Origin of the sequence: Acinetobacter sp. CFCC 10889 (genome assembly GCF_003268395.1) — a bacterium.
Lineage (GTDB): Bacteria > Pseudomonadota > Gammaproteobacteria > Pseudomonadales > Moraxellaceae > Acinetobacter.
This window is the reverse complement of record NZ_LQXQ01000002.1, coordinates 1-57671: the sequence shown is the minus strand read 5'-3', so window position 1 is coordinate 57671 and position 57671 is coordinate 1. Positions and strand designations below refer to the sequence as shown.

52 protein-coding genes and 2 pseudogenes (1 of these 54 running past the window's edge) are annotated in these 57671 nt (G+C 36.8%); 31 read left to right on the top strand and 23 right to left on the bottom strand.

What is annotated here, in order from left to right; translation table 11 throughout:
* The 7 genes from rseP to rimO all read right to left on the bottom strand — a co-directional run.
* A protein-coding gene (gene rseP / locus AVJ19_RS00770) for an RIP metalloprotease RseP (RefSeq protein ID WP_111857936.1) crosses the window boundary here: on the bottom strand, positions 1-563 show its beginning. Its footprint begins 793 nt before the window's first position; the window shows 563 of its 1356 coding nt (coding positions 1-563); the start codon lies at positions 561-563; its stop codon lies off the left edge, out of view.
* A 3-nt stretch (positions 564-566) separates the two neighbouring features.
* Positions 567-1763, bottom strand: a complete 1197-nt coding sequence (gene ispC / locus AVJ19_RS00765) for a 1-deoxy-D-xylulose-5-phosphate reductoisomerase (protein WP_111857935.1) — start codon at positions 1761-1763, stop codon at positions 567-569.
* Positions 1764-2588, bottom strand: a complete 825-nt coding sequence (locus tag AVJ19_RS00760; protein WP_111857934.1) for a phosphatidate cytidylyltransferase — start codon at positions 2586-2588, stop codon at positions 1764-1766.
* Positions 2588-3340 (bottom strand): polyprenyl diphosphate synthase, encoded by a 753-nt coding sequence (gene uppS / locus AVJ19_RS00755; protein ID WP_111857933.1) that lies wholly within the window; start codon positions 3338-3340, stop codon positions 2588-2590. The genes AVJ19_RS00760 and uppS overlap by 1 nt, the downstream gene beginning before the upstream one ends.
* Before the next feature lie 8 nt (positions 3341-3348).
* Complete coding sequence (frr, locus tag AVJ19_RS00750) at positions 3349-3903, bottom strand: ribosome recycling factor (RefSeq protein WP_111857932.1); 555 nt, start codon at positions 3901-3903, stop codon at positions 3349-3351.
* Positions 3904-3980: 77 nt separating this feature from the next.
* Positions 3981-4709 carry a UMP kinase gene (gene pyrH, locus AVJ19_RS00745; RefSeq protein WP_111857931.1) on the bottom strand — a complete coding sequence of 243 codons (729 nt, stop codon included), beginning with the start codon at positions 4707-4709 and terminating at the stop codon, positions 3981-3983.
* Positions 4710-4756: 47 nt separating this feature from the next.
* On the bottom strand, positions 4757-6100 hold the full coding sequence (gene rimO / locus AVJ19_RS00740) for a 30S ribosomal protein S12 methylthiotransferase RimO (RefSeq protein WP_111857930.1): 1344 nt from the start codon (positions 6098-6100) through the stop codon (positions 4757-4759).
* A gap of 363 nt (positions 6101-6463) precedes the next feature.
* Between rimO and glnL the strand changes: the two genes are divergently transcribed.
* The 4 genes from glnL (at position 6464) to AVJ19_RS00720 (ending at position 12031) form a co-directional block, all read left to right on the top strand.
* Positions 6464-7573: a nitrogen regulation protein NR(II) gene (gene glnL / locus AVJ19_RS00735; protein ID WP_111857929.1), complete on the top strand. Its 1110-nt coding sequence runs from the start codon at positions 6464-6466 to the stop codon at positions 7571-7573.
* Positions 7560-9050: a nitrogen regulation protein NR(I) gene (gene glnG / locus AVJ19_RS00730; RefSeq protein ID WP_111857928.1), complete on the top strand. Its 1491-nt coding sequence runs from the start codon at positions 7560-7562 to the stop codon at positions 9048-9050. Before glnL ends, glnG begins: the two co-directional genes overlap by 14 nt.
* 238 nt (positions 9051-9288) lie before the next feature.
* Positions 9289-10665 (top strand): hypothetical protein, encoded by a 1377-nt coding sequence (locus tag AVJ19_RS00725; RefSeq protein ID WP_111857927.1) that lies wholly within the window; start codon positions 9289-9291, stop codon positions 10663-10665.
* Positions 10666-10750: 85 nt separating this feature from the next.
* The gene (locus AVJ19_RS00720) at positions 10751-12031 is read left to right on the top strand and encodes a hypothetical protein (RefSeq protein ID WP_111857926.1); all 1281 of its coding nucleotides are present in this window, start codon (positions 10751-10753) and stop codon (positions 12029-12031) included.
* Between the two features lie 69 nt (positions 12032-12100).
* Here the strand turns inward: AVJ19_RS00720 and aceI are convergent, their stop codons facing one another.
* The gene (gene aceI, locus AVJ19_RS00715) at positions 12101-12523 is read right to left on the bottom strand and encodes a chlorhexidine efflux PACE transporter AceI (RefSeq protein WP_111858024.1); all 423 of its coding nucleotides are present in this window, start codon (positions 12521-12523) and stop codon (positions 12101-12103) included.
* Between the two features lie 120 nt (positions 12524-12643).
* Between aceI and AVJ19_RS00710 the strand changes: the two genes are divergently transcribed.
* The 4 genes and pseudogenes from AVJ19_RS00710 (at position 12644) to AVJ19_RS00695 (ending at position 16693) form a co-directional block, all read left to right on the top strand.
* On the top strand, positions 12644-13534 hold the full coding sequence (locus tag AVJ19_RS00710) for a LysR family transcriptional regulator (protein ID WP_111857925.1): 891 nt from the start codon (positions 12644-12646) through the stop codon (positions 13532-13534).
* 91 nt (positions 13535-13625) lie between these two features.
* Positions 13626-14615, top strand: coding sequence for a transaldolase (gene tal, locus AVJ19_RS00705; protein WP_111857924.1), 990 nt, complete (start codon positions 13626-13628; stop codon positions 14613-14615).
* Between the two features lie 126 nt (positions 14616-14741).
* A complete protein-coding gene (gene leuE, locus AVJ19_RS00700; protein ID WP_111857923.1) occupies positions 14742-15392 on the top strand; it encodes a leucine efflux protein LeuE in 651 nt (216 codons plus the stop codon).
* A gap of 127 nt (positions 15393-15519) precedes the next feature.
* Positions 15520-16693 (top strand): annotated as a pseudogene (locus AVJ19_RS00695) (benzoate/H(+) symporter BenE family transporter).
* A gap of 16 nt (positions 16694-16709) precedes the next feature.
* Here the strand turns inward: AVJ19_RS00695 and AVJ19_RS00690 are convergent.
* Together AVJ19_RS00690 and map are read right to left on the bottom strand one after the other, a co-directional pair.
* Positions 16710-17285 carry a DUF4274 domain-containing protein gene (locus tag AVJ19_RS00690; RefSeq protein ID WP_111857922.1) on the bottom strand — a complete coding sequence of 192 codons (576 nt, stop codon included), beginning with the start codon at positions 17283-17285 and terminating at the stop codon, positions 16710-16712.
* 351 nt (positions 17286-17636) lie between these two features.
* A complete protein-coding gene (gene map / locus AVJ19_RS00685; protein ID WP_111857921.1) occupies positions 17637-18431 on the bottom strand; it encodes a type I methionyl aminopeptidase in 795 nt (264 codons plus the stop codon).
* 339 nt (positions 18432-18770) lie between these two features.
* On the opposite strand from map, the gene brnQ reads away from it, so the two are divergent.
* Both brnQ and AVJ19_RS00675 read left to right on the top strand, forming a co-directional pair.
* Positions 18771-20063: a branched-chain amino acid transport system II carrier protein gene (gene brnQ, locus AVJ19_RS00680; protein ID WP_111857920.1), complete on the top strand. Its 1293-nt coding sequence runs from the start codon at positions 18771-18773 to the stop codon at positions 20061-20063.
* A gap of 464 nt (positions 20064-20527) precedes the next feature.
* A complete protein-coding gene (locus tag AVJ19_RS00675; RefSeq protein ID WP_111857919.1) occupies positions 20528-20773 on the top strand; it encodes a hypothetical protein in 246 nt (81 codons plus the stop codon).
* 66 nt (positions 20774-20839) lie between these two features.
* On the opposite strand, the gene AVJ19_RS00670 is transcribed toward AVJ19_RS00675, so the two are convergent.
* Positions 20840-21298, bottom strand: coding sequence for a hypothetical protein (locus AVJ19_RS00670; protein ID WP_111857918.1), 459 nt, complete (start codon positions 21296-21298; stop codon positions 20840-20842).
* A gap of 154 nt (positions 21299-21452) precedes the next feature.
* Here AVJ19_RS00670 and AVJ19_RS00665 point away from each other — a divergent pair, with 154 nt between their 5' ends.
* Positions 21453-22310, top strand: coding sequence for an alpha/beta fold hydrolase (locus tag AVJ19_RS00665; protein WP_111857917.1), 858 nt, complete (start codon positions 21453-21455; stop codon positions 22308-22310).
* 95 nt (positions 22311-22405) lie between these two features.
* Here the strand turns inward: AVJ19_RS00665 and AVJ19_RS00660 are convergent, their stop codons facing one another.
* Positions 22406-23941, bottom strand: coding sequence for a TerC family protein (locus AVJ19_RS00660; protein WP_111857916.1), 1536 nt, complete (start codon positions 23939-23941; stop codon positions 22406-22408).
* Between the two features lie 889 nt (positions 23942-24830).
* Here AVJ19_RS00660 and AVJ19_RS00655 point away from each other — a divergent pair.
* Complete coding sequence (locus tag AVJ19_RS00655; RefSeq protein WP_111857915.1) at positions 24831-25295, top strand: MarR family winged helix-turn-helix transcriptional regulator; 465 nt, start codon at positions 24831-24833, stop codon at positions 25293-25295.
* Between the two features lie 496 nt (positions 25296-25791).
* On the opposite strand, the gene AVJ19_RS00650 is transcribed toward AVJ19_RS00655, so the two are convergent.
* The gene (locus AVJ19_RS00650; RefSeq protein WP_111857914.1) at positions 25792-27009 is read right to left on the bottom strand and encodes an acyl-CoA dehydrogenase; all 1218 of its coding nucleotides are present in this window, start codon (positions 27007-27009) and stop codon (positions 25792-25794) included.
* A gap of 191 nt (positions 27010-27200) precedes the next feature.
* On the opposite strand from AVJ19_RS00650, the gene AVJ19_RS00645 reads away from it, so the two are divergent.
* Complete coding sequence (locus AVJ19_RS00645; protein WP_162626511.1) at positions 27201-28334, top strand: SEL1-like repeat protein; 1134 nt, start codon at positions 27201-27203, stop codon at positions 28332-28334.
* Between the two features lie 118 nt (positions 28335-28452).
* Here AVJ19_RS00645 and AVJ19_RS00640 read toward each other — a convergent pair whose 3' ends face one another.
* On the bottom strand, positions 28453-28791 hold the full coding sequence (locus tag AVJ19_RS00640) for a hypothetical protein (protein ID WP_111857912.1): 339 nt from the start codon (positions 28789-28791) through the stop codon (positions 28453-28455).
* A gap of 128 nt (positions 28792-28919) precedes the next feature.
* On the opposite strand from AVJ19_RS00640, the gene AVJ19_RS00635 reads away from it, so the two are divergent.
* The 5 genes from AVJ19_RS00635 (at position 28920) to AVJ19_RS00615 (ending at position 32426) form a co-directional block, all read left to right on the top strand.
* Complete coding sequence (locus tag AVJ19_RS00635; RefSeq protein WP_111857911.1) at positions 28920-29339, top strand: guanosine-3',5'-bis(diphosphate) 3'-pyrophosphohydrolase; 420 nt, start codon at positions 28920-28922, stop codon at positions 29337-29339.
* A gap of 151 nt (positions 29340-29490) precedes the next feature.
* Complete coding sequence (locus tag AVJ19_RS00630; protein WP_111857910.1) at positions 29491-30390, top strand: LysR family transcriptional regulator; 900 nt, start codon at positions 29491-29493, stop codon at positions 30388-30390.
* A 93-nt stretch (positions 30391-30483) separates the two neighbouring features.
* Entirely contained in the window at positions 30484-31566 is a 1083-nt protein-coding gene (trmA, locus tag AVJ19_RS00625) for a tRNA (uridine(54)-C5)-methyltransferase TrmA (protein WP_111857909.1), read from the top strand.
* Between the two features lie 244 nt (positions 31567-31810).
* On the top strand, positions 31811-32038 hold the full coding sequence (locus AVJ19_RS00620; protein WP_111857908.1) for a hypothetical protein: 228 nt from the start codon (positions 31811-31813) through the stop codon (positions 32036-32038).
* Positions 32039-32243: 205 nt separating this feature from the next.
* Complete coding sequence (locus AVJ19_RS00615) at positions 32244-32426, top strand: hypothetical protein (RefSeq protein ID WP_228203257.1); 183 nt, start codon at positions 32244-32246, stop codon at positions 32424-32426.
* Positions 32427-32575: 149 nt separating this feature from the next.
* On the opposite strand, the gene AVJ19_RS00610 is transcribed toward AVJ19_RS00615, so the two are convergent.
* The gene (locus tag AVJ19_RS00610) at positions 32576-33709 is read right to left on the bottom strand and encodes a PilT/PilU family type 4a pilus ATPase (RefSeq protein WP_111857906.1); all 1134 of its coding nucleotides are present in this window, start codon (positions 33707-33709) and stop codon (positions 32576-32578) included.
* Between the two features lie 255 nt (positions 33710-33964).
* The gene (gene cysK / locus AVJ19_RS00605; RefSeq protein ID WP_111857905.1) at positions 33965-34963 is read right to left on the bottom strand and encodes a cysteine synthase A; all 999 of its coding nucleotides are present in this window, start codon (positions 34961-34963) and stop codon (positions 33965-33967) included.
* Between the two features lie 302 nt (positions 34964-35265).
* On the opposite strand from cysK, the gene plsB reads away from it, so the two are divergent.
* Entirely contained in the window at positions 35266-37434 is a 2169-nt protein-coding gene (gene plsB, locus AVJ19_RS00600) for a glycerol-3-phosphate 1-O-acyltransferase PlsB (protein WP_111857904.1), read from the top strand.
* Positions 37435-37501: 67 nt separating this feature from the next.
* Here plsB and AVJ19_RS00595 read toward each other — a convergent pair whose 3' ends face one another.
* From AVJ19_RS00595 to AVJ19_RS00585, 3 genes are all read right to left on the bottom strand, one after another.
* Positions 37502-38176: a class I SAM-dependent methyltransferase gene (locus AVJ19_RS00595; protein WP_111857903.1), complete on the bottom strand. Its 675-nt coding sequence runs from the start codon at positions 38174-38176 to the stop codon at positions 37502-37504.
* 84 nt (positions 38177-38260) lie between these two features.
* A complete protein-coding gene (locus tag AVJ19_RS00590; RefSeq protein ID WP_111857902.1) occupies positions 38261-39949 on the bottom strand; it encodes an AMP-binding protein in 1689 nt (562 codons plus the stop codon).
* A 104-nt stretch (positions 39950-40053) separates the two neighbouring features.
* A complete protein-coding gene (locus tag AVJ19_RS00585; RefSeq protein ID WP_111857901.1) occupies positions 40054-40686 on the bottom strand; it encodes a TetR/AcrR family transcriptional regulator in 633 nt (210 codons plus the stop codon).
* 148 nt (positions 40687-40834) lie between these two features.
* On the opposite strand from AVJ19_RS00585, the gene AVJ19_RS00580 reads away from it, so the two are divergent.
* The 10 genes from AVJ19_RS00580 to AVJ19_RS00535 all read left to right on the top strand — a co-directional run bounded on the left by AVJ19_RS00580 (position 40835) and on the right by AVJ19_RS00535 (position 51920).
* Positions 40835-42007: an isovaleryl-CoA dehydrogenase gene (locus AVJ19_RS00580; RefSeq protein WP_111858023.1), complete on the top strand. Its 1173-nt coding sequence runs from the start codon at positions 40835-40837 to the stop codon at positions 42005-42007.
* 121 nt (positions 42008-42128) lie between these two features.
* A complete protein-coding gene (locus AVJ19_RS00575) occupies positions 42129-43730 on the top strand; it encodes a carboxyl transferase domain-containing protein (protein ID WP_111857900.1) in 1602 nt (533 codons plus the stop codon).
* 10 nt (positions 43731-43740) lie between these two features.
* Complete coding sequence (locus tag AVJ19_RS00570) at positions 43741-44538, top strand: enoyl-CoA hydratase/isomerase family protein (RefSeq protein ID WP_111857899.1); 798 nt, start codon at positions 43741-43743, stop codon at positions 44536-44538.
* A 10-nt stretch (positions 44539-44548) separates the two neighbouring features.
* Positions 44549-46543, top strand: coding sequence for an acetyl/propionyl/methylcrotonyl-CoA carboxylase subunit alpha (locus AVJ19_RS00565; RefSeq protein WP_111857898.1), 1995 nt, complete (start codon positions 44549-44551; stop codon positions 46541-46543).
* Positions 46540-47457, top strand: coding sequence for a hydroxymethylglutaryl-CoA lyase (locus AVJ19_RS00560; protein ID WP_111857897.1), 918 nt, complete (start codon positions 46540-46542; stop codon positions 47455-47457). Before AVJ19_RS00565 ends, AVJ19_RS00560 begins: the two co-directional genes overlap by 4 nt.
* Positions 47458-47519: 62 nt before the next feature.
* Complete coding sequence (locus AVJ19_RS00555) at positions 47520-48224, top strand: CoA transferase subunit A (RefSeq protein WP_111857896.1); 705 nt, start codon at positions 47520-47522, stop codon at positions 48222-48224.
* A 4-nt stretch (positions 48225-48228) separates the two neighbouring features.
* A complete protein-coding gene (locus AVJ19_RS00550) occupies positions 48229-48858 on the top strand; it encodes a 3-oxoacid CoA-transferase subunit B (protein ID WP_111857895.1) in 630 nt (209 codons plus the stop codon).
* A 203-nt stretch (positions 48859-49061) separates the two neighbouring features.
* On the top strand, positions 49062-50480 hold the full coding sequence (locus AVJ19_RS00545) for a short-chain fatty acid transporter (RefSeq protein WP_111857894.1): 1419 nt from the start codon (positions 49062-49064) through the stop codon (positions 50478-50480).
* Between the two features lie 380 nt (positions 50481-50860).
* Complete coding sequence (locus AVJ19_RS00540; RefSeq protein WP_111857893.1) at positions 50861-51307, top strand: universal stress protein; 447 nt, start codon at positions 50861-50863, stop codon at positions 51305-51307.
* A 169-nt stretch (positions 51308-51476) separates the two neighbouring features.
* Positions 51477-51920: a universal stress protein gene (locus tag AVJ19_RS00535; protein ID WP_111857892.1), complete on the top strand. Its 444-nt coding sequence runs from the start codon at positions 51477-51479 to the stop codon at positions 51918-51920.
* A 93-nt stretch (positions 51921-52013) separates the two neighbouring features.
* Here AVJ19_RS00535 and AVJ19_RS00530 read toward each other — a convergent pair whose 3' ends face one another.
* Positions 52014-52247, bottom strand: coding sequence for a hypothetical protein (locus AVJ19_RS00530; RefSeq protein ID WP_111857891.1), 234 nt, complete (start codon positions 52245-52247; stop codon positions 52014-52016).
* 349 nt (positions 52248-52596) lie between these two features.
* Here AVJ19_RS00530 and AVJ19_RS00525 point away from each other — a divergent pair, with 349 nt between their 5' ends.
* Together AVJ19_RS00525 and AVJ19_RS00520 are read left to right on the top strand one after the other, a co-directional pair.
* The gene (locus AVJ19_RS00525) at positions 52597-53067 is read left to right on the top strand and encodes a CinA family protein (protein WP_111857890.1); all 471 of its coding nucleotides are present in this window, start codon (positions 52597-52599) and stop codon (positions 53065-53067) included.
* 127 nt (positions 53068-53194) lie between these two features.
* Positions 53195-53659, top strand: coding sequence for a hypothetical protein (locus AVJ19_RS00520; protein WP_111858022.1), 465 nt, complete (start codon positions 53195-53197; stop codon positions 53657-53659).
* Between the two features lie 169 nt (positions 53660-53828).
* On the opposite strand, the pseudogene AVJ19_RS00515 reads toward AVJ19_RS00520, so the two are convergent.
* The 3 genes and pseudogenes from AVJ19_RS00515 to AVJ19_RS00505 form a co-directional block, all read right to left on the bottom strand.
* Positions 53829-55693, bottom strand: a pseudogene (locus AVJ19_RS00515) (SurA N-terminal domain-containing protein).
* Positions 55694-55932: 239 nt separating this feature from the next.
* Complete coding sequence (locus AVJ19_RS00510; RefSeq protein WP_111858021.1) at positions 55933-57012, bottom strand: YheT family hydrolase; 1080 nt, start codon at positions 57010-57012, stop codon at positions 55933-55935.
* 147 nt (positions 57013-57159) lie between these two features.
* Positions 57160-57564 carry a nuclear transport factor 2 family protein gene (locus tag AVJ19_RS00505; protein WP_111857889.1) on the bottom strand — a complete coding sequence of 135 codons (405 nt, stop codon included), beginning with the start codon at positions 57562-57564 and terminating at the stop codon, positions 57160-57162.
* Between the last annotated feature and the right edge of the window lie 107 nt (positions 57565-57671).

Genomic DNA, 57671 nt, shown 5'->3' with positions numbered 1-57671 from the left:
TGACCATTACGATCAACCTGCACATCAATATGTCCAGTCTCTCCAACACGATCAACCAAAGCATAATTCAGCTTTTCCCATGTAGCTGTTTGTGTACCATCAATCGCAATAATTTTATCGCCTTGCTGCATCTGTACTGTTGCCGCAGGTGTATTTGGTAAAATCTTTCCTACACGAGTATTCAATTGCTCTTGCGCGGGTAAAAATAAAATCCAAAACAAGAAGATTGCAAAGATCAAATTGATTAATGGACCTGCAGCAACAATAGCAATGCGCTTCCATGGCGATTGACGGTTAAATGCATACGGTAAATCTTCTGCACTCACATTACCTTCACGCTCATCCAACATTTTCACATAACCACCGAGTGGTAATGCCGAAATTTGGTATTGAATATTTGATTTTTTCGATGTCCATTTCAACACTGTTGGACCAAAACCGATTGAATACACTAAAACTTTCACACCCAGCTTTCGTGCAACCCAATAATGCCCAAACTCATGAATCGCAATCAATGGACCCAATAGAAAAATGGCAGCAACAATGATAAATAAAACACTCATAAATTAACTTTCCAACTGCGCAATATGTTCAGTGGCAATGTTTCGTGCAACTTGATCTGTATACAAAATCTTTTCAATCGACTCTGCCGAAGCATTGTGAACGTGATTTAAAGTATGTTCAACCACTTGCGCAATATCTAAAAATTGAATCTTTTCATTCAAAAATGCAGCAACAGCAATTTCATTGGCAGCATTTAAAATAGCAGGTGCCAAACCACCCGCCTGCATTGCTTGACGTGCCAATTTTAATGCAGGAAAACGCACTAAGTCAGGTTGTTGAAAGTCTAACTGAGCGTGTACAAACAAATCTAAAGGTGGGACATGTGTGGTAATACGCTCAGGCCATGCGAGCGCATGTGCGATCGGCGTACACATATCAGGATTACCCATTTGAGCCAAAGTTGAACCATCTACATATTGAACCATTGAATGAATAATACTTTGTGGATGAACAACAACTGTAACAAATTGTTCTTTAATTGAAAATAAATGACACGCTTCGATTAATTCTAGACCTTTATTCATCAAAGTTGCAGAATCTACAGAAATCTTCTGCCCCATCGACCAATTTGGGTGTTTACAAGCCTGTGCAGGGGTAACTTTTTGTAATTGTTCAAGACTATGATTTAAAAAAGGTCCTCCTGATGCAGTTAACAACACTTGCTGCACACCCAGTAAAGGCTCACCATTTTTTTCTATTTGTAAATAATTTTGTGGAAGACATTGGAAAATAGCATTATGTTCAGAATCCACAGGTAACAACAATGCTTGATGCTCTTTTGCCGCTTGCAGCATTAAATCACCCGACATCACCAAAGCTTCTTTATTGGCAAGCAAAACGCGCTTACCTGCTTTGACTGCTGCAAGTGTTGGCAACAAACCCGCTGCCCCCACTATTGCCGCCATCACAACATCCACCTCAGAACATGAGGCAGCTGTAATCAAACCTGCTTCATCACAAAGTATTTCAATCTCTTGCAAATTTTCTTGCTGCAACAGTTGTTGTAATTCAGAAACCTTTTCTGAAGGCACAACCACAATTTTCGGTCGAAATTGTTTGCAAATTTCCCTCAGTTCTTGAATTCGACTATAGGCCGAAATTGCAAAAACTGAATAGGTTTCAGGATGTTGTTCTATAATTTTTAATGTGCTGCGACCAATAGAACCCGTAACACCTAAGATACAAACAGATTGTGACATCTACAAATTTACACCAATAAGTTTTAATACAGCCATACCCGCAGCAAAAATTGGTGCTGCTGCAAGCAATGAATCAATACGATCTAGCACTCCACCATGACCTGGCAAAATACGACCTGAGTCTTTAATTCCTGCACGACGCTTAATCATTGATTCGAATAAATCGCCCAACACAGAACTAAACACAGTAATAATAGAGAGAATTAAAAACAGAATATGTTGTGGAAGCGTGAGCTCTAAGTAATTGTATTGCACGATCACAATCACGATTGCAACAGTCACAATACCACCCAACAAACCCTCAATCGATTTATTTGGGCTGACATCAGGTGCTAGTTTACGCTTACCAAGTTTACGCCCAACAAAATATGCACCACTGTCCGCCCCCCAAACCAACAGGAATAGGTACATCAACCACCACGGCGAGCTTTCCCAAACCTTGAAAATCGCTGTAACTGCGGCACTGATCAACACCAAACCAATCACGTTCAGTGTTGCATTATACCAACCATCATATTCAGGATAGGATTTTACCCAATACAAGCTACATAACCATGTCAGAATAGATGCGCTCCACAAAATCAATGCAAGATCGCTAAAATATAGAGCCAAACCAGAAATGAAGGCGGTAAATACACCAAAACAAGCTGCTTTTAGTTTAGACACAGTTTGAGTAGGATGAGGCATGAGTTTGAACCACTCATAACCTGCCGCCCCAGCTGCGATAATCATTAACACTAACATTGGATATTGTGAAGTTGTTGCAAACATACAACTCAGTACGACTGCAACCAATACCAATGCGGTAATTATCCGCTCTAACATTATAAATTCTCTATATGCTCTTGTTGAATTTGTTCAGAGGTTTTCCCAAAACGTCGTTCCCGACCCGAAAAAACATTAAACGCATATTCTAATTCTTTCACAGTAAATTCAGGCCATAATGTCTGAGTAAAATACAACTCAGCATAGGCAGCCTGCCAAAGTAAAAAATTGGATAAACGAAAATCACCGCCTGTACGAATCAATAGATCAACAGGTGCTAAATCACCCAAACTGACCATTTGACCAAACATTTCAGTGTCAATCTGATTCACATCAATTTTTTCATCTTTTACCAATTGCGCTATTTTCTGTGCAGTATGCGCAATATCCCACATACCACCATAACTGATCGCAATTGTTAAGGTCATGTGACTGAACTTAGCAGTCCTTTGTTCAGCATGCAACATTAATTCTTTCAGCGCTGGAGAAAGCCGACTACGATCACCAATAAAACGTAAAGAAATTTCAAACTTTTCCATACGAGGAATTTGCTCATGAATTGTTTCTTCTAACAATTTCATTAACAAATCCACTTCATACTGCGGACGATTCCAATTTTCACTGGAAAATGCAAATATTGTCAGTGCTTGCACACCTACTTTACGACAATGCTCCACGATCGGGTCAAGAACATTCTTACCCTCACGATGTCCATCACCTTTTTGCAATTGTTTCTTTTTCGCAAAACGATTGTTGCCATCCATGATGATGGCAACATGTTGAGGAAGATGATTGTCTTCAGATGTGGTCATTATCAGTTTTAGACCTTCATCAAATCAGCTTCTTTTGCAGCTAAACGCTTATCGACTTCAGCAACAAATTTATCCGTGATTTTTTGAATATCATCGCCTGCACGACGTTCATCATCTTCAGAAATTTCTTTATCTTTCAATAATGATTTAATATCGCCCAGCACATCACGGCGAATGTTACGAATTGCAACTTTAGCATTTTCAGCTTCATTACGTGCAACTTTCAACATGTCTTTACGTGTTTCTTCAGTCAATGCCGCCATCGGAACACGGATCGCATCCGCAGTGACTGGGTTTAAACCCAAGTCTGATTCACGAATCGCTTTATCGATTGCATTGACCATTGAACGCTCAAACGGCTGAACCAATAAAGTACGTGAATCTTCCACACCAATATTTGCAACTTGGTTTAATGGCACATCAGAACCGTAGTAAGGAACCATTACACCATTGAGGATCGATGGATGCGCACGCCCAGTACGAACCTTTGCAAAACCATGTTCTAACGAGTCAAGTGACTTGTTCATACGGTCTTCAGCATCTTTTTTAAGATCGTTAATCATATGATCTTCCTTACTTATTTATCTAAATTGTATAACTAAAATTGCAGCAGAATAAAGCGTATTATGGCTCACGTACATTAATTTGTAACGTGAGTTCCTTCTTTTTCACCCATCACAACAGAAAGTAATGAACCTGCTTTATTCATATCGAACACCTGTAGTGGCACATTATGGTCACGACATAAACAAATTGCCGTTAAATCCATCACACCTAACTTCTCATCCAACACTTGGTCAAACGTCAGTGCTTCATATTTCACAGCATCATCATATTTACTTGGATCTTTGTTATACACGCCGTCCACTTTGGTTGCTTTCAAAATCAAATCCGCTTCGATTTCGATACCACGTAAACATGCTGCTGTATCAGTTGTAAAGAATGGATTACCTGTTCCCGCAACGAACACACACACTTCACCTTGAGTCAAATGACGAATCGCATCACGGCTTGAGTAAGACTCAACCACTGCACCGATCGGTAATGCAGACATCAAACGAGTTTTAATATTACGGCGCACCAAAGCATCACGTAATGCCAAACCATTCATCACGGTTGCAAGCATACCCATTTGATCACCTGTTACACGCCCCACAAGACCATCTTTTTGCAATTGGCTGCCACGATATAAATTACCACCACCAACCACGATCCCAACTTGCACACCAAGACCAACTAAATGTGCAATTGACAATGACATTTGATCCAAAACTTGCGCATCAATACCCATGTCTTTATTACCAGCAAGTGCCTCGCCTGATAATTTCAATAAAATACGTTCAAAACGTGGTTTTTTTGAATCTAACATTGTCAAAACTCCAATTTCTATACTTAATATTTTAAAATTTCAAATGTTCAAGCGGATTGAATGCGAATCAATTTTGCATATAGATCATATTCATCAGCATCGGTAATTTCGACTTCAAGCAAGTCACCTGCTTTGATCAAAGACTTATCAATATCTTCAACAAAAACATTACCATCAATTTCAGGTGCATCTGCATAAGAACGTGCTACAGCGACTGGGAATTCCTCTTCCAAATCATCGACCAACACAGTCATAGTCTGACCAATACGTTTTTGCAATTTTGCTGCTGAAATCGCTTGCTGAACTTCCATAAAACGTTCATAACGTTGTTGCTTGATCTCTTCAGGCACGTGATCAGGCAAGTCGTTTGCTGTCGCACCCTCAACAGGTGAATAGGTAAAGCAACCTACACGATCAAGTTTGGCTTCTTGCAACCAATCCAATAACATTTGGAAATCTTCTTCAGTTTCGCCGGGGAAACCCACCACGAAGGTTGAACGAATCACTAAGTCAGGACATTTTTCACGCCAAAGCTTTAGACGCTCTAAAGTATTTTCGCTATGCGCTGGTCGCTTCATCAATTTCAAGATGCGTGGACTGGCATGCTGAAAAGGAATATCCAAATAAGGCAAGATTTTGCCTTGTGCCATCAAATCAATGACTGCATCGACATGTGGATAAGGATAGACATAATGTAAACGCACCCAAATCCCAAGCTGACCGAGTGCTTCACACATGTCATAGAATTTGGTTTTAACAGGCTGACCATTCCAAAAATCCAACTTATATTTGGTGTCTACGCCATAAGCTGAAGTATCTTGAGAAATAACCAAGACTTCTTTTACGCCTGCTTTTTTTAATGCCTGTGCTTCACTGAGTACCGAACCAACAGGACGAGACACCAAATCACCACGCATACTTGGAATAATGCAGAATGTGCAACGATGGTTACAACCTTCTGATATTTTTAAGTAAGCATAATGTTTTGGGGTCAAGCGAATCCCTTGTTCAGGTACAAGGTCGATAAATGGATTGTGCTTCGGTGGCTCAGGAACGTACTCATGTACAGCTTCCATCACTTCTTGATATGCGGCTGCCCCTGTTACTTTTAAAACATTAGGGTGCATTGCACGAATTTTGTCTTCATCTTTACCCAAACAGCCTGTAACAATCACACGACCATTGGCACTCATCGCTTCACCGATGGCGTCTAAAGACTCTTGTACTGCAGATTCAATAAAACCACAGGTATTTACAACAACTAAATCAGCACCGTCATAATCCGATGCCACATCATAACCCTCAGTCTTTAACTGAGTTAAAATTCGTTCAGAATCTACCAATGCCTTAGGACAACCTAAAGAAACAAAACCGACTTTGGGGGACTTCATGAATCTGCGCTCCACTAGAATGCGCGTATTGTATGTCTTTTCTCGCGATAAAAATAGTTGAAATAGTCACTCTTTGCATAATGCACCAAAATACAACCATAAATAATTGCAAATAATGCAATTGCACCATTTTAGAACATTTTGTTTTTCCAGTATGATGAAACAAGACATGCAAACCGATGGAAAGTGCAATTTGTGCGCATATTTTATTGAGCGCTCTAAAATTCTGCACAAATATGAAAAGTTGGCTTAGTTATTGCTTTATATCAGGTCGATTTAACAACAATGAATTGTCTTTTTAGAGAATTCAATACATCAGGTTCAGATGCCATTGCGCTATTTTAAAACAGGAAAGTTCTGCTAATGGATCAACACCCAAACATTGATTATCGTTTATTGGTGGATAATTTAACCACCGCGATACTTTTAGTCGATTGTGACTTAAATATTTTTTATTTAAATTCATCTTGCGAAGCTTTATTCGATATCAGCTTACTACGGGCAAAAGGTCAACCTGTTATTAATATTTTACATGCGCCCAATGATAACTTTAATACGCTTGATGCACTCCAAAATTCGATTGCCACAGGTCAAGCTTATACTCGCCGTGAAGCAATTATTAATGTCAACTTTAAAGACATGCATGTGGACTACTCTGTTTCTCAGCTCAATACAGGTAAGCCTTATCACCCTCTACTTCTGATTGAGCTTAATCCGATTGATCGGATGCTAAAAATTTCCAAAGAAGAAAACCTGATTCAACAACATCAAATCACTCGCCAGTTGGTACGTGGTGTGGCACATGAAATTAAAAATCCGTTAGGTGGAATTCGAGGTGCAACACAACTACTTGCACGAAGTTTAAATGATCCACAATATAGTGAATTTACTGACATTATCATCAGTGAAGTGGATCGTCTGCGTAATCTTGCTGATACTATGCTCGGCTCTCGTCAACTACCAAGCTATGAGCCTGTCAATATTCATGAACCGCTTGAACGTGTCCGTGCTTTAATTATTAACCAAACCAAAAAGAAAATTAAAATTACCCGTGATTATGATCTCTCTCTACCTGATGTCTATGCAGATCGTGATCAACTGATTCAAGTCATGCTGAATATCAGTGTCAATGCTGTACAAGCCATGACTGAAAATAAAGAATTTTTTGTCGATCATCAGCCTGCGTTGATTTTACGTACCCGTATTCAACGTCTTGTTACTATTAATGGTGTACTCAATAAATCAGCAATTCGTATCGATATTGAAGACAATGGTCCAGGTATTCCACAAGAACTTTTAGAATCTATTTTTTACCCACTGGTTACAGGACGTGCCAAAGGCACAGGTCTTGGACTGAGTATTGCACAAAATATCATGCATCAACATAACGGAATGATTGAATGCCAATCTGTTCCAAGCAAAACCGTATTTAGCTTATATTTACCTTGGGAGTCTCACCATGTCACAAAATAAAATCTGGGTCATTGATGATGATCGTGCAATGCGCTGGGTACTAGAAAAGACTTTCAAAGAAGAAGGTTTTGATGTAACAAGCTTTGAAGAAGCTCAATCTGCTTTAGATCAGCTTAATACGGACACACCTGATGTCATCCTGACTGATATTCGCATGCCGGGTATTGATGGCTTAACATTTCTAGGCAAAGTTAAAGGAAATTTTCCTGACTTACCTGTGATCATCATGACTGCACATTCAGACTTAGAATCTGCGGTATCGAGTTATCAAACAGGTGCTTTTGAGTATCTTCCAAAACCATTTGATATTGATGAAGCACTGGCATTGGTTAATCGTGCCATTATGCACATCAATAAATTACAACAACAAGAATCAGCGAAGAGCGCACCACCGATTCATTCCACTGAAATCATTGGTGAATCACCTGCAATGCAAGAAGTGTTTCGCGCGATTGGACGCTTATCGCAATCACACATTACTGTATTGATCAATGGTGAATCAGGCACAGGTAAAGAACTTGTTGCACATGCGCTACATCGCCATTCACCACGCAGCAGTAAACCTTTTATTGCCTTAAATATGGCAGCCATTCCCAAAGATTTAATCGAAACCGAACTTTTTGGACATGAAAAAGGTGCTTTTACAGGGGCAAACACACAACGTCAAGGACGCTTTGAACAAGCCAATGGCGGAACACTTTTCCTTGATGAAATCGGTGATATGCCTTTTGAAACACAAACTCGTCTATTACGTGTGTTAGCTGATGGTGAATTTTACCGTGTAGGTGGGCATATTCCTGTGCGTGTTGATGTTCGTATCGTGGCAGCAACGCATCAAGATTTAGAAAAACTCGTTCATGATGGACGTTTCCGTGAAGATTTATATCACCGTTTAAATGTAATCCGCATTCACATTCCAAAGCTTGCTCATCGTAGTGAAGATATTCCAATGCTTGCACAGCACTTTTTAGCCAGTGCAGGTAAAGAGCTTGGCGTTAGCCCAAAAATATTACGTCAAGAAACCCAAGACTATATTAAACAACTGCCTTGGCCGGGTAATGTACGTCAATTGGAAAATACCTGTCGTTGGCTCACCGTGATGATCACAGGACGTGAAGTTTATCCTGAAGACTTGCCTTCTGAGTTGAAGCAAATCCCACTCAATAAAGCCGATGAACAAAACAAAGCGCAAGGTGGAATTGATCGAATCGCCGTACATCATTGGGATGAGTTACTTGGACAATGGGCAATTCAAAAGTTGAAAAATGGCGAAATGAAATTGCTTGATATTGCCACACCGATGTTTGAACGCACCTTGATTAATGCTGCATTACAACAAACACGTGGTCGTAAACGCCATGCTGCTGAGTTACTTGGTTGGGGACGTAACACTTTGACACGTAAACTCAAAGAGTTAGGTATGGACTCTGCGGATGATGACGAAGAAGATGAAAGCAATAAAGCAGTGAATGAGTAATATTCAGTTTTAGTGAACTAAATTGGAGAATAGAAAACTTTCGAGTTTTCTATTTTTCATCATACAATCCGATGCCATATTTTAAACTTCTTTAAATTCTGATATTTTTAATTTTACTAACAATTAGAATAAAGATGGATTACACTCTGCTTTAGAAAAATATTGATTATTTACAATACACTTTCAGCAATTTTGAACATTTATTTATAACAACTCCACACATGATGAGCATATAAAAATGGCAACATACGAACTTTATTTATGGGAACCTGAAGTTGATTTAGAAGACGATCAATGGCAGAAAATTTTAGCGGATGCAGAGGATACTTTTGAAATAGCGTATGAAGTACGCAATGAGATCTATTATAAACATGAGGACATAGAGGCAGATGCACCTCACTTGCTTAAATTCTTTCAATATCTTTATGAAGCGGTCAAGCGACCAGAATATCAGGATTATTTTGAGGGCATGGATCAAAGAATTGAAAATGATCTAGATGTTGTCAAACGTACTAGACGAATTGTATGGCACGATGAAAATTTACTTGGTAATGAAACAAGTCAAGAGTTTAAAAGAGTTTTATATGAGTCAATTGAGCACTCAGGAATTTGTGCATATAGCTCAATGGATGACTTATTGTGTAATACTGACGTATATACTCGAGATAATGCTTTAAAAGATGCTCTTCAGCTTTATCCTCCATTAAAAGTAGTTAAAAAATCTAAAAAAATAAATAGTCTGGCACATATTCCCAAAGATATAAAAGAAATGCGAGAGATGATGTTTTTATTTTTACAACAACATCCTTTGGGTCGTTACTTTGAGCTAGAAGGAGAAAATAAAATACTAAATACAATAGAAAAAGGATATAGCTTATACTTTAAAAGGATATGTGGGAATGGGGTTAAACAAAAATTCAATATTGACTTGATCTATTCTAAAAAATGGGAAGAGTTTCAATTAAGAGCCTCTCCTCTCTTTTTTAAATATGATTTTTTTGCTCTTTATTCTAATGGACGTAAAGACATATATAGAGATTCAGATTCAGATTCAGATTCAGATTCAGATTCAGATTCAGATTCAGATTCAGATTCAGATTCAGAAAAAATTAACATTAATTCAATGAACATTAACTTTAATCTTGGTTTTATAAAATTTGTTCAAGAATTTGAAAATAAATATGGAGCTAGACATGATATAAGAGGTTTTATATTTGACAAAAAAGATACACAATACTTTAATGTTTTTTTAGAACAATTGGATGCTTGTTTGAGTCTATTTGCATCTATAGATAGTATAAAAAAGTTTGTTGATTTGTATATTTATTCTGACAAGACTATTTTTAGCGTGGAAGATGATTTTATTTTACCAGATTATTATAATCGTGAAATCAGTCCTTTTGGTAATGAGCAATTAGAGTTGGCATACCGATTATTTACTTATGGTAATATTTACCCAGAAAAGAGAAAAAAAATAGAAGAATACGCCTTAAATTATCAATATCCAGATACTGTTTCAGAAGCAGTAAAAGAAAGAAAGAAAAAAAGAATGGAGGAAGTATTTAGAGATGTAAATTTCTTCAATGACTATTTAGTAAATCCTACCGTATTCTGAACTAAACGAGCAGTTTTTATAGAAAATAAGCTATCTAAATAGTTTATTTTTTAATATTTATAGACAAATAGAGAAGAAATAAAAAATGGCAACATACGAACTTTATTTATGGGAACCTGAAGTTGATCTAAGCAATCAAGCATGGAATGATGCATTACGGCATTTGGATCATAATGATCCCGACACTATGCAAATGGTGATTAGACAAAAAATTTATAAGCTTTATAAGGATAAAGAACATCCAGCACCACATATTGAAAAATTTTTTAGTTGTATAATACAAACTTTAAATAAACTCGAGTATCAAGCTTACTTTGAAGGTTTATCAGACTTGATTATAGAACAACAAGGCTATTTTAATAACAGCCCATGTTTAGTATTTGAGGATGAAAATACACTTGCCAATGCTGACAGTGCTGAATTTAAGCGAGCATTATATGAAGCTATAGACCAATCAGGTGTATGTGCTTATGGCACAATGGATGGATATTTAATCCCTTCAGATTCAATCGCTAGAAAGCACATATTTAATACCATATTGAATTCTTATCCTGAGTTGACTGCTCAAGCCCCTAGCGTACCTGTGACATTAGATTCGACGCCTCAAAATGTCACAGAAATGAAAGATATTGTATTAGCTTTTATGCAGCAACATCCTGTTGGTCGCCAATTTGAAGTAGAAAAAATTGATAAAGAGTTTGATGCTAGAGGACAATATTACGGTATCTATTTTAAAAAAGAATTAGAAAAGCTTATACAATATTTTGATGTGTATATTAAGTATGATAAAAGAGGAGAATATTTTGATTTAAGAATAGCTTATAATGGATTTAGTTTTATCAAGTTATTCCTCTCTCAGGAAGAGGAGGTTTTATTAAAAAATAATGAATTTTCTATAAAATCCTATCCAATAAAGAATAATAGTTTTAATATGTCTCTTTGGTCGAACAATTTATCTTCCTTAGAAAATTATCCTGAAAGAAAAAAACTCGAACGTTTTATTTTAGAAAAAAATGAAATGAATTTATTTTCATTATTTTTAGAACAACTGAATATTTCTTTAAATACATATTCAAGTATTACAGATATTCATGATCTGGCAGAATTAGTTTTTCATCCGAAAGGAATTTTTTATAAAGACTTGGAGCTTGTTGAAAATGGCGGTGTTGTTGATCGTGTTAATGTCGGTTTAATTAATAGTCTATATAAACTGTCTATGTATACTAAAATAGATGAAAAATATAAAAAAACTTTAGACAAAGTATTTACAAACTTTAATGAAAATCGTGTAGATAATCAGGAAAGATTTAAAGTTATTGAAGAAACCAAGCGAGTTATCATGGAATATGTAAAAAATAAAAGTTAACTATTTCCCTTGATACCCTCTAAATACTCAAAATGAGTGAACTCACTCATTTTGAGTATAAGCCATCCATCAATGCGCAGGCTGAAAACCTAAACGTGCTTCAATCGTGTCATAGCACCATTGGAAAATAAAGGTATAGACCAAAATACACGAGGTCATTCCCAAATCAAGCAAGATTGCTTGCCAAATACTCATATCCATCGCATACGCCACCATCGGAATGGTCGCCAACATCAAACCACCCTCAAAACCAATCGCATGCAAAATACGCACACCAACAGTTCTTTTAAACTGATGTTGCTTTTCTAATTTCTCAAAAAAATGGTTAAAAATCATATTCCACACCACAGATGTAACTGCCATCGCCACACCCAAAGTTCCTGTCACTTCCATTGGAACTTCAAAAATAAAACTCAATGCAATCGCAATGATCACCAATAAGATGATTTCATAGCTGAGCGCATGAATAATCCTTCTCTTGGAAATCAACATGTTTAATACTCTAAAATTTTCGATGAGGGTGATTTTATGTGCATAATAGTGAATAATAAAGTTAGATTCTTTCAATAAAATTGATAGATTAAATTCAATTTCAACACTTGAGCTAATCACATGAACATTAACCAAGAACAACTCAGCATTTTTAAAGCCGTGATGGAATGTGGTTCATTTTCTGCGGCTGCTCGCAAACTGGGTAAAGTTCCCTCTGCGGTCAGCATGTCGATTGCCAATTTAGAAATTGATTTAGATCTCAAGTTATTTGAACGGGTTGGACGTGAACCCATTCCCACACCACAAGCACATGTTTTATATGAAAAAACAGAACAACTCCTGATTGAAATGAATCAATGGAAACAACAAGCTTTTGCTTTAGCCAACGGTTTGGAAACTTCTCTCAATATTGTCGTGGTAACTGAGCTTTTACATACAGATTGGACAGAATATATCGCCCTGCTTGCTGAACATTTTCCAACCTTACAAATCAATATTTTTTCTGCACCACAGGAAGATGCTTTAAAAATGTTAATCAATCAAACAGCGCAACTCGCCCTTATGTTTGAACGTGAAATTTTAGAAAGTCGTGAACAATTTGTCGAAGTTAAACGGGAGGCTTTAGTCCCTGTGGCAGCACAGCATTTTCCGCTTGCACAAAAAGAAGTGGTGAGTTTTGAAGATATTTTACAAAGTCGGCAAATCGTGGTGGCAAGTCGTGATAAAAGCCTTAAACCCGAATTGCTCTATTCTAAAAATTACTGGCGTACTGATAACCATCATTTAGCCTGTTCGATGATTTTACAAGGCTTAGGTTGGGGTGTACTCCCCCTACAAATTTTTGAGGAAAATAGTCAATATAAAAAGAATTTGAAAATTTTAAATCTGGCGGATTTCACACCAAAGTTTGAATACTATGTGGATTTGGTATGGAATCGGGAAAGTCATTTGGGGCAAGCTGCTCGTTTTTTGATTGATCACATCAGAAATCAACGAATTCATACAAAATAATTTGTATTGCGACTATTTAACTACTTTCGCTGAAAACACATTGTGTTATAAATAAAGTTACACGTATTTTTTATCTAAGAATTAAACAGCAATGACACAATCAGCATTAGAGCAACTAAAACAACTCACCACTATTGTTGCCGATACAGGTGATTTAACTGCGATTCAACAGTTTCGCCCTTTAGATGCAACGACCAATCCATCGTTGATTACCGCAGCAGCACAACAGCCTGAAAGTAAAGAACTGATTGAATCGGCATATTTTCAAGCAAAAAAAGAAGGTTATACAGCAGATCAATTGGTTGAGCGCACCATTGATATTTTAACCGTCAAGTTAGGTGCTGAAATTTTAAAAATTGTTGAAGGTCGTGTTTCCACTGAAGTCGATGCTGCATTGTCTTATGATACTGAAGCCACTATTACTAAAGCCAAAGAATTATTGGCTTTATATAAAGAATATGGCGTAGATCAAAAGCGTATTTTGATCAAGATCGCTTCAACTTGGGAAGGTATTCAAGCTGCAAAGGCGTTGGAAGCTGAAGGCATTCATTGTAATTTAACTTTATTGTTTGGTTTACATCAAGCCAAAGCCTGTGCGGATGCCAATGTCACTTTGATCTCACCTTTTGTTGGCCGTATTTTAGATTGGTACAAAAAAGCTGAAAATGTCGATCATTACCCAATTGAGAAAGACCCTGGTGTACTTTCTGTAAAACAAATTTATCATTTCTACAAACAGCATGACATTAAAACTGAAGTGATGGGTGCAAGTTTCCGTAGTGTTGACCAAGTGCTTGGCTTAGCAGGTTGTGACCTACTCACTGTTGCACCAAGTTTATTACAACAGCTTGAACAAGATACCCGTACAGTGACTGCACAAATTTCAGAAAATCATGCACATGCACATCAAGAGCATGTTTATACAGCATTGGATGAAGCGCAGTTTAAACAAGAATTGCAACATGATTTAATGGCGTTCCAATTGTTACAGTCTGGTATTGATGGTTTCATCAAAGCACGTGAGCAATTACAAACATTATTACGCCAATCTTTTGGCTTAGATGCAGAGATTCAAGCCTAAGTTTTAAAATAAATTTAGCATTTATTCTGATGTAAAACCACCGAGTTTGGGCTTATAATCCAACTCGGTTTTTTATCTTTTGTTATATTCCCCTCATTCTAAACTCTGCTATAAAGTGAGCTGCCTGTGTTTGGTATTACCGATATTGTCACCTTTATTATTGGTACAATTTTCATTGTCATTTTACCTGGTCCAAACTCACTCTATACCATGTCCATTGCTTCTCGCTTTGGGATCAAAGTCGGCTATCTGGCAGCTTTGGGGGTATTTACAGGTGATTTAATCCTGATTTTATGTACCATTCTGGGTGCAGCGTCATTACTCCATACTTTTCCATGGTTATTTATTTTACTGAAAATTGTGGGTGCAACTTATCTGTCTTATCTTGGTATACGCTTGATCATTGCTAGTTACCATACATGGCGCAATGTACAAAATACCAAAATTAATTCTTCTGAAACAACTGAATCACAACACGTACACCCTTTTCGTACTGCACTGACCATCAGCTTACTCAATCCAAAAGCGATTTTATTTTATCTCTCTTTCTTTATTCAGTTTGTAGATCCTCATTATCCTTATCCCGCAATTAGCTTTGCAATTTTATCTGTAATCGTGCAGATCACCAGTATGCTGTATTTAAGTATTTTGATTTTTTCGGGTTTTAAATTGGCACATTTTTTCAACCGCCGTTATAAAATCGCTGCTGTCGGTGTTGCTGTTGTTGGGCTATTATTTTGTGGCTTTGGTTTAAAACTTGCATTTTCCACCATGTAAATCACTTAAAAACCTATCCAATATTCGCATACTGAGAATTATTCATTTATTTTTAGTTTTGATCAATCTTACAAAGGTGTATGATTTACATACTTTTCAGATCACCTCACCATTTTAGCAACGGATTATGCAAAAACTCCTCCAAGATTTCTCTATTCCTGCGGTATTTGCAGGCTTTATTACCTTTTTAGTTGGAATCAGTGTTTCTTCTGTTTTGGTCATTCAAGCTGCACAACTTTTAGGGGCAAATTCAGCACAGATCACCTCTTGGTTTTGGGCATTAGGCTTAGCGATTGGCTCATGTGGTTTATTTTTATCTTGGAAATTTAAATATCCTGTTGCAACCTCATGGTCAACTGCGGGACTAGCGCTAATCTTAGCATCGGGTAGTGGTTATAGCTTATATGAGGCGATCGGTGCATTTTTAATTTGTGGCTTACTGACGGCTGTTTTAGGCTTTTTAGGCATTTTTGAGAAAGTGCTGACTTATATTCCACAAAGTCTGACTAGTGCCATGCTTGCAGGTGTATTACTTAAGTTTGGTATTGCAATATTTGCCAGCATGCAAAATGACTGGGGCTTTATTCTTTCTATTTTAGCAGTTTATATCATCAGCAAACACCTATTTCCACGTTATTGCATTGTCATTACAGTGATTTTAGGTGTGATGATTTGTCCATTATTTATGGAGTTTAAAACCACCAATATTCACTTAGCATTAGCACAACCGATTTGGATGAAACCTGAATTTACATGGTCTGCACTTTTAGGCTTAGCATTGCCTTTATTTGTCATTAATATGGCATCACAATACCTGCCAGGGCTTGCCATGATTAAAAGTTATGGCTACCAACCACATGTCAAACATTTAATCGGTTGGACAGGTCTAACTCAAGTAGTTCTTGCGCCCTTTGGGTGTTTTAGTGTCAATATTGCTGCAATTAGTGCTGCGATTAGCTTAGACAATCAAGTTCACCCTGATCCTTCAAAACGCTACATCGCAGGTATGAGTTGCGGCATTTTTTACATCATCATGGGATTGTTTGCAGCAACACTCACCAGTATTTTGATGTCATTTCCCCATTTATTTATTACCGCCCTCGCAGGCATTGCTCTATTTGGCACGATCAGCCACAATATCGCTATCGCCTTTCACTCTATAGAAGATCGTGAAGCAGCTCTACTCACTTTTTTTATTTAGTGCCTCAGGCGTGCAATTTTTTGGTATTGGCTCTGCTTTTTGGGGCTTACTCTTTGGTTTAGTTGTATCATTGATTTTTAAATTTAGAGCCAAAAACTAAACCCACTCCAACCAATTTAAGATTTTGATCGATTGTGTTGATGAGCATGCTCTGTAAATACAATTTCATGTTCATCAAATATCATCCAAATTTTAGAATTCCATGACTTCGTCAGACCTTCCTGAAAATTTTCATCTCGATACATTTTTTTGCCAGTTAATGCAATAAACATTTTTTCAGAAATAGGACGAAGAACCTTTGATTTATCATACGTCATTGTCCAATCCACACCATCTTGATCATGCGCTGGATTGAACGCAATTTCATTATTGTGCCAAAAATTTCTAATATACTTTTCTTCCAAATTTTCAATAAAATCAAAATTATTAACATACCAACTATCTTTAGCCAACACATCCTCTCTATGCATATACCGCTTTGCAAAAGTTGGATCACTCATCCAATAAACAGCTAAAATCACCGCTTGATCTACTGTTTGATCTTGCATAATCCAATCTAACAAGTGATTATTACTATCCCAGTTGCAACTGATGACAGATTGGTATAAATCTTCAGAAGATGCCTGATGCAAATATTCACTCCAAACAAATTGGATCAGCAACTCCAATTGGTTCATGGTAATTTTTTTCATTACATCATTCTTTAGTATTATTTATGAATAATTTTAATATACTCCAAATACTATTGAAAAAAATACACAATTGAACTATCCCCAACAAGCAGACAAAAAAAAGCTTACCCTAGGATGGGTAAGCTTGAAAACTTAAAAACATTAAAAAGAAACTACAGCTAGAATCTATGATTAAGAATAAGCTTTGCTTGATAAATAAACAAATACTTAAAAACGATAATATTAGACCTAAAAACAATCAATAAATTTTAAAATTTGATAAAAACCAGAACCTAAATCTTAAATAAAAAATAAAATGAGATGTAAAACATAAAATCAAACTTTAAACACCCATCTTATTAGACTTTAGTTTTAGATTTCAGGATAAGTCCCTGTACCTTCAGGCCAAGGTGAAAGTAATTCAAAACCAGTATCAGTTACATAGACCATATGTTCCCATTGTGCAGTTAAAGAACGATCTTTAGTCACCACAGTCCAACCATCATTTAATTCTTTAACCCCTGCCTTACCAGCATTGATCATTGGTTCAATGGTAAAAACCATGCCTTTTTTCAGTTTCAAACCTTGCCCAGGTTGACCATAATGCAAGACATTCGGTTGCTCATGATAAACCTTTCCAATACCATGACCACAATACTCACGAACAATGCTATAACCTTCACGATGTGCAACAGATTGGATCGCATAGCCAATATCACCAAGTGTCGCATCAGGTTTTACGGCATGAATTCCTGCAACCATTGCTTCATATGTAGTTTCAACCAATTTTTTCGCTGCAGGACTCACCTCTCCCACATAATACATACGACTGGTATCACCAAAATAGCCATCTTTAATAATCGCGACATCAATATTAATGATATCACCTTCTTTTAAAATGGTTTTTGCAGATGGAATACCATGGCACACGACTTCATTTGGCGAAATACAGGTCGTTTTAGTGTAACCATAATAACCCACATTGGCAGGAATCACTTTCAATGTATTGACAATAAAATCATTACAAATATCGTCTAAGTATTCCGTACTCACACCCGCTTTTACATATTGACCTATCATTTCTAAAACCTGTGCTGCCAAACGCCCAGACACCCTTAACTTTTCAAGATCGTGTTCTGTTTTAATTGTGATAGTTGAAGCTTTCATGTCTTCTGTCCTCAAATGTAAGCGTTTATTATATGCCTTAACTCTAAAAAATGGGCAATCTGTATGATGAAATTCAGTCATTCTCCTTTATGAGAACACTAAATCCTATACGAAAAGCGCTCATTATAAGCACGATTAAAAATAAAATAATTCAAATATTTAAAATAAATTCACAAAAACATTTTAGGAAAAAGTATATTGTTTTCATTCAGATAAATACACTGAACGCTTTAAACTTGAATATTTCTATAATTAAATTTCATACGTTTTATAAAATAAAATACAAAACACTCAACTTTTCCCCTAAAATCTACAGTTTTTTGTAACGCCACATCTCCTATGACTAATCTCCGTACCAAGGATATTATTGCTTTAGGGTTCATGACTTTCGCCTTATTTATTGGGGCGGGCAATATTATCTTTCCACCTATTGTTGCACAACAAGCAGGTGAGCATGTGTGGTTAGCAGCATTTGGATTCTTGATCACTGCTGTTGGTCTGCCTGTTATCACCATTATGGCGCTCTCAAAAACTGAGGGCTCAATTGCCATTCTTAGCTCACCTTTAGGTAAAATCGCAAGTTTACTCCTGACCGTTGTTTGCTATCTTTCAGTTGGTCCACTGTTTGCCACACCCCGTACTGCAACAGTCTCCTATGAAATAGGCTTCTCCTCTTATTTTGGCAACTCAAGTACTAGCTTGCTGATTTATAGTGTTATCTATTTCGCATTTGTGACATTGGTTTCACTTTACCCAAATAAATTACTCGATACAGTTGGTCACATTCTTGCACCATTGAAAATTATTTCATTGGCAATTTTAGGAATTGCAGCATTTGTCATTCCTGCAGGCTTTATTCCACCAGCGATTGATGGTTATGTCACAAGCCCTGTATCAGAAGGTTTTGTAAATGGCTATCTCACCATGGATACCCTCGGCGCTTTAGTGTTTGGGATCGTGATCATTCACGCAATCCGTTCACGTGGTGTCAATGATCCGAAATTGATTACCAAATATGCTGTAATAGCCAGCTTGATTTCAGGTGTTGGTTTAACTTTAGTTTATCTTAGTTTATTTAAACTCGGACTAGGCAGCCATGAAGTTGCCCCTAATGCAAGTAATGGCGCAGTGATCCTGCATGCCTATGTGCAACATGCTTTTGGTGACTTAGGTTCTTTATTCCTTACGGCTTTAATTTTCCTTGCCTGCATGGTGACAGCAATTGGCTTAACCTGTGCTTGTGCTGAATATTTCTCCTTACTCACTAAAATTCCTTATAAAATTCTAGTGTTTATTCTCGTTGCTTTTTCTTTAGTTATTTCAAACTTAGGCTTAACCAAACTCATTGCAGTATCTGTACCTGTACTCAGTGCAATTTACCCACCTGCGATTGTGGTGATTATGTTGAGCTTTTTCTGGAAATACTTTAAAAATCCACGTTTAGTCATCGCACCAGTTACCGCGATTTCATTTATTTTCGGAATTATCGAAGGCATTAAAGTGACTGCTTTTGCTGATATTTTGCCTGATGCAATTCAACACTTACCACTCAATGCACAAAATCTTGCATGGCTTATTCCCTCTTGCGTGGTTTTAGTAATTTTCGTTGTGATCGACAAAGTTAAAAAATAGTTTTGATGATTGTTCTAAGGTCTTATTTTACCCAAATATAGATTTTAACAGCACCCAATAATTGTTGCGTTTACCCAACGGGCTTTTATTGCTTGCACACAATCTAAAACGATACAGCTCATCGACTCACACAATATAAATAAATGTACATACAACATCATTTTTCTATTTTTTGTCTGACTCGAGGTTCATAGACTTTCATCTATCTCCTCTTTCTATTACATAAACAATACTGTATGTTAAATCCATGCAATACTTGTGATATATCAGACACATTGAGCTATTATCGAATTCTAAGCATTTTTAAAATAAATACTTAAAATTAAATTGTCATAATTATGTCACATTTATCTAAGATAATAGAGGTATTTGCATTTGAAATAATAATTTGCTATGGTAAGGATCAACCACGCAATCTAGACCAAAACAATAGGGTTTTTGTCGAGCAGACAGGAGGGATGAGGATGTTATCATTACATTCAAACAAGCAAGTCTTCATTAATTCTTTGAAGGCGAACAAAAAACTGGTCATTTATCTCAGTACAACTTTTGCACTGATGACAATTTTATTTTTACATAGTCTGATTCAAGGCAACTTAAAACCTGAGTTTTTTGTTTATGCTTTATTCGTTTCTGCTGCATTCTGCATTTGGGAATTGATTGATCACAAGACACGTAAATCTGCGAAAGCCGCAGCTTCAGTTAAATAACAGATGGATGCTTAAGCATCCATCTTCATGTTGAAGAATAAACCATTTAAAAACAATATCTTAATATTAATAAAAATTTAAAATTACACCTAACAACAACATTCCTGTCGCTAAAACCTCACCCAAAACCAACAATACCATTGCAAAGCTCATCATCCATTTTGGTAAATGCCATTTTCCAAGCTGATGTGGTGTTTTAAATTGATTCGTCGTGTCTTTTAACATGCCATGTAAAATATAACTGACAATCGCAAAACTAAAAAATATTAGATTAATCACCACACAAATCAGATTTAAATTTTCTGACCATACCGAAAAATAAGCCAAGACTGCCAGAATCAGTGTTGCTGGCGCATACAAAAGGCTACTTCGATGAGCAATATCCACATAATAATGAGCCCGTGATTGTAATGACTGACGAATTTGTAAATATTTCCACACACCTGTCAACATTCCAATCCAGAGATACAAACCACTGAAAATGATTGCAATTTTTACTGATTCTGCAAATTGTAAATAATCCATTTTTATTTTGACATCCAAATATCATATGCTCAGTGTAGCCTTGATTTGAATGGTTTTAACTTATTTTCTGACTTTAGAGTCATATTTTCAACAAGTTTCTTTTTAGAACTTGTGTATGGTATAAATAATTTCACTCTATTATTTTCTAAAAATTATGCAAACACCTGAACAATTCAGCATTACTTGCAAAGATGGCTATAGCCTCAGTGCAGCGTTTTATGAAACTGCACACACCAACAATAACCTACCAATTCTCATCTGCCCTGCTACAGGGATCACACAAAGTTTTTATCGTGCTTTCGCCGAGTGGTTAAATGAACAAGGACATCAAGTCCTTGTCTTTGACTTTCGTGGCATTGGCGCATCATTACACGGACCTTTAAAAAAGTCTGAAGCCAGTATTCAAGATTGGGGACAACTTGATATTCCAGCTGCCATTGAAACGTTACTCAGTAAAACTGGAAAATCACAAGTGATTTTGCTTGGGCATAGCGCAGGTGGTCAACTTTTAGGAATTGCACCAAACTTTGCCAAAGTTGCTAAAGTCATCGCGATTTCAGGCTCAACAGGTCATGTCAAAGGCTTAAAAGGTCGAACCAAACAACTTGCACCTGTTCTATTTAATGTTATTTTCCCGATTTCTAGCCTTTTTAAAGGCTATGGTGCAACCAAAATGATGGGAATGGGTGAAAATCTACCGAAAAATGTAGCAAAACAATGGGCACAGTTCTGTAGTCGTCCAGGTTATGTTGAAAATGCTTTAGGTAAGACTATTTTTGAAGATTTTCACACTGAAATCACCTCACCAATGACCGTATTTTGGTCATCTGATGATGAAATAGCCACTGAAGCCAATGTGAAAGATTTAATTCGCCTTTTTCCAAATGCAAAAACAAAAATGCATGAACTTGTACCACAAGATTTGGGACACAAACAGATCGGACATATGCTGATGTTCAAAAAATCACACCAAAATATTTGGCCAATCATCGCCAAAGAACTCGAAATTTAAAAGTTTACGCACTTAGTGTTGTAATCCGCACTAAGTGCTTTTTTATTACACAAGAAAAATGCCTCAAATTTTGAGGCATTTTAAAGTTAAATCGATTAGATAGATGTATAGCTAATTTTCACAGTTTTGATACGGTTTTCATCCATTTCCAACACTTCAAAATGCACACCTTCTACTTCAACTTGCGTACCTACTTTGACATCCGATTGAGCCTTGTCAAAAATCAAACCTGCAACACTGAAGTAACCTGAATCTTCCTGAACCAAATCAACTGTTTCAAGCTCCAATTCAAGTTGGTACAGATCCAACATACCTGATGCTTTCCACGTATGCTCATCAATTTTAACTAATTCAAGCTGCTCATCAGCATCTGGAAATTCACCAGCAATCGCCTCAAATACATCCAATGGTGAAATCAAACCTTGAATATTACCAAACTCATTGCTTACTAAAACCAATGAACCCTTTGAGGTACGCAAAGTATGAATTGCATCAATAACTTTCATTTTCTCAAAAATAAAAATTGGACGTTGACGCTTAATTAAAGCCTGTAACTGTTCAGGATCATCTAAAGCATCAATCAACTCTTTGGCACGAACGATCGTCACAACTTTGTCTAATTGGCCACGACACACTGGAAATAAACTATGTGGTACTGACAAAATTTGTTCACGAATACTCTCAGCATCATCATCTAAGTTGACCCACGAAATTTGATTTCGAGGTGTCATGATCGAAGCAACGCTACGCTCAGCCAAAGTCAACACACCACCTACCATATAACGCTCTTCGTCTACGAACGTTTTTTGCGCTTCCATAGTTTCTGGTGATACGGAAACATCCGCATCTAATTTACTGCCCATCAATTTCAAAATCGAATCTGCAGTGCGGTGACGTAATGGAATTTTAGCTTGGTGTTTCGCTGCATTACGGTTGGTAAATTGGTTGAATGCTTCAATTACAATCGCAACACCAATACCTGAATAGATATAACCTTTTGGAATATGGAAACCAAAACCTTCTGCAATTAAGCTGATACCAATTAATAATAAGAAGCTTAAACACAGGATTACAACTGTTGGATGTCGATTTACAAAGGCTGTTAATGGTTTAGAAGCCAATAACATGACTGCCATCGCAACAATCATCGCCACCATCATGACATAAATATTATCAACCATACCAATGGCAGTAATGACTGAGTCTAAAGAGAATACAGCATCTAGAATCACAATCTGCGTTACAACAGCAGCAAAACTTGCATAAACAACATTGGTTGTTACTTGAACTTCAGGCTTACCTTCCATTTTTTCATGCAGCTCAGTGACTGCTTTATAGACAAGGAAAAGTCCACCAAATAACAAAATTAGATCTCGACCAGAGAATGTTTTATCAAAAACACTAATCAACGGTTCAGTTAATGTCACTAACCATGAGATTGCAAAAAGTAGTCCCAAACGCATAATTAAAGCGAGTGAAAGACCTAAGACACGTGCTTTATCACGTTGTTCTGGAGGAAGTTTTTCTGCCAAAATGGCAATAAATACAAGGTTATCAATACCTAAGACAATTTCTAAAACAATAAGAGTAAGCAAACCTACCCAGATACCAGGGTCTAATAAAAATTCCATTATTAGATCTCCTGCTCATTATTATAATTTACAACAGATAACTTAAATTTTAACAACTTTAACCTACACGGCGACGGATCCATGAATAAGACCTTTTCAACTTAATTGCTTTTAATTATGCACAATCTGACTATTTTGTAATTATTTTTTTTATTTTTTTACAAATAAATACAAGTTTTAAGTGATTTTTTAATTAAAATGTATAATAAATACACCTTTACAACACAAATATAAATTTTCGTTTAAAATCAAAAAACTAATCATTTAATTTCAAAAAAATTAATCTTATCAATACAATACACCACATTATATTATAACTTAATTATCAATAGATTAATCTCAACTCATATTTAGTTATGCTCAAAATGATATAAATTCTAAAACTATGACTTTTCCGACAAATATTTTATTATTTTATGTCAAATATATTACGTTCAAAGCCCCCTAAAATACGTGATACATATCTCACTTTCATTAACCGGGTGTATAGTAATCAGATAAATTATATAAAAAGATTAGACAATGATGAATGCGCTCTAAGTAATCGAGTAGAATAAAAACAAGAATAAATTTACCCATTTTTCTTGTTCACAGAAAATCCTATGACACAATCATGGTAAATTTTGTATCAAATCAGTCTAATTAAACAACTGATTCTACCCGTAATATATAGATTTAATCAAAATAAAGACGGTGATAGTGATTTTGAATAATATTGAGATTTTATTCAACACTCCTATTTCGATTAATTATGTATAAAAACTTAATAATTTTCTCATTTTCAACAGAATCTCTTTATTTTTATATTGATTTACAACATCAATTTACAATACTATTACAATTGTTATTACATCTGGCTAATAATTAGAAAAAACAAAGGAATTTTTTGATGACCAAAAAATATTCAAAATTTTTACCAACAACCGAAAATTTTAATTTGGAAGACTTCCCGTATTATTGGATTACCCAAGTTCATTCTCAATACGTACTGAATGTTGACCATGCATTAAAAAAATATGGGGTAGATAACTCACGTCGCCGTTTATTACTCGCACTTGAGTCTAAACCTGATGCAAGTGTTTCTGAACTGTCCGATATGATCGTCTCTAAAATGTCAACGACCACTAAAATCGTCTATCGCTTAAAAGATGAAGGCTTGGTCAATACTTACTCTTGCAGTCAAGATGCACGTATTACACGGGTAAATTTGACCGATGCTGGTAAACAGATGATCATCAAAATCAATGATTTGATGAGCGTTGTTTTAGAGCAGTCTTTTGAAGGTTTAACCCCATTGCAAATCGAAAAAACGATGGAAAGCTTGAAGCATATTTTTAAAAATTTATCTCGCTAATTTATTCTTCAAACATGCTTAACTGTGATGAGTTTTTTGCTTGATGTTGTTGGGGACAATAAAAGCATTCAAACTCTCACAGAAAAGTCTTTGACCAATGGTGTAATATTTGGATTTTTCTCACTTAACCCTGTATTCTATATTTTTATTCAATCAATATAATTGAACATTTAATATTGCTTAGCTCATGCAAATCAACAATTTATACTAAAGTTTTAGGTCTATTTATTTGTAAGAATAATTTAAAATAAAGTAATGACAATTGAATGACATTACTCTAGTAGATCATATATTTTTCATACTAAAATTTAAAAAGCATGAAATATCTCGTACTAATAATAGTTGAAGTTTCTTTTATATTATCACGATTTTGAGTGTTTACTTATTTATACAAATTATTTAGCTATTCTTTAAAATAGATGTTAACTAAAATAAAAAACCGAATTTTAAGCTGCTCAACCATGAACAGCTTAATTTTTTGTCTATAAGTTTATACTTAGAATGCAGCAATACCCGTTTGGGCACGACCAAGAATCAAAGCATGGACATCATGCGTACCTTCATAAGTGTTCACCACTTCAAGATTGACCAAATGACGTGCAACACCGAACTCATCACTAATGCCATTCCCCCCCATCATATCACGTGCAACACGTGCAATATCAAGGGCTTTACCGCAGTTATTACGCTTGATTAATGAAGTTCCTTCAACAGAAGCAATACCTTCGTCTTTCATACGACCAAAACGTAAAGCAAGCTGTAAACCCAATGCAATTTCCGTTTGCATATCTGCAAGTTTCTTTTGGATCAATTGATTGGCTGCCAATGGTCGACCAAACTGTTTACGATCCATTGTGTATTGATGTGCTGTATGCCAACAAAATTCTGCGGCTCCCATTGCCCCCCAAGCAATACCGTAACGCGCGCTATTTAAACAGGTAAATGGTCCTTTTAATCCACGAACGTCAGGAAATGCATTTTCTTCTGGAACAAAGACATTATCCATCACGATTTCACCTGTAATCGAAGCACGTAGACCAACCTTACCGTGAATTACAGGTGCTGAAAGCCCTTCCCAACCTTTTTCTAGAATAAAGCCGCGAATCTCTCCGACATTACCTTCAGCAGACACTTCTTTCGCCCAAACCACAAATACATCTGCAATTGGACTATTGGTGATCCACATTTTTGCACCCGAGAGGCGATAACCACCATCTACTTTTTTAGCACGGGTAATCATACTGCCTGGGTCTGAGCCGTGATCTGGTTCTGTTAAACCAAAACAACCGATATATTCCCCTGTTGCAAGTTTTGGTAAATATTTTTGTTTTTGTTGTTCTGAACCAAATTCATTGATGGGTACCATCACCAATGAGCTTTGTACACTTGCCATTGAACGATAACCTGAATCAACACGTTCAATTTCACGTGCAATCAAACCATAACTGACATAATTTAAACCTGCACCACCATATTGTGTTGGAATAGTTGAACCCAATAAACCCAACTCACCCATTTCACGGAAAATTGAAACATCTGTTTTTTCATGACGAAATTGTTCTAACACTCGAGGCATAAGTTTATTTTGTGAATAAGCCGCTGCTGCATCACGAATCATACGCTCTTCAGAAGTTAGCTGTTGCTCGATCAAAAATGGGTCTTGCCAATTAAATGGTGCATGCGATTTTTTCGTTGAATTCGATATTTGATTCATTGCGTCCTCTGCAAATCCTATATTGTGTTAAAGCCATATTTGCACGATAAACAGTAGCATTGCTTACAAAAACCTAAAACTACATTTTTTATAGCTTAGATTTTTTTGCTATATTCCACGTACATTTTTACAACTTTAACACGATGATTATGATAAAAAATATTTTAATAAGCTCATTTTTAAGTTGCCTATTGCTGACAACAAATACCGCAAGTTTTGCTTATGATAATCCCCTACTTGTTTACCAAACAGGCATTGCCGAAAATAATACCGAGCAGCTCGATCATGCATTTAAAATTTTATCCGCCCAAGCCAATGCAGGTGATGTCGCTTCACAAGGTCAACTTGCACGATTATATATGGAAGAAGACAGCAGTTTTTTTGATAATCAACTGTCTATGCAATGGGCGATAAAAGCAGCCAATGCGGGTGATGTCTATGGCATGAATAGTATTGGATATCTTTATGATCATGGTCGAGGTGTTGAAGAAGACAATGACGTTGCGATGAAATGGTTTCGCAAAGCAGCTGATCAAGGGCTTGCCATGTCTCAATTTAATGTGGCCTCGATTTATCATGACGATACCTATAAAGGCTATGATGCCAAACAAGCATTAAAATGGTATGAAAAATCTGCTCATAATGGCTATTTGGATGCTCAGTTAATTTTAGCTGATTATTTCCGTTTAGGTTGTTATGATGGCTTTGATCAAAATGCAAAACAATCAGAATATTGGTATAAAAAAGCGGCTGAGCAAAAAGATCGTGAAGCGCAGTTCCGCCTAGGCTATTTCTATTTATATGGGTTTAATGAAATTAAAGCCAATGATGCTTTGGCTCAGAAATATTTACAACAAGCTGCTGAACAAAGGCATGATGATGCCATGAACCATTTAGGTGTGTTCTATTCCACAGGTGAATCGGATCAAAATGTTGATTATCAAAAAGCTTTTGAATGGTTGTCTAAAAGTGTTGCACTCGAAAATCCTACGGCACACTACAATTTAGGCAATTTATTTTTATACGGCGAGGGTCGCCCGAAAGATGTGAAAAAAGCCATTGAATGGTTTAAAAAAGGCAGTGATTTAGAGCATGTTGGCAGTCAACTTGAGTTAGCCAAACTTTATGCCGAAGGAACAGAAACCAAACCCAATAAAATTTTAGCATTTAAATATTACAAATTGGCTGCCGAAAATGGCAATCATGAGGCACAACAGCAGCTATTTAAAATTTATGATGAGGGTATTGGCATTCCCAAAGACCCTAAAAAAGCAGAATATTGGGGTACATTATTACGTATGAATCAACAAATGAATCAAGAATAATGCTATCTACTTCACCATTTTACGGATAATTCTTTATAAATTCTAAAGTACAATGCAACAAAATAAGCTACGCACAAGCTCGTTATTTTGTTGCATATTTCATATACTTTATCGTGCATTAATTTACAATATTCGGGCTAAATCCAATATAACGATACAGCCCTTCTACACCCAGATCCATTTTAAACATTTGATAATCTGCAAAAGTCGCTTGTGATATTTCCGCAAAAATATGAATGCCTTGCTCATCATTGGCATGAATTTCATCTACACTACGAGGCATACTTTGTTCAAAGGCATCTGAAATAAATTCAAAGCCCAAATCCATAGCAATAAATAAAGTATGTTCACAAGGTTGAATGTATTGTTCTTGCGACCAGTCCAAGACTGCCTGCTGACAATAAGGACATGTTACATTTTGTTCAGTATTATTGAGTTCAATCAGTTGAAAAGCCATGTTTTTCAGCACAAAATAAAAGTCTAGTTTAAACGAGTTTTTCTATAGTTCGAAATGCTTATCGCTATAGAATGATTTAATCACTTTAAAATAACAGCAATTTCATTCAAATTAACTACAAGGATTTTATGTCAACCATCGAAAAAGCCATCGCTTTAGCAGCAAAAAAACATGCAGGACAAGTAGACAAAGGCAATCACCCCTATATTTTTCATCCTTTACGTTTGATGTTCAAAGTCAACACGCCACAACAACAAATTGTGGCAGTACTGCATGATATTTTAGAAGATACAGATACCACAGTTGTTGACCTAATTTCTTTAGGCTTTGAACAAGAAATCATTGATGCAATTATTGCCTTGACTAAAAAATCAGGTGAAAGTCGTATTGATGCGGCACATCGTGCCCATCAAAACCCGATTGCTCGTGCAGTCAAGTTGGCAGATGTCAGTGATAATATGGATTTATCTCGTATTCCACAGCCTAGCCCAAGGGATTTACAACGCTTGGAAGAATACAAGAAAGTTCATGCTATATTGACCTCTTAAATACTGTCGTGATCACGCTTGATTGTATAAAATCTACAGAGCTAATTTCTCATTTTTAAAATGAAGCAAAAATTGCTACACATTTTATGCATTGACAAAAAACCACGAACTATTTTTAGAATATATTATTCTCACAATTTTGGAATCATGAATGCTCACTGATTTAGATGATTTTTACTGTTTTGCATTGGTTGTTGAACATGGTGGATTTAGTGCAGCAGAACGTGCAACAGATATTCCTAAATCAAAACTCAGTCGCCGTGTTTATAATTTAGAAGAAAGCTTAAATGTTCGGTTAATTCAACGCAGTTCTCGACATTTTGCTGTTACAGAAATTGGCATGAATATTTATCGTTATGCGCAAGTGATGATGAATGCTGCCCAGTCTGCGCATGATTTGGTCGACCATCTCAGTGAACAACCTCGTGGTTTGATTAAAGTCAGTGTGCCTGTTTCCATCGCACAAAATGAAATTTCACGTATTTTACCGAAGTTTTTAAAAGATTATCCTGAAATTAAAGTTCAACTTTTAGTCAGCAATCGCCGTGTTGATATTATTAATGAAGGGATTGATATTTCACTACGTGTTCGTGACAACTTAGATGATGATCCAAATCTAGTGTTACGAAAATTTGAGCATATTGAACAGCATTTATTTGCTAGCCAAGCCTATTTAAATGAGTTTGGTATGTTGAATAAACCTGAAGATTTATCTGAACATCGTATTTTAAGTATGATGGATGAACATATAGACCAACAAATCGTATTGCATGATGAAGAAGGTCATCAAAAGAAAGTCAAGGTTAACCCCGTCATCATGGGTTCAGACTTACTTATGCTCGCCAAACTTGCTAGCCAAAATTGTGGTGTGGTACTGCTGCCCGACTCTGTGGTCGAAGATTATGTTGCAACTGGGCAATTGGTGAGAGTTTTACCTAACTGGAAAGTGCCTCAAGGGATTTTCCATGCAGTTTATCCATCGCGCCGTGGCTTATTGCCTGCTGTACGAGTATTTATCGACTATTTGGTTGAGCATTTAACAAAAAGATAGCATTTCCTGATTTTGAATCGCAGTTTGTTGCAGCTAATTTGACTAAACTTTGTTACCATTCTAGCTGCTTTAAACTTGTCTTTTCGAATTTATATGACTTCAACTTATCAGCTTCAGCTCGATGCCAAAATTGAGCGTATTCGCAATCAATTTAGCAAATTCAATCCACCAGAATTAGAAGTTTTTGCTTCTCCTGAACAAAACTTTCGTATGCGTGCAGAATTCCGAATTTGGCATACCGAAGATGATATGTTCTATGCCATGTTTGAACGTGATGCTGATCAACAAAAAACGGTTGTTCGCATTGATGAATTTCCAATCGCAGACCAAAGCATCAATATATTGATGCCAATTTTATTGGCTGAACTAAAAAGCAATGAAATTCTATCTAAACGTTTATTTGAAGTGCATTTCCTTGCAACTCTAAAAGGCGAAATGTTGGTTTCTTTGGTCTATCGTGCTGCACTGAGTGAAGAATGGCAAATTCTTGCCAAGCAACTGGCAGACAAACTGAATGTTAAAATTGTTGGTCGCAGTCGTGGTCAAAAAGTTGTGCTTAGCGATGAGTTTGTCGTTGAAGAATTACAAGTCTTTGAACGTAAATTTAAATACAAACAAATCGAAAGTAGCTTTACCCAACCCAATGCACAAGTATGCCAAAAAATGTTGCAATGGGCATGTAAAGCAGCTGAACAATCTGAACGAGATTTGCTTGAACTTTATTGTGGTAATGGTAATTTCACCCTACCACTTTCATTACATTTTCGCCGTGTGCTTGCCACTGAACTTGCAAAGTCATCTGTGTATGCTGCACAGTGGAATATCGAACAAAATCAAATCCAGAATATCCAAGTTGCACGTTTGTCTGCCGAAGAATTCACCCAAGCCTATCAAGGTGAACGTGAATTCCGCCGTTTGCAAGAAGCTGAAATTGAGATTTCAAGCTACGACTTCGATACTGTTTTTGTTGATCCGCCACGTGCAGGCATCGACATAGATACCTTAAAACTTTTACAAGGTTTTGAACGTATTCTTTATATTTCATGTAATCCTGATACTTTATTTGAAAATTTAGAAGTCTTGAGCCAAACTCATAAAATCCAAAAATTTGCATTATTTGATCAATTCCCATACACCCACCATGTCGAATCTGGTGTATTACTCGAAAAGATTTAAACAATTTATTTCAAACTTAGTTTAGGCTATCTTCACGTAGCCTATTTTTTTAATATTTAAATTTGGATGCATTATCAATTGTTTATTGTTCATTGCAATCAAATCCTGTCATATTTCCGTTAAATTTATAGTTTATAATCGTTAAAATTATGGTCATTTTCCGCTAACTAGACCTTTGCATGGCTTGTATTTTATTTTAAACCCTCTATATTTCAGACTATGTTAGGTTGCGTTAGAAGGCTCTATGAGTTTTTGGCAAAAGCTGTTTAATACAGATACACAGCAAAATGAACATAAAAATCAAATTGCTTGTGTAGAAAATGATTGCTCTTGTAAATCCAATGATCAACTTCTGGTTGCTTTATCTAAGGCAAAAGATGAAGATACAATTCTTGGAATTAAAAAAGTTCTCATCTCTCGAGGCTTTAGTCGTAAAGAGCTAAATGAACTTCAGCATCCACCGATTCAATAGCGATGGATGATACAAAAAGGTATTCACAATGAATGCCTTTTTTAATGTGCAGCTTTTTTTAATTATGCTAATGTAAAGGTAGATCATCCTGACCAACCCAATGATCATTTATAACTTTTAACAAAACCGAGCCAAAACAATGAAAAAAATCTATCTAATTCTCATGACTAGTAGTCTATTTCTCAGTGCATGTAGTGGGAGTAGCATGCCGAAAGAATGTGAGGAATCATGGCAGCACATTGAAAAAATGGCAAAAACCAGTGGCATTCCTGAAGATGCGATTAAAAATCAGAAAAAGGCATTTGAAGATGAAGTCAATAAAATGAATAAAGAAGAAGCGATTCAAGTATGTAAAACACAGTCTTCTATTTTAAGTATGGCGAAATAATTTTTTATTTTAAATTTATTTAAACGATGACGCTCCTATCATGGAACGTCATTATTCATCTAATTTTAAGGCAAATGATGATTTAAGCCTCGATTTTTTACTAATAAGAGGTAACTAGAAACATTTTCCATGTACTCTTACTATCTAACTTAATTTGCAACGGAAGCCATCACATTTTTATTATTTCGTGTACTTTTTAGTTTAATCTGTAAACGTAATTCATTGGTAGAATCTGCATTGCGTAAGGCTTCATCATAACTCACGACTCCTTCATCATATAAATCAAACAAAGCCTGATCAAAAGTTTGCATGCCCAATTCACGTGATTTAGTCATAATTTCTTTAATCTCATGGAAATTACCTTTTAAAATAATATCTGAAATTAAAGGTGTATTTAGTAAAATCTCAACTGCAGCTCTACGTCCAGCATTATTTTCAGTACGAATCAAACGCTGTGAAATAATGGCTTTCATATTAGATGACAAATCCATCAATAATTGGTTACGGCGTTCTTCTGGGAAAAAGTTAATAATACGATCTAAGGCTTGGTTAGCATTATTGGCATGTAAAGTCCCTAAGCAGAGATGCCCTGTTTCAGCAAAGGCTATCGCATGCTCCATCGTTTCTGTATCACGAATTTCGCCAATTAAAATGACATCTGGTGCTTGACGTAAAGTATTTTTCAGTGCGTTGTGCCAAGTATGACAGTCTACCCCGACTTCACGATGAGTAATCATGGATTTTTTATGCTTATGTACATATTCCACGGGGTCTTCAACGGTAATGATATGTCCTGCTGAATTTTCATTACGATAGTCAATCATCGCTGCCAAGGATGTTGACTTCCCTGAACCTGTTCCACCCACCACCAAAACTAAACCTCGTTTTTCCATAATCACATGTTTGAGTGATTCAGGTAATTTGAGTTTGGTAAAATTTGGAATTTCGGCAGTAATGGTACGAATCACCATGCCAACTTGTAATTGTTGTTGAAAAACATTGACACGGAAACGTGAAACATTGGGTACGCTAATGGCAAAATTACATTCAAGATCATTTTCAAAATCTTGACGTTGCTTTGCATTCATTAAACTATAAGCGAAAAGCTTTGTTTTTTCTGCGGTTAATGCTTGCTGCCCTAAAGATTTCATCAAGCCTTGGTGTTTAATGCTTGGTGGAAAATCTGCTGAAATAAACAGATCTGACCCTCCAAATTCAACCACCTTACTCAGCATGTGAAACATATAGCGTTGTGCTTCTTGTAGTAACTCTGCGGTATACATCTTTTCCCCAATTTTGTTTTAAAATGAATCATTTTTTTAATCGGTTTATCTTGTATAAATAGCGACTAATTTTTTCGTGCATTTTGTCACACTTTTCAACATATTCTCAATCTATTTTTATCACTGAATTTAAATATTTTAGGTGCTAAACGTATCTTTATTTTTAAATCTAACCAAAAATAAAACTAAAGCCTATCAATTACATATTCAATATTTCTGAACATTTCATTGATAGGCTATTTTTTCAACGTTATATTATTCCGCTGAAATATCTTCAAACAACACAGAAGATAAATAACGCTCACCGCCATCAGGTAAGATCACCACAATGGTTTTACCTGCATTTTCAGGACGTGCTGCCAATTTCGCTGCTGCGGCTAAAGCTGCACCACTTGAAATTCCCACAAAAATTCCTTCTTGTGTTGCTGACTGACGTGCAAAATCAATTGCTTCTTGATTTTCAATGGCAATAACCTCATCCACCAAAGCTAAATCTAAGTTTTTAGGAATAAAGTTTGCACCAATCCCTTGGATTTTATGTGGTCCAGGGGTTAAGTCTTCACCTCGTTTTGCTTGACCAATAATTGGTGAATCCGCAGGCTCAACGGCAACTGAATAAATCGGTTGATTTTTCACTTGTTCAAAATAGCGTGAAATCCCTGTGATTGTACCACCTGTACCCACACCCGCCACTAAAATGTCCACTTTACCGCCTGTCGCAGCAAAAATTTCTGGACCTGTTGTGGTTTCATGAATTTTAGGATTGGCTGGATTTTCAAACTGTTGTGGTAAGTAATACAATTCAGGTTGTTCGGTCACTAAGCGTACTGCTTCATCAATTGCACCTTTCATGCCTTTTGCAGGTTCAGTCAAAACCAAATTTGCACCCAACGCTTTCAGAACTTTACGGCGTTCAATACTCATACTTGCAGGCATAGTCAAGGTAATGTCATAACCTTTTGCAGCAGCCACATACGCCAAGGCAATCCCTGTGTTACCACTGGTTGGCTCTACAATATGCATGCCTTTTTTCAGTTTTCCGCTTTTTTCAGCATCTTCGATCAAAGCTGCACCAACACGATCTTTCACTGAAAATGCAGGATTGCGGCTTTCAATTTTTGCTAAAACAGTCGCCTCATTTGCAACTAAACGGTTAATGCGTACCAATGGCGTATTACCAATAGCATCTGCATTATTCGCATAGACTGCAATGCCTAAATTTTCAGTTTGTGGAAAAGTAGAATCAGTCGCCATGGGATATCCTTTATTTATAAATCACCTTATATTTAACTATCATATCTCCTTTTGTTGTATCGTTGATATTCAGTAAAGTGATTTATTTATAAAAATTTGTGAATTGTTTATTTGATAAAAATCAAAAGCCTAGTTTTTCTGATTGCAATATTAAATCTGCTTATTTTTGACTATTTTGCATAAATGAAATATTTTCTAAAACATCTAATGGTGTTTGTTGAATCTATGTGCAAATTCGCTTATACATTTTCACTCACTTTAGCCCATAATAGTTCCCATAAAGACATCGTATTGAGATTTATATGGCAAACAATGCTTATCAAAAATTTTATCGCCAATTTACCAAAAAAGTTTTAGATAAAATTGTCAGCCCTCAAGTGCTTGGCGACACGCAAACACTTGAAAATAAATTAAAAGAACAAGACTCAAAGCCTGCTGCAATATGTTATGTGATCCAAGATGACTCTACTTCAAATAAAGTACTTATCGATAACGAAACTGAAAAGCGCAGCTTACATTCTGCATTTTCACCGTTGAAGCTCAAAGAATTACAAGAAGACGATTCTTTTCTCGTTTTAGAAGCCAGTAAGCATAATGCTTCAGCCTATTATCCAGATAAACTCATTCGTTTAGTGGAATATCTACTTAGACATAGCGATGAAGATGTGCTTTTTGTACCTGTGACCATTTTATGGGGACGTGCACCAGAAAATCAGGACAGTTGGTATAAAGCTTTGATGGCGGATGCGTGGACAAAACCGACAGGCATTAAACAAGCCTTAAATATCACGCTCTATGGTCGTGAAAATTATATTGAGTTTCATCAAGCAATTTCTTTGCGTGCGTTGATCAATACTGCACTTGAAGTTGCACCAAACTTTGCACCAGCACATTATGTAGTCACTGAACTCAATAAATCATTTAATCAATATAAAGAAGCAATCTTAGGTCCAGACATTTCTGACCGCCGTAATGTGATTAACAAATTACTGACTTCAGAGGTAATTAAAGAGGCAGTTTTAACTGAAAGTATTCATAAAAAAATCAGCGTACAACAAGCAGAAAATTTAGCGAAAAAATATTTAGATGAAATCGTTTCTGACTTTTCGTATTCAACTTTACGTTTTGCGGAAATTGCTTTAACAAAACTGTGGACACAGCTTTATGATGGCATCCAAGTACATAATTTTGAAGTGGTGCGGGAACTGGCAAAAGATTATGAAATCGTCTATACCCCATGTCACCGTAGCCATATCGATTATTTACTTTTATCTTATGTGATCTACAAACGTGGTTTAATGGTGCCACATATTGCCGCAGGAATTAACCTCAATATGCCTGTAGTTGGACAATTAATGCGTGGCGCAGGTGCATATTTTATCCGCCGTAGCTTTAGTGGAAACGCACTCTACACAGCTGTTTTTAAAGAATATGTGCATAGCTTACTCAGTCGTAATACGCCTTTAGAATACTTTGTTGAAGGTGGTCGTTCTCGCACAGGACTGTTATTGCCTGCAAAAAAAGGGATGTTGGCAATGACTATTCAGAGCCATTTACGTGGCAATAGCAAACCGATTGCGTTTATTCCAACTTATTTTGGTTATGAAAAATTACTTGAAGGTTCATCTTATATCAAAGAATTAGGCGGTCAGAAAAAACAATCTGAATCTCTATTTGGTTTACTAAAATCAATGCAAAAAATCGAGAAAGTGTTTGGCATGGTACATGTCAACTTTGGTGAACCTGTATTTCTCAAAGAGATTTTAGATAAAAATCAAGTGCCATCACATGTTGGTTTAGAAGAAGACTTACCAAACTCAGTCAAACTTGCAGTCAATGAAGTTGCGGATGGTATTTTAGAAAATATCAATAAAGCGGCTGTGATCAATCCTGTAAATTTATTGGCAACCATTTTACTGAATGCACCAACTTATGAACTTGCTGAACGTGATGTTTTATTACGTTTAGAGCAGTTTAAAAATTTGTTAAAACATCATAAATATGATGAAAGAATGCAAATCACGGCTCTTTCGAATCATGAAATTATTCAATATGCAATTAAACTGAAACAAGTTGAGTTTATTGAACATGACAATGAACGCTGGCTCAAAGTCTGCAATCAACAAGAAGCGCTGCTTAAATATTTCAGCAATAATATTTTACATACGCTGATTTTACCTGCATTGGTGGCATACATTTTAACGGCGCAAACTGAACCTGCGATTGAAAAAATCAGTTTAGATGAATTGCTAAATACAGCTTTACAGTTATATCCTGAACTGCAAAAAACTTATTTCTTGAAGTGGAAAATAAATGAAATTTCAACTGAAATTCAGCATATTTTAGCATTCTACGAAGCTGAAAAATTAATTCAAGTCGTTGAGCAAAGCATTACCATTCACCAAACGGATGATACACTCAGATTACTCAAAACATTTGCACATTTATATACAGTGAATTTAACCACCTAATTTTCAGCATCAATTCTAAAATCACTTTTTAAATCAATGCCAAAAACCGAAGTTCGTCTTCGGTTTTTTATTTCACAGCAAAAGTACCAAAATAATTCAACACTTGCGCAAAATTCTCCACAGACTGAAAGCCGATATTTTTTAATATACGATGTAAATCTTGATTTGAAATCAAATGAAAATCGTCTTGCAAACGCTCAACCATCGCCTGACTTTGTTTTTCCGCCAAACCTGTCAATTCTGCTAAATGTTGTAAAGTTTTGAGTTGTTTCTGATCTGAAATTTGCATTAAGTCGTAACTTAAACAGATTCCATTTTCATTCAAAGCCTGATAAATCTCTTGGAAATACGTAGCTTTAGCAGTTTCAGGAATAAAATGTGAAACTAAAATCGACAATGCCACATCAAAGCTTTGCTGTAAATCTTTTAATCCTGACGTATCTGTGTGTATAAACGTAATATTTTGATCTAAATGTTCAGCTGCCAAGAGTGCTTTGGCTTTTTCTAGCATATTTTGTGCAGGATCAATTGCTGTAAATCTCCACTGTGGAAATTGCTTGGCTAGATAACGCAACTCATGTCCAGTGCCACAACCTACGACTAAAATATGCGCATGCTCAGATGCATAGGTTTTGAGCAAAGCATTGACCTGTAAATGAATCAGTTCATAGCCTGGGATCAGTTTTCGGATATGTTCATCATAACTTTCCACTACATTAGGATGGTTAAAATCTTTTGCCATGTATTCGTCCATTTCCTTGTTATACAAATCATAAAGCATTAAGCAAGCGCACTCACTTAATGCTGTTTTGAAACTGATAAATATTTAAGCAATTTCTTGTAAATTCAACTCATGGCGCATAAATTCTTGTAACTTAAATTTCTGTGCTTTGCCTGAAGCTGTCATTGGAAATTCAGTAAAGAAACGTACATATTTTGGCACTTTATTATGTGAAATATGCTCTTTACAGAATTGGCGAATACAATCTTCTGTCACTTGATGATGTTCATGCAAAATAATGCATGCACACAGTTCCTCGCCATAACGTGCATCAGGGAGACCGATCACTTGTACATCTGACACATCAGGATGGGTATATAGGAAATCTTCAATTTCTTTCGGGAAAAGATTTTCCCCACCACGAATCACCACATCTTTGATACGACCTTTGATTTTCACAAAGCCTTCGTCATCCATTTCTGCAATGTCGCCTGTATGCATCCATTTTGCCACATCAATGACTTCTTTGGTCTTTTCTTCATCTTCCCAATAGCCAAGCATGACAGAATAACCACGAACACAAAGTTCGCCAAGTTTGCCACGTGGCACAACTTTGCCTTGTTCATCAATAATTTTTATTTCTAGATGTGGCTGTACTCGTCCAACCGTACCAACACGACATTCAATCGGATCCGTTGTTGATGTCTGTACGCTCACTGGCGCAGTTTCAGTCATGCCATAACAAATGGTGATTTCGCTCATATGCATTCGGTCAATCACACGCTGCATAATCTCACGTGGACATGGACTGCCCGCCATAATGCCTGTACGCAAACTACTGAGATCATATTGATCAAAAGTTTCTTGTTCTAACATCGAAATGAACATGGTTGGCACACCATAAGCTGCTGTACATTTTTCTTGCTCAATGGCTTTTAAACTTTCAATTGGATTAAATACTGCGGCAGGATAGACCATCGTTGAACCATGTGTAATACATGCGAGATTCCCCATGACCATACCAAAACAATGAAACAGTGGTACAGAAATACACACGCGATCTTTTGGTGTAAGATGAATGCCTTCACCCACAAAATAACCATTATTTAAAATGTTATTATGAGTCAGCATCGTGCCTTTCGGGTTGCCTGTTGTCCCTGACGTAAACTGAATATTGATGGTTTCATCAAATTGTAAATCTTGTGCAATCGTGCTTAATTGCTGTAATTCTTCGTGACTTGGGGTATTGAGTAAATCAGCAAAACAATGAATCCCTTCATGTTGCTGATGATCAATTTTAATCACATATTTCAAATGTGGTAATTTTTCAGCATTTAAAATTTTATCGCTTGCCGTCTTAATCTCAGGCGCAATTTGCGTTAAAACTTCTTGATAATCTGAGGTTTTAAATACCGATGCAATCACCAATCCTTTGCAAGAGACTTTATTTAAAACGTATTCCAACTCATTTTTCTTATAAGCAGGATTTAAATTCACCAAAATAATACCTGCTTTAAATGCAGCAAATTGGGTGATCGTCCATTCTACACAATTTGGCGACCAAATCGCTAAGCGGTCGCCTTTTTGCAATCCTAAACGCAGCAAACTACAGGCAAAAGCATTGACCTGCTCCTGTAATTGCGCATAGCTCAGACGCACATTTTGATGGAGACTGACCACTGCATCATGATCAGCATACATCTGACATGCTTCATCAAATTTTTCACCAATCGTCATGCCCACTAAGGGTGCTTGACTTGTTCCATAGGCGTAACTTAACCGTACTTGCGACATTGAATCATACTCCTTGATTCTTTGTGATTTTGCTTTTCTAATCTGTAATTTAATTGTTTTTCCGTGATCACTTATCGAAACAGATTTTGTGTATATTTATTCCTTTACAGCTTTTGTCCCTCCTGTATTTGTACAGCATTTACACAAAAATCGGCAATCTGTTTCACAAAATAATCTTTATACGACTCATCAAACATCACATTTCGTGAAGGATTTAAGGGTTCAATCACAACAAAAGTCATGGCTCCTACCACACACAGTGCTGCGGTATTTAAATCTTCAAAACCGAACTCTCCTGTGGTTTTACCTTGTGCCAAAATCTCTTTCATGGTTTGTTTGATCAGTTGTTTACTACGGAAACGTCCATGCTCTAATTCAGGATCAACGGGTTCAAACATGAGCGAATACGCAAGCTGAGGACTATTCATCGCACGGCGAACAAAAGTGGTCACAGCCTTGTGTAACTTTTGTGTCGCGTTCAACTCACCTGCTGCGATATGATTTAAAATATCAACTTCGACATGGATTGCATCATCTAAGACCTCGATCAGCACTTGGCTTTTGTTGGCAAAATAACGGTACACCAGTCCACTCGATACTCCTGCACGATCCGCAATGGCTTGTATCTGTGCGTCTTTAAATCCTCCTTGTGCAATTAACTCACGTGCGGATTGCAAAATCGTTTTGCGATTTTGTTCCATTCGCTCTTGCATTAAAGATGATCGTTTATAGCTCATATTCTGTATTCTCAATCAATTAAAGTGAATTGTAAATCAATTTTTGAATTTATATTCACTTTTTCAAAAAAAACCTGTATTGTATTTTCAAGCAACAACAAAAAGTGTTTTTTGGAACAACAAGTAAAACCGTTAGGATGACAGGATGATGAACCTACAAAGTATTGATTTCGGGCTAGATGAAACATTAATCGCACTCCGTGATTCAGTTGCAGCTTTTTGTGCGAAAGAAATTGCACCAATTGCTAAAAAAGTCGATCAAGATAATTTATTCCCACATCACCTTTGGAAAAAATTCGGTGACATGGGCTTAATGGGCTTAACCGTCAGTGAAGAATATGGTGGTACAAATCTTGGTTATCTTGCACACATTATTGTCATGCAAGAAATTTCACGTGCTTCTGCTGCCATCGGTCTGTCTTATGGTGCGCATTCTAACCTATGTATCAACCAAATTAACCGAAATGGTAATGAAGATCAAAAACAACGTTACTTACCAAAACTGATTTCAGGTGACTATGTTGGCGCATTGGCAATGTCAGAACCCAATGCGGGTTCAGATGTGGTGAGTATGAAACTCAAAGCCGAAGATGCAGGCGATCATTTTGTGTTAAATGGCTCAAAAATGTGGATCACCAATGGTGGTGATGCTGACGTTCTTGTGGTCTATGCCAAAACTGATCTTGCTGCGGGCGCAAAAGGCATGACCGCATTCCTTGTTGAAAAAACAATGGAAGGTTTTAGTCATGGTACACACCTCGACAAACTCGGTATGCGTGGTTCAAATACCTATCCACTGTTCTTTGATAATGTCAAAGTTCCAAAAGAAAATGTCTTAGGTGGTGTCGGTAATGGTACCAAAGTGTTGATGAGTGGTTTGGATTATGAACGTGCAGTCCTCAGTGGTGGTCCGCTTGGCATCATGGATGCATGTTTAGATGTGGTGATTCCATACATTCATGACCGTAAACAATTCGGTCAAGCTTTGGGTGAGTTTCAATTGATGCAAGGCAAAATTGCAGATATGTACTCAACTTGGTTAGCATCTAAAGCATTGGTTTATGCAGTAGGTGCAGCATGTGATAAAGCCGATCATGATCGTGGTTTACGTAAAGATGCAGCCAGTGCAATTTTATATTCGGCTGAAAAAGCCACTTGGATGGCAGGTGAAGCGATCCAAACCTTAGGTGGTAATGGTTATATCAATGAATATGATACAGGTCGCCTATGGCGTGATGCCAAACTGTATGAAATCGGTGCAGGTACTTCTGAAATTCGCCGTATGTTAATCGGTCGTGAACTATTTAACGAAACCAAATAATTAACCCATCTCAACTTGGCAAAGTCCGATCTTCGCCAAGTTGAGCATCAAATTAAGCAAGTGATTCATAGTCGATTGACTGACATAAAATCGAATATAAAAAGATACAAGGACGTTCAAAATGAACCAAATACAAAGCAAAATTAATATTCGAAGTGAAGATTTCAAAGCCAATCAAGCAGCCATGCAACAATTGGTCGATGATCTGAAACAAAAAGTGGCGACCATTGCTTTGGGTGGTGGCGAAAAAGCACGTGAAAAGCATATTGCACGTGGCAAACTCCTCGCACGTGATCGTATTGATCAACTGATTGATGCAGGTACTGCATTTTTAGAAATCGGGCAAATCGCGGGCTTGAATGTCTATGCCGATGATGTTCCTGCTGCTGGTGTGGTTGCAGGAATCGGTCAAGTACAAGGCGTTAGCTGCATGATCGTTGCCAATGATGCAACAGTAAAAGGTGGAACGTACTATCCACTGACAGTGAAAAAACATTTACGTGCACAAGAAATTGCTGAACAAAACCATTTACCGTGTATTTATATGGTCGATTCAGGTGGTGCTTTCTTGCCGATGCAAGATGAAGTTTTCCCTGATCGTGATCATTTTGGACGTATTTTTTATAATCAAGCTCGTATGTCAAGCATGGGGATTGCCCAAATTGCGATTGTGATGGGAAGTTGTACCGCAGGTGGTGCGTATGTACCTGCTATGTCAGATGAAACCATTATTGTACGTAATCAAGGCACAATTTTCTTGGGTGGTCCACCTCTTGTAAAAGCCGCAACAGGTGAAGTGGTCACCTCAGAAGACCTTGGCGGTGGCGATGTACATACACGTCTGTCAGGAGTTGCCGATCATTTGGCAGAAAATGATGAACATGCCATTTTGATCGCACGCAATATTGTTAAAAATTTAAATAAAGCACCTAACCAAAACCAAGTTGAGATCGAAGAACCGCTTTATGCTGCGGAAGAACTGTATGGCATCATTCCAACCGATACCCGCAAACCCTTTGACATTCGTGAAGTGATTGCCCGTATTGTCGATGGTTCACGTTTAGATGAATTTAAAGCGCGTTTTGGGACGACTTTAATCACAGGTTTTGCCTCTATTTATGGCATGAAAGTCGGCATCATTGCCAATAACGGCATTCTATTTTCCGAATCTGCACAAAAAGGCGCACATTTTATTGAACTGTGTACACAGCGTAATATTCCGTTGTTATTCCTACAAAATATCACAGGCTTCATGGTCGGTCGTCAGTATGAAAATGAAGGTATTGCGAAAAATGGTGCAAAACTGGTCATGGCAGTTGCAACCGCAAATGTTCCAAAAATCACCATGGTAATCGGTGGTTCATTTGGTGCAGGTAACTATGGTATGTGCGGTCGTGCCTACTCACCTCGTTTCTTATGGACTTGGCCAAACTCACGTATTTCAGTGATGGGGGGCGAACAAGCAGCAAGCGTACTCTCTACCTTAAAACGTGATCAAATTGAAGCCAAAGGTGAAAATTGGAGCGCTGAACAAGAAGACCAATTTAAACAACCGATTCGTGATCAATATGAGCATCAAGGGCATCCATATTATGCATCAGCACGTTTATGGGATGACGGTGTGGTTGATCCTGCACAATCTCGTCATGTTTTAGCGTTAAGTTTAGCGGCTGCACTCAATGCGCCAATTTTACCAACTAAGTTTGGCGTGTTCCGCATGTAAGAGGTGCAAAATGAATTTTCAATATTTACAACTTGAACAGCAACAACAGGTCGCAACAGTATGGATTAATCGTGCTGAACTGCATAATGCTTTTAATACACAAGTGATTGAAGAATTAAATCAATGCTTTCAAAGCTTGAATCAGCGTGATGACATTCGTGTGGTGGTTTTAGCAGGACGTGGCAAAAGCTTTTCTGCTGGCGCAGATCTGAATTGGATGAAACAAGCAGGCGAAGCTTCGCAAGCGGACAATGAAGCTGATGCATTGAAATTGGCGAAAATGTTACAAAGTCTAGCGACATTGAAACAACCCACCATTGCTCGTGTGCAAGGTGTCGCATTTGGTGGTGGTATGGGACTTGCTTCTGCCTGCGATATGTGTGTGGCAAGTACAGATGCAAAATTTGCAACATCAGAAGTGCGTTTGGGTTTAGCACCCTCTACTATCAGCCCTTATGTGATTCGTGCCATTGGCGCACGTCAAGCATCTCGCTATTTCCTCACCGCAGAGCGTATTTCTGCGGAACAAGGCAAAGCGATTGGTTTAGTACATGAAGTCACAACACCTGAACAACTCGATAGTAAAATTCAAGAGATCATTGATACCTTACTCTTGGGTGGTCCTGAAGCACAAGCAGCTTCAAAACAACTGATTCAAATGGTCAGCCAAGAAAGCTTAAGCGAAGATTTATTGGTGCAAACAGCGCAACATATTGCCCATGTGCGTCAAGGTGCTGAAGCCAAAAATGGTTTACACGCATTTTTAAATAAACAAAACCCGCAATGGATTGCAAACACTACAGAATAAGGATAACACCATGTTTGAAAAGATTTTAATTGCCAATCGTGGCGAAATCGCTTGCCGTGTGATTCGTACAGCGAAAAAATTAGGCATTGCAACGGTAGCAGTATATTCAGATGCAGATGCCCACTCGCAACATGTCAAACAAGCAGATGAAGCGGTTTATATTGGCGAGTCCCCTGCCTCACAAAGTTATTTACAAGTTGATCGTATTATTCAAGCGGCTTTAGCTACAGGCGCACAGGCGATCCATCCGGGTTATGGCTTTTTGTCTGAAAATGATCAATTTGCGCTTGCTTGTGAAAAAAACAATATTGTATTTATCGGTCCTCCTGTTGCTGCAATTTTGGCAATGGGTCTGAAAGCCACCTCTAAAGCCTTGATGGAAAAAGCAGGTGTGCCTTTAACGCCGGGTTATCATGGTACAAATCAAGATGCAGCATTTTTAAAGCAACAAGCCGATGGCATTGGCTACCCTGTTCTCATCAAAGCCAGTGCAGGCGGTGGTGGTAAAGGCATGCGTTTGGTTGAGCGTGAAGCTGACTTTTTAGATGCGCTGTCTTCATGTAAAAATGAAGCAAAATCAAGCTTCGGCAATGATGAAGTTTTGGTTGAGCGCTATGTGGTCAATCCACGCCATGTCGAAGTACAAGTGTTTGGCGACTCCCATGGCAACTATGTACATTTATTTGAACGTGATTGTTCAGTACAGCGCCGTCACCAAAAAGTGCTCGAAGAAGCGCCTGCACCAAAAATTGCTGAAGAAAAATTGGAAGCGATGCGTAAAGCAGCGATTGATGCAGCAAGTGCAGTGAATTATGTCGGTGCAGGTACAGTCGAGTTTATTGTAGAACAAGACGGTACAGCGTATTTCATGGAAATGAATACTCGTCTACAAGTTGAACACCCTGTTACTGAAATGATCACAGGACAAGACTTAGTAGAATGGCAACTGCGTGTTGCAAGTGGTGAACCATTACCAAAATTACAACATGAACTCAGCATCAATGGTCATGCCATCGAAGCACGAATCTATGCGGAAGAACCTGAAAAAGGCTACTTACCTGCCATCGGGAAAATTCATTATTTACATTATCCTGAACAAAATGAACATGTTCGTGTCGATAGTGGCATTGTGCAAGGTGATGAAATCACCACGTATTATGACCCAATGATTTCAAAACTCATCGTTTGGGGCAAAAACCGTGATGAAGCATTGGTACAAATGCACCATGCGCTTGGGCATTTCCATGTTGAAGGTTTGGGCAATAATATTGCATTCTTAGACCGCATCATTCGTTGCGACTCATTCAAAAATGCAGAATTGGATACCAATCTGATCCAACGTGAAGATGAATTTTTATTTAAAAATATCCGTACTGCGGACACCAATCTCATCATTACTGCGGCATTTACCGAATTACTCAGTCGTTTCCAACAGAATAAAACAGCAAATAATCCTGTTTGGCAAAACCAATCAACTTGGCGTTTAAACCAAACTGGACTATATCCGATTAAACTCAAGTTGGCAGACACGCAAATTCAAGTGAATTTTAGAGCAGTTGGCGAGCAGTTTATTGCCGAATATCAAGATCTAAAATTGCAAATTTCAGGTCAATTGCTCAACGCAAATACAGTACAAATTGACCTCAATGGACTGAAACAAAAAGTCGCATTTAGTCGCAATGCACAAGCCCTGACTGTATTTTCAAATGCACAAAATTATATTTTTGAACAGATTTTGGCGAAAATCAGCAATGAAGACGATGCAGGCAACGAAAGTAATCTGAAAGCACCAATGCCGGGTGTAATTACCAAAGTCTTGGTTTCTGCCAAAGATCAAGTGAAAAAGGATGATATTTTACTGACACTTGAAGCAATGAAAATCGAATATACCATTCGTGCGCCACATGATGGCGTGATTGCGGCAGCGTATTTCCAAGCAGGTGATCAAGTCAAAGCAGGCGATGAATTGGTTGAGTTTGAATTACTCACGGAGAATGTTGCATGACTTCTATAGACAACGACTTCGTTAAAATCGTTGAAGTTGGTCCACGTGATGGACTGCAAAACGAAAAAACACCTTTGACACTTGAACAACGTAAAGCCTTGATTGTGGATTTAATGCAAACAGGACTCAGCTCAATTGAAGTCGGCTCTTGTGTTTCAGCAAAATGGGTACCGCAAATGGCAAATAGTGATCAACTTTTTGCCGATTTACCCAAAGATCCAAAGATTGACTTTAGCCTACTTACACCCAATCTAAAAGGTTTTGAGTCTGCTTTAGCTGTCGGTTGTCAAGAAGTTGCGGTATTTACCGCAGCGTCTGAAAGCTTTACCCGTAAAAATATTAACTGTTCAATTGATGAGAGTTTTGAGAAATTTACTGATGTTTTAGTTGCCGCTAAAAGTAACAATATCAAAGTACGGGGCTATGTATCTTGTATTGTTGATTGTCCTTATGAAGGTGCAATTGATCCAAGACAAGTGGCAAAAGTAACACAGCGTTTGTATGACATAGGTTGTTATGAAGTATCTTTAGGTGAAACGATTGGTACAGCAACCCCGAATCGTGTTAAAAAAGTTTGGGATGCTTGCCTTGCAGAACTCGATCACAGCGTTTTAGCAGGACATTTTCATAATACCTATGGCATGGCGATTGCGAATATTTATCAATCGCTTGAACAAGGTATTCGGGTCTTTGATTCATCTATTGCAGGGCTGGGTGGCTGTCCTTATGCCAAAGGTGCTTCGGGCAATGTCTCCACTGAAGACTTGTATTATTTATTGTCGAAAATGGGCTTTAAAACAGGAATTCATCTTGATGCACTCATGCAAGCGAGTCGCAATATTAGCCAAGTTCTAAATCGCCCTAACCCGTCAAATTATGCAAATGCTTATTGGCAAACCCAATGTGCTTCATGATATAAACAATGCATAAATGCAAGAAAAGTTAATGGAATAAGATTGTAATAACAAGGTGAAATATGCTCAATAAAGTCTATGCAAGTGCAAACGATGCACTTAAAGATATCGTCCAAGATGGACAAACTTTTGCTGTAGGTGGCTTTGGTCTTTGTGGCATACCTGAAGCATTGATCTCGGCATTAAAAGCGACAGGTGTCAAAGACTTAACCTGTATTTCCAATAATGCTGGTGTAGATGGCTTTGGTCTAGGTCTACTTCTTGAGACCAAACAGATTAAAAAAATGATTGCCTCTTATGTTGGTGAAAACAAAGAATTTGAACGCCAATTTTTAAATGGTGAACTTGAAGTTGAACTCACACCACAAGGCACTTTAGCAGAGAAACTACGTGCAGGTGGTGCTGGTATTCCCGCTTTCTTTACGCAAGCAGGTGTAGGTACACTGATTGCAGAAGGCAAAGAAGTTCGTAATTTTAATGGTAAAGATCATATTCTTGAAGAATCACTGACTGCGGATATTGCCCTTGTCAAAGCCTATAAAGCAGACAAAGCAGGCAATTTAATTTTCCGTAAAACAGCACGTAACTTTAATCCTGACTGTGCAACCGCAGGTAAAATCACTGTGGTTGAAGTAGAAGAATTGGTTGAAGTCGGTACTTTAGATCCTGATCATGTGCATCTTTCAGGAATTTATGTGCATCGAATTATTGTCAATGCACAACCTGAAAAACGCATCGAACAATTGACATTAAAATCAGAGGGATAAAATCATGGCTTGGACACGCAATGAAATGGCACAACGTGCTGCACAAGAACTCGAAGATGGTTTTTATGTTAATTTAGGCATTGGACTACCAACTCTTGTGGCAAATTATATTCCTGAAGATATGGATGTTTGGCTACAGTCAGAAAATGGCTTATTGGGGATTGGTGAATTTCCAACAGACGACACTGTAGATGCTGATCTTATTAATGCGGGCAAACAAACGGTAACTACTCGCATAGGTGCTTCATTTTTCGAAAGCTCACAATCATTTGCCATGATTCGTGGTGGTAAAGTCAATATTGCGATTTTAGGTGCAATGGAAGTTTCTGAAACAGGTGACCTCGCCAACTGGATGATTCCTGGTAAAAAAGTCAAAGGGATGGGCGGTGCAATGGACTTGGTTGCAGGTGTACAAAAAGTCGTGGTACTGATGGAACACTCAGCCAAAGATGGTTCACCTAAAATTGTCAAAAACTGTGAATTACCTTTAACAGGAAAAGCTGTCGTAGACCGTATTATTTCTGACTTAGGTGTGTTTGATGTGACTGAAAATGGTATCAAACTGGTTGAGCTTGCAAATGGTGTCACATTGGATGAAGTTCAAAAAGTTACAGGTGTCACTATTTCTACATAAACTTCCTCTACATTCACAAAGTGATAGAGCAAAGCACAATCACTTTATTCTCCTGAAAATATAAGACTTTAAAATAGTCTTATATTTTTAACTTAAAACTATATTTTTCACATAAATATTTTTAATGTATTCAAATCCTATTTCTTCAACCTAATCTATACATAGGCATTTCATATGTAAAACAAAATTCAAGGATGATAAAAATGAGTAATTCTCAAAATATTTTGCAAAGGTTTGCAATCAAAGTCAGTGACTGGTCTGAAAAATGGTTTCCAGATTCCTATATCTTTGCCCTTTTAGGTGTCATTATCGTTGCTCTTGCCTCAATGGCTATCGGTGCACCTGCAACACAAGTTGCCCTTTCATTTGGTGATGGTTTCTGGAGTTTGATTCCTTTCACTTTACAAATGTGTATGTTGATCGTGGTTGGTTATGTCGTTTCTGTATCGAAACCGATTAAATTTATTATCAATAAACTTGCTTTGATCCCAAACTCGGGTACAGGAGGCATCGTGCTTGTTGCAACGATCAGTCTATTTGTATCCTTGATCAACTGGGCAATGAGCACCGTACTTACTGCGCTGTTGGTCATTGCACTGGCTCAACGTAAAGAACTGAATATTGACTATCGAGCGGCAGCAGCAGCGGCAATTATTGGGATGGGTGCAACATGGGCACTCGGAATCAGCTCTTCTGCTGCACAACTACAAGCCAATAAAGCCAGTTTGCCTGAGTCGATCTACCAACTCACAGGTGTTATTCCTTTTACTGAAACAATTTTTTTACCACAATCTCTGATTATGACTGCGGTACTGATCATCGCATCTATTACAATCGCCTATTTTTCTGCACCCAAAGGACAAGATATTAAAACCATTGATCAATTTAATATCAAACTTGACCAAGAAGAAGCTGAAATACAAGATACTTCGAAGAGTAAACGACCTGGGGATTGGTTAGAAAATTCACCTCTTTTAAGTATTTTAATTGTCGTTTTAGGTGCGATTTGGATGTTTAATGAGTTTTCTAAAAGCAATCCCATTCTCGCAATTTCAAGCTTAAATACATATAACTTTATCTTCTTAATGTTAGGCATTGCACTACATGGAACACCACGCAACTTTTTAAATGCTGTATCTAAGGCAGTTCCTGCAATTTCAGGTGTACTCATCCAATTCCCGCTTTATGGTAGTATTGCCTTTATCATGACTCATGCCATGAATGCACAAGATTTATCACTCTCGCATTATATTGCTGAGTTTTTTGTGTCAATTTCATCAAAAGAAACCTTTGCCATTGTTATGGGAATTTACTCTGCAATTTTAGGCTTTTTCATCCCTTCAGGCGGTGGCAAATGGATCATCGAAGCACCTTATGTTATGCAAGCGGCACATGATTTAAAATATCACTTGGGCTGGTCAGTACAAATCTACAATGCTGCCGAAGCATTGCCAAATTTAATTAATCCGTTCTTTATGCTACCGATGCTTGGGATTTTAAAACTCAAAGCCAAAGATGTGATCGGTTTTACTGTGACACAATTGGTTTTTCATATTCCACTGGTTTTATTCTTATTATGGATTTTAGGGCGCACACTAACCTATGTAGCACCTACATTTTAAAATCTCAGTTTATCATTTTTCTATTGATACAAAGGCTTAATCTCATGAAATTAAGCCTTTTCATATCAACGAATATCATTTTCGTCAAAATAACAAAAACATCAAAAGTTTTTGTATTTTTGCAACATAAAACCAACCTTATTTTTCTACATAAATGTGGTTTATTTTTTAAAATTCAAGATCATATTTGAAATAAAAACATATAAAAACCAAATATTTGCTTAGGCTAATTTATTTTTAAATTTATTATAAATTTGATGCAAAATAATAATGAAACCCTCCTGTTTTTAGGCTATAACTAAATAAAAGAGCATTTACTTTTATATGTAAAAAATTTGATTTAATCGAACACATTATTAATGCTTTAGGAGGTAAACATTATGCCATATGAACATATTCTAGTCCCTGTTGATGAGTCCCCAATTTCTTATGCAGCCTTACAACATGCTGAAGAACTTGCCTTGAGCAATGGTTCAAAAGTCACTGTGATCAGTGTCCTTGCTGTTGATCCGATGTTTGGCGTTGATTTCTATCAAGTTGCACCCTCTATTACTGAATACGTTTTAGCTGCGGAAAAAAATGCCCAAGCTCGCCTCAACGAAATTAAGAACAACTTAAATCATCACGGTATTACCGAAGTAAACGTTAAAATCGTTCGTGAAGTCTCACCTGCTACAGGCATCTTAAATGTACTGAATGAAATCGGAGCGGATCTGATTGTGATGGGTTCGCATGGTCGTAAAGGTCTAAAAAAATTTGTTCTGGGCAGTGTTGCACAAGAGGTCTTAGGTGAAAGTTTTGTTCCTGTGCTGATCGTAAAGCAATAGCGTAAAATTCTCTTTTATTTGCAAAATTAAAACCCAATTCACATTCACTGTAAATTATTTTTTAGAAATGTAAATCTAAGATTGGCGCATATACATTTATATGTTACTTATTCTCTATATTAGAATTTTTACTTTTTAATATAGCAATAATGACAACGGAGAAACTCAAATGGCTTATCAACATATTTTAGTTCCTGTAGATGGTTCCCAAATTTCTTTTGCTGCGGCACAACAAGCAATTTCTATTGCAAAAGCATTTAATGCACAGCTTACGGCGATTTGTTTGGTTGCAGAAGATCCATTTTCAGGCGCAGACTTTTATTATAATGCCTCTATGATGAAAGAATATTTAGAAGAAGCCAACAAAAATGCTTTAAAAGCACTTGATCAAGTGAAAGAATTTGCTGCTGCCGAAAGTATTTCGATCAATACTGAAGTTGTACGAGGTTATGTCACTGCTGAAACAATTATTGAAACAGCTGAAAAACAAAATGCGGATTTGATCGTAATGGGTTCACATGGTCGTAAAGGCTTTAAGAAATTTTTCTTAGGCAGCTTTGCACAAGATGTTTTAAATCAAACTACTCTTCCTGTGCTGATTGTTAAAGAATAGAATAAATCATCAATAAAGCCTGCATGATGCAGGCTTTATTTTATATGAAAATTTGATGTGAATCATGTATATAAATCATTAATTATACCGTGATTAATTCATCGCAATAACTTTCACCAAAATCGTTTGTGACTCTTCAAAATCATCAAATATTTGTTTACGTGTTAACTCTTTGGATTTAACTTTAAATTCATGATTTTGATATTGGATTACATTTGGAATCTCATCAAAATATTGACCATTGGCTTCCAAACTTTCTTCAAATAATGGTGTACCAAGTTGGTAATCTTTGCTTTTCAAAACAACATATTTTACAGTGGTCTTCATCAACTACTCCCTAATTTTCATACCCTTTATTTTTAGTTATAACAGCTTTTGCACAACAATAAAGTAATTTCTGTTTAAGATCGTTTACTATTTCCCCGAACAGTATTTTTCAACAAATTTATCCCAATGAAAGCCTATAAGGTTGGACATATTTTTCTATTCTCTTGACGTATTTAGACAATCTTCACAGCCATTAAAATGATTATCATTGCCTACCACATATTCTACTAAGCCTATAAAATTAAATATTTTTTAGCTTACATCCTACTTAGATTTTCGCTATGATAAGTTCCTAAATAAAGCTGATATAAACGTGATATACAAGCTTTAATTTGAATGAGCGAATCTTATGTATTTAAAACAGTGTTGCGATACTTTAGAACGTAAAGCTTTAAAAATTGCATTTATTGAAAGTGCGAGTTCTGGACATCTAAGCGCTCAATTTTCAATTTATAAAAATAGTGGCGCAGACATTTTACTCGGCGGTTTAGTCAGTTATGACCCATCAATTAAAATCAAAATATTAGGGATTGACCCACAACTCATTAAACAATATACAGCTGAATCTACTGAAGTCACCACAGCAATGGCAATCAAAGGAAAGATTCTTTTCGATCAAGCCGATCTTATTGTGAGTTGTACAGGTCTACTTAAACATGGTGGTAGTGAATCTAAATATAAACCTGTTGGCACATTTTATATCTGCATAAACTATCTCAATCAAATTCATAGTTTTCAATATCTTATTCAAGGTTCTGCTGAAGAAAAATTGCAGCAACTTACTGAACAAGTTGCCAAAGAGGTTTTGCAATGCTTATAAGCTTTAGTGTTTAAATACAATTTAAAACTGTAAATTTGCTAACAATTGTTCACTTTTGGCAATTAAAACGTTAAATTTAACATATTCTCTACAGAGAAATAACAATCACATAACGATGGGTAATTTTATGAAACTTCAATTGGCTTTGGTTGCAACAGTTGCGTTATTTACAGGTTGTGCAGGTTCTTATCCAGAACGTGTTGTGACAAAAGGTCCTCTCATTTGTGAAGCTACGGAAGTTTGTCCTGAACTTGCAATGCGTTGGAATGATGAAAAACGTGATGGTTTTAAAATCACGGCTGAGATCAATCAACCAACGAAATATGACATCAAACAGTTTGTATTTTTAGTGGATGGTCAACCGTATGAATATTCAACGATTAATCCAACACAATACACTGAACAGGTTTCATCAAATTCAATTATCGTACCTGTCAGCTTTTTAAACTCATTCCGTAACGGTAAAGAAATTTCTTTAAAATTAGTGACTGATCAAGGCGAAATTGATCGCTCAATTTTAAAAGCGGATGGTCAAAAATCTTCTGCTTATTTGACTTTCTTAAAAGGTTATACAGGCGAAACTGCGCAATAATCAAGCTGTAAAGCAATAAAAATAGACTTTATACTGAATGCCAGTCAGTTACAAAAATTGACTGGCATTTTTATATCCTAACGAATACTTTTTGCTTCTTTTAATTTCTATATGTCTAGCCCATAAAAAACCCCAGTCTAAACTGAGGCTAATTTACTCAAATTAAAAATTATTTAATTTTCGCATTGGCTTTTAAGTATTGTGTGTAGTCATCCAATAATTGTTGACCACGCATTCTTTGATACAACTGCATTAACTCTTGTGCTTGTGCTGGATCCAAACTTTCTATAGGAGACTTTTTCACTTCAGCAACTGCAACCACCACCATTTCATTTGCTAATGACGTTGTTGTCACAGACCACATGCCTGCTTTTGGTGTAGGTGCACTAAATGCTGCACGCTCAATTTCACGTTTTAAACCTTGAGAACGTGTAAATACACCTGCCGATTCAAACTTAAATGGATATTTTGCTAACACTTGTTGTGCAGGCAATTTTTTGAAATCCTCAAGCATGGCTGCTATTTTTGCTTTCGCAGCTTGTGCAGCTTTTTCTTGGATCAATTTTGCTTTCACACGTGCAGTGGCTTGTGCCAAAGGCTGTACACCTGCTGCATGATATTCACGAACTTCACCCAAACGGTATTACCGTCTTTTAATTGGATACTGCTTGATACGTTTCTATCACCATTTTTTACGTCATCGCTAAATATTTTTGCTTTAACGCTAGGATCAGCCAAGATTGCATTGGTTGTTGCAACAGTCACCGCTTTTGCTGATTCAATCTTTGCAGCTTTTACTTCACTTGAAATAATATCAAGTGCATCATTACTCACCACTTGTTCATTCAAGCTATTTACGGTATCCGCAAATAAATTTGCAGATTTAGACTTTAATACTTCTTCAGTCAGTTCAGCTTTTTTCGCTTCAAATGATGGAAGCTCGCCTACAGCAGAATGCACTTCAATGATGTGATAACCATATTGAGTTTTTACAGGGCGTGTAATTTCAGCATTTTTTGCTGATTTCACTGCGTTATCAAAACTGCTACCAAAAGCACCTTCGATATAATCTAAAGTCCCACCATTGGCTTTAGATGAAGGATCTTCAGAATATTGTGCAGCAGCCTGTGTAAAGCCCATTCCGCCTTTAATTTTCGTATAGACATCATTGGCTAATTTTTCAGCTTGCTGTGCATCACGATTATCTGTCGTAATCAAAATATGCTTAACATCATGTTTCGCATTTTTCTTTTGCTGATCTACAAATGCCGCATAGGCTTTTTCCAACTCAGCAGCAGAAACTTCTGTACTTGCTTGCGGCAACATCGCAGGTGTTAAAAGTACATAATCCACATCTACAGAAGCCACCTGTTTAAATTTATTTTGATGCTTATTGTAGTAGTCTGCAATTTCTTGATTTGAAACTTTTACATTTTGCTTATATTCATCAAGATTTACGCTCGCCAAATAAAGGTTACGCTGTTCAGTCTGTAAATTAGCAATCTGTGCTAAGTCTAATTTGCTCACCAAAGCACTGTCTGTAAATGTACCCATTAACATATTCAATGCGTGGTCTTGGCGAAGATTTGCAATCAAACCTGCACTTGTTGTGCCCACTGAGCGCAGATAGTTTTCATACAAAGCTTTGGAAAATTGACCATTTTCTTGAAAACTTGGTTGCTGTGCTAACATCTGTTCAATCTGAGCATCACTCAAAGAGATTCCCAGTTTTTCAGCCTGCTTAATCAATAAAGCACGTGCAACTAAACTATCTAGTGCTGCATTTTGAATGAAAGAATTATTTAATAAAGATTCATCACCATTGACCATTTTCAAATACTGATCTTTTAAACCTTTGGTTTGTGCTTCTAAATCTTTTGTCGATATTTCTTGACCATTTACAGTCTTCGCCACATCCGCTTTATTCCCCCCACTAAAATAACCTTCGATACCAACTAATGCTAAGGGAGTTAAAAATAAAACGAGCAGGACTTTTCCGAGCCAACCTTTTATGACTTTACGAAACGATTCCATAAATCTTCCAATATTTTATTTGCTAGGGAGTTTAACTGATATTCATATATGAATGAATGCGCTAAGCCTAATTAATTGGTTTATTCCATAAAAAAATGTACTGACAAGCTGCATGTAAGTTAGTTAAACAGAAAAAGTGAAAAGGTGATAAAAATGCGAACCCATAAATATATGCATTTTCATAAATTCATCGCAAAATTTAGCTTAAATGCGACGACGATTACACTCAGAACACCTCATTAATACTGTTTAAAAAAGTCTGACATTAATTTCGATGCCCAAGATTTCGTATTTAGACCTTCATAAAAACCGCAATGGCTGCCCTTTTTGGTGGTAATGACCACAACATTCGGCATTTTTTGCACCACCGTTTTATACGGTTCAAAGTTTTTAATCGAACAAACTGGATCATCCTCCGAATTTAAGACCATCAGCGGAATCTTCACATTTTCAAACACATAAATTGGATTGGTTGCTTGTGAATAACTTTGATAATCACTGTACCCTGCCATTTCAAAATATTCATTTTGAAATTCTTGCAAAGTCTTGGTCTGTAAAACAGTTTGAACAGAATCTATGCTTTGCCAAGTTTTTTTATAAGGTTGTATAAAGGCTTTAAACATCTTTTTGGTCATGACTTTGGTATAAAAAGGATGAACATTTTCAAAACCTTTTTCAGTATCATAACCCGGACACATCGCAAAAGCGGCTTTAAACGGCGTATCCAAGCCCTGTTCGCCCAAATAGCGTACCAATAAGCCTGTTCCCGCAGATGAACCGACCGCATAAAGTTCAGATTGTGGAAATTGCTTTTGGATAAAAACCAATTGCTCTTTTAGATCAGACGTTGAACCGAAGATCGACATTTGTGGCACTGGCATTGGTAAACCTGCATGCCCACGGCGTAAACACAACGCAATTCGCCAACCTGTATATTCATGCAAATCCTTGACCAATTCACGCATACTTTCAGGTGTTCCTGTAATGGTATGCATGATCACAATCGTTGGCGTATCTTTTGGTAAATCATAACCACACCATGCAATCGCAGTCACACCGCCATCTTGCATGGTGAGTTGATCGAGTCGATCATAATCAAGTTTGATGGTTTTCTTTTTAATCACATCAAAATACAACAGATGCACATGACGATTGCTCAACCACGGTGTAGGTCGGTATTTTTCTTGTAGTTGCGGCAGTTGCTCCAAGACCGCTTTCAATTGACCTTGCGTGTTGTAATAAAGTTTCGGTTGCTCTGCTCCTGTGATTTGATCTAATACCGCTTGGGTAAATTGATTAAATTTATTCAAAATAGGCATAACACGATCTCTAACTTTATCCACAAAATACATGACTTTCACTTGGTTTTACTACGCTTCACCCTGACATGATGTACAGATCAGGGGGATACAGGTGAGTTGTTCAGTTTAAACTGAGCTTAGGCTATTTATTCAATAACAGCTCTGTTAGGGCTGATATTTAGCAAATCGTTCAGCCATTTGCACAGCCAAAGCTTCCAAACCTTGTTTTGGACGAATCATCACTTCAAACCCAACTATTTGACCTTGTTCATTAAAACGAATCATATCAATGCCTTTGAGTTGTTTTTCCGAAACAACCGCTGAAAACTCAAGCACCACGCTTTGTTCATCTTCAGTAAAAAATTCACGGTGATACGTAAAGTTTTCAAAAACCTGAATGACATTGGTCAAAATAAAAAATACCACCTGCTTTCCTTCATAAGGCTTAAACGCTACAGGTGAACGAAACACCACATCATCAGCAAGGAGTTCATTTAAAATTGACATGTCACGGTTAGCGATCATATCGTGCCATTTTTGAACAGCAGGTTTGGTATTTGGGTAGTTCATTTTAATGTCCTTATATAAAACTCATTTAAACATTAATCCCTCCCAACCTCCCTTTAAAAAGGGAGGAGCTTCACGAATTTTATAACGGTAATAAAAACGAAGCTTTT

Bases quoted from the DNA above. Each gene is read 5' to 3' on its own strand.
- AVJ19_RS00630 (WP_111857910.1), top strand. From the start codon at position 29,491: ATGCTCACTGATTTAGATGATTTTTACTGTTTTGCATTGGTTGTTGAA.
- AVJ19_RS00620 (WP_111857908.1), top strand. From the start codon at position 31,811: ATGAGTTTTTGGCAAAAGCTGTTTAATACAGATACACAGCAAAATGAA.
- AVJ19_RS00675 (WP_111857919.1), top strand. From the start codon at position 20,528: ATGTTATCATTACATTCAAACAAGCAAGTCTTCATTAATTCTTTGAAG.
- AVJ19_RS00505 (WP_111857889.1), bottom strand. From the start codon at position 57,564: ATGAACTACCCAAATACCAAACCTGCTGTTCAAAAATGGCACGATATG.
- glnL (WP_111857929.1), top strand. From the start codon at position 6,464: ATGGATCAACACCCAAACATTGATTATCGTTTATTGGTGGATAATTTA.
- AVJ19_RS00725 (WP_111857927.1), top strand. From the start codon at position 9,289: ATGGCAACATACGAACTTTATTTATGGGAACCTGAAGTTGATTTAGAA.
- tal (WP_111857924.1), top strand. From the start codon at position 13,626: ATGACACAATCAGCATTAGAGCAACTAAAACAACTCACCACTATTGTT.
- AVJ19_RS00575 (WP_111857900.1), top strand. From the start codon at position 42,129: ATGAACCAAATACAAAGCAAAATTAATATTCGAAGTGAAGATTTCAAA.
- AVJ19_RS00615 (WP_228203257.1), top strand. From the start codon at position 32,244: ATGCCGAAAGAATGTGAGGAATCATGGCAGCACATTGAAAAAATGGCA.
- AVJ19_RS00545 (WP_111857894.1), top strand. From the start codon at position 49,062: ATGAGTAATTCTCAAAATATTTTGCAAAGGTTTGCAATCAAAGTCAGT.
- AVJ19_RS00520 (WP_111858022.1), top strand. From the start codon at position 53,195: ATGAAACTTCAATTGGCTTTGGTTGCAACAGTTGCGTTATTTACAGGT.
- uppS (WP_111857933.1), bottom strand. From the start codon at position 3,340: ATGACCACATCTGAAGACAATCATCTTCCTCAACATGTTGCCATCATC.
- AVJ19_RS00720 (WP_111857926.1), top strand. From the start codon at position 10,751: ATGGCAACATACGAACTTTATTTATGGGAACCTGAAGTTGATCTAAGC.
- AVJ19_RS00610 (WP_111857906.1), bottom strand. From the start codon at position 33,709: ATGTATACCGCAGAGTTACTACAAGAAGCACAACGCTATATGTTTCAC.
- cysK (WP_111857905.1), bottom strand. From the start codon at position 34,963: ATGGCGACTGATTCTACTTTTCCACAAACTGAAAATTTAGGCATTGCA.
- AVJ19_RS00580 (WP_111858023.1), top strand. From the start codon at position 40,835: ATGAACCTACAAAGTATTGATTTCGGGCTAGATGAAACATTAATCGCA.
- AVJ19_RS00585 (WP_111857901.1), bottom strand. From the start codon at position 40,686: ATGAGCTATAAACGATCATCTTTAATGCAAGAGCGAATGGAACAAAAT.
- AVJ19_RS00650 (WP_111857914.1), bottom strand. From the start codon at position 27,009: ATGAATCAAATATCGAATTCAACGAAAAAATCGCATGCACCATTTAAT.
- AVJ19_RS00660 (WP_111857916.1), bottom strand. From the start codon at position 23,941: ATGGAATTTTTATTAGACCCTGGTATCTGGGTAGGTTTGCTTACTCTT.
- AVJ19_RS00710 (WP_111857925.1), top strand. From the start codon at position 12,644: ATGAACATTAACCAAGAACAACTCAGCATTTTTAAAGCCGTGATGGAA.
- aceI (WP_111858024.1), bottom strand. From the start codon at position 12,523: ATGTTGATTTCCAAGAGAAGGATTATTCATGCGCTCAGCTATGAAATC.
- AVJ19_RS00565 (WP_111857898.1), top strand. From the start codon at position 44,549: ATGTTTGAAAAGATTTTAATTGCCAATCGTGGCGAAATCGCTTGCCGT.
- AVJ19_RS00560 (WP_111857897.1), top strand. From the start codon at position 46,540: ATGACTTCTATAGACAACGACTTCGTTAAAATCGTTGAAGTTGGTCCA.
- AVJ19_RS00670 (WP_111857918.1), bottom strand. From the start codon at position 21,298: ATGGATTATTTACAATTTGCAGAATCAGTAAAAATTGCAATCATTTTC.
- brnQ (WP_111857920.1), top strand. From the start codon at position 18,771: ATGACTAATCTCCGTACCAAGGATATTATTGCTTTAGGGTTCATGACT.
- AVJ19_RS00535 (WP_111857892.1), top strand. From the start codon at position 51,477: ATGGCTTATCAACATATTTTAGTTCCTGTAGATGGTTCCCAAATTTCT.
- AVJ19_RS00570 (WP_111857899.1), top strand. From the start codon at position 43,741: ATGAATTTTCAATATTTACAACTTGAACAGCAACAACAGGTCGCAACA.
- AVJ19_RS00665 (WP_111857917.1), top strand. From the start codon at position 21,453: ATGCAAACACCTGAACAATTCAGCATTACTTGCAAAGATGGCTATAGC.
- glnG (WP_111857928.1), top strand. From the start codon at position 7,560: ATGTCACAAAATAAAATCTGGGTCATTGATGATGATCGTGCAATGCGC.
- AVJ19_RS00550 (WP_111857895.1), top strand. From the start codon at position 48,229: ATGGCTTGGACACGCAATGAAATGGCACAACGTGCTGCACAAGAACTC.
- pyrH (WP_111857931.1), bottom strand. From the start codon at position 4,709: ATGTTAGATTCAAAAAAACCACGTTTTGAACGTATTTTATTGAAATTA.
- plsB (WP_111857904.1), top strand. From the start codon at position 35,266: ATGGCAAACAATGCTTATCAAAAATTTTATCGCCAATTTACCAAAAAA.
- AVJ19_RS00555 (WP_111857896.1), top strand. From the start codon at position 47,520: ATGCTCAATAAAGTCTATGCAAGTGCAAACGATGCACTTAAAGATATC.
- AVJ19_RS00590 (WP_111857902.1), bottom strand. From the start codon at position 39,949: ATGTCGCAAGTACGGTTAAGTTACGCCTATGGAACAAGTCAAGCACCC.
- AVJ19_RS00635 (WP_111857911.1), top strand. From the start codon at position 28,920: ATGTCAACCATCGAAAAAGCCATCGCTTTAGCAGCAAAAAAACATGCA.
- rimO (WP_111857930.1), bottom strand. From the start codon at position 6,100: ATGAAGTCCCCCAAAGTCGGTTTTGTTTCTTTAGGTTGTCCTAAGGCA.
- ispC (WP_111857935.1), bottom strand. From the start codon at position 1,763: ATGTCACAATCTGTTTGTATCTTAGGTGTTACGGGTTCTATTGGTCGC.
- AVJ19_RS00655 (WP_111857915.1), top strand. From the start codon at position 24,831: ATGACCAAAAAATATTCAAAATTTTTACCAACAACCGAAAATTTTAAT.
- frr (WP_111857932.1), bottom strand. From the start codon at position 3,903: ATGATTAACGATCTTAAAAAAGATGCTGAAGACCGTATGAACAAGTCA.
- trmA (WP_111857909.1), top strand. From the start codon at position 30,484: ATGACTTCAACTTATCAGCTTCAGCTCGATGCCAAAATTGAGCGTATT.
- AVJ19_RS00530 (WP_111857891.1), bottom strand. From the start codon at position 52,247: ATGAAGACCACTGTAAAATATGTTGTTTTGAAAAGCAAAGATTACCAA.
- AVJ19_RS00690 (WP_111857922.1), bottom strand. From the start codon at position 17,285: ATGAAAAAAATTACCATGAACCAATTGGAGTTGCTGATCCAATTTGTT.
- AVJ19_RS00760 (WP_111857934.1), bottom strand. From the start codon at position 2,588: ATGTTAGAGCGGATAATTACCGCATTGGTATTGGTTGCAGTCGTACTG.
- AVJ19_RS00595 (WP_111857903.1), bottom strand. From the start codon at position 38,176: ATGGCAAAAGATTTTAACCATCCTAATGTAGTGGAAAGTTATGATGAA.
- map (WP_111857921.1), bottom strand. From the start codon at position 18,431: ATGAAAGCTTCAACTATCACAATTAAAACAGAACACGATCTTGAAAAG.
- AVJ19_RS00525 (WP_111857890.1), top strand. From the start codon at position 52,597: ATGTATTTAAAACAGTGTTGCGATACTTTAGAACGTAAAGCTTTAAAA.
- AVJ19_RS00540 (WP_111857893.1), top strand. From the start codon at position 50,861: ATGCCATATGAACATATTCTAGTCCCTGTTGATGAGTCCCCAATTTCT.
- AVJ19_RS00510 (WP_111858021.1), bottom strand. From the start codon at position 57,012: ATGCCTATTTTGAATAAATTTAATCAATTTACCCAAGCGGTATTAGAT.
- AVJ19_RS00640 (WP_111857912.1), bottom strand. From the start codon at position 28,791: ATGGCTTTTCAACTGATTGAACTCAATAATACTGAACAAAATGTAACA.